Below are 50623 nucleotides of genomic sequence, written 5' to 3'. Positions count from 1 at the left end.
CCCGGACGCCGACTCCCCGTCCTCCTCCCCCGCCCGGCCTGCGGCGGCGGGGTCGGGCGTCTGAGCGGCGGTCCGCTCCTCCGTGTTCGTCATGGCTCCCATTGTCCTCCTCCGCACGGCCACGAGAGCCGCCGCAGGCCGGGCGGGGGAGGAGGACGGGGAGTCGGCGTCCGGGGAGGAGCGTCAGGACGCGTCCTTCACCATCCCGCGGACCGAGAGCTGGACGACCAGCGGCCGGTGGTCGCTTCCGGCGTCGTCGCGGTCGTCGACGACCTGGTAGCCCGAGACCTCCCAGCGTCCCGAGAAGAGGACGTGGTCGATCGGGGCGCCGAGCGCGGGCGGGACCGAGGACGGCCAGGTGCCCAGGGCGCCGCCGCCCGCGACGGTCCCCGCGTCGCGGCAGCCGCCCAGCGCGGCCGAGCCCGGCAGCCCGGTCCAGTGGTCGACGGTGGAGTTGAGGTCGCCGAGGACCACGACGTCCTCCTCCGCGGAGCAGAGCGCGGAGACCGAGAGCAGATCGCTCCGCCACTCCGCGAGGCGCGACGGGATCGGAGCCATGGTGTGCACCGCGGCGAGGACGGGGCGCTCGGGAGTGTCGGGGCGCGCGACGAGGGACGGCGTCGATCCGGTGACGACCGCGGCCGTGTCGACGGTGTACCCGCCGAGCGAGGGGGAGAGCAGCAGGGCCGCCCCGTCGTCGGCACCCGATCCGGCGTAGTGGAGGGTCATCGACATCCCCTGAGCGCTGAGCGCGTTCACGACGTCCTGCGCGTGCGTCTGCGAGACCTCGAGAAGGGCGATGCCGTCGACCGCGCTGTCCCGGGCGAGCGAGGCGATCGTGTCGACGGGCACGCCGTCGTGCAGCACGTTCCAGGCAGCGAGGCGCACGTCGGCGAGGCGGTGGGCGCGCGGAGCGGCGGAATCGTAGCCCCGCGCTCCCTGCACTCCCGCGAGCACGAGCGCGAAGACGACGCCGAGCGCCGCGAGAGCCAGCGCGAGGCGCCTGACCGGAGCGACGAGGACCGCGATCACGGTCAGGACCGCGGCGAGCCCGACGGCCGCCGCGCCCGTCGCGAGCCGGAACGGCACCAGCTGGGCGAAGGGGGCGTCGCGGGCGATCCCGAAGAAGCCGGGCGCCGCGACCACCAGCAGAGCGATCGCCACGATCACCGCCACCGCGGTCTTCACCAGTCTCGTCCCCATCGCGGCCCAGGCTACTAGGGCATCGGAGGGCTCGCAGGCGGCGCGTCTACGATGAGCCCATGCATGTCGACGGGGGCCGTTACGACCTCCACACCCACTCCGTCGTCTCCGACGGCACCGAGGCTCCGGCCGTCCTGGTGCGGGCCGCGGCCGCGGCCGGGCTCACCGGAGTGGCCCTCACCGACCACGACACGACCGGCGGCTGGGCCGAGGCGCTCGCCGCGGCCGAGGAGGCGGGGATCGACCTGCTGCCCGGGATGGAGCTCTCCTCCCGCGTCGGCTGGGCCAGCGTCCACGTCCTCGCGTACCTCGTCGATCCGGCGGATCCGGGGCTCCTGGCCGAGACCGCGCGCATCCGCTCGGCCCGCACGCACCGCGCGGAGGCGATCGTCACCGCGATCGCGGCCGACTACGACCTCACCTGGGACGACGTCCTCGCCCAGACCAGCCCGGGCACGACCATCGGGCGTCCGCACATCGCCGACGCTCTCGTCGCCCGCGGCCTGGCCACCGACCGCTCCGCGGCCTTCGCGGGGATCCTCGACTGGCGCGGCGGCTACTACCGCCCGCACTACGCGCCCGATCCGGTCGACGCCGTGCGCCTGGTCCGCGCGGCGGGCGGGGTCCCGGTCATCGCGCACCCGGCCGCGAGCGCCCGCGGGATCGCGGTCGAGTCGATCCTCCCGCAGCTCGTCGACGCCGGCCTCTTCGGCCTCGAGGTCGAGCATCGCGAGAACACGGCCGACGGCAAGCGCCGGCTGCGAGAGCTCGCCGAGCAGTACTCGCTCGTCACCACGGGCTCGAGCGACTACCACGGCACGGGCAAGCCGAACCGCCTGGGCGAGAACACGACCGCGCGCGCGACCGTCGACGCGATCCGCTCCTCCGCCCGCTGAGCCGCGGCGACCGCCGGGTCGCGGACGCCGTCGAGTCGCGGACAGCCGCTGAGACGCCGAGAGCCCGCCCTCCGCGACGGATCGCGAGGGACGGGCTCGGTGGCGCGGTGGCTCAGGCCTGGGCGTCGGGGCGCGGGGAGCGGCGGCGCGACCGGGTGCGGCGGCGCGGCTCGCTGTTGCCGTCGTGGTGCTCCTTGCTCTCGCTCGAGGGAGCGGGGCCGGTCTGCTGCGGAGCGGTCGAGTCGGCGGCGTCGGAGCGGGTGCGGCGGCGCGGCGGCCGGTCGCCCCGCTCGGAGCGCTCGCCCCGGTCGGAGCGCTCGCCCCGGTCCGGTCGGGCGTCGGCCTTCGCCTCGGCGGGGATCGGGGTCGGCTTCAGCCGTCCCTTGGTTCCCGCGGGGATGTCGAGGTCGGTGTAGAGGTGCGGCGAGGACGAGTAGGTCTCGACCGGGTCGGGCTGGCCGAACTCCAGCGCCCGGTTGATGAGGGCCCACTTGTGCAGGTCCTCCCAGTCGACGAAGGTCACCGCGATGCCGGTCTTGCCCGCGCGCCCGGTGCGGCCCACGCGGTGCAGGTAGGTCTGGTCGTCGTCCGGGATCGTGTGGTTGATCACGTGGGTGACGTCGTTCACGTCGATGCCGCGCGCGGCGACGTCGGTGGCGATCAGGATGTCCTTCTTGCCGGCCTTGAACGCCGCCATCGCGCGCTCGCGCTGCTCCTGGTTGAGGTCGCCGTGCACGGCGGCCGCGTTGAAGCCGCGGTCGTTGAGCTCCTCGACGATGCGGGCGGCGGCGCGCTTCGTGCGGGTGAAGATGACGGTCTTGCCGCGGCCCTCGGACTGCAGGATGCGCGCGATGACCTCGTCCTTGTCGAGCGAGTGCGCCCGGTAGACGATGTGCTTGATGTTCGCCTGCGTGATGCCCTCGTCGGGGTCGGTCGCGCGGATGTGGATGGGCTTGTTCATGAAGCGGCGCGCGAGCGCGACGATCGCGCCCGGCATCGTCGCCGAGAAGAGCATGGTGTGGCGGGTGGGCGGCGTCTGCGCGAACAGCTTCTCGATGTCCGAGAGGAAGCCCAGGTCGAGCATCTTGTCGGCCTCGTCGAGGACCATCACCTGCACGTTGGCGAGCGAGAGCAGGCGCTGCCCGGCGAGGTCGAGGAGGCGTCCGGGCGTGCCGACGACGATCTGGGCGCCGGCCTTCAGCTGCTCGATCTGGCCCTCGTAGGCCTTGCCGCCGTAGATGGAGACGATCTTGGTCGGCCGGTTGGAGGCGGCCAGCTCGATGTCCTCGGTGACCTGCACGGCGAGCTCGCGGGTCGGGACGACGATGAGCGCCTTGACGCCCGGCTCCGGGTCGGCGCCGAGGGCCTGGATGAGGGGGAGGCCGAAGCCGAAGGTCTTGCCGGTGCCGGTCTTGGCCTGGCCGATGATGTCCTGCTTCTGCAGGGCCAGGGGGATCGTCTGCTCCTGGATGGGGAACGGCTCGAGGATGCCCTTGGCGGCGAGTGCGGCGACGATGTCGTCGTCGATGGTGAGGTCGGAGAAAGTCACGGAGTGAAGCGCCTGTCGTGTCGAACGGTCCACGCCCCTGTACGACTCCGGGCGCAGGGTCACCGATCCAGCGCCGGTGACGTCCCGGCGAGTCTACTGCTCCCGGCCCCGTCGGCCCCGGAACCCCGCTCCTCCGGCGCCCTATGCTGAAGAAATGGCTGCCTGGTTCCGACGTCGACGTCCCCTGCTCGACGTGCCCCGCCTGACGCCGCGCGGGGAGTCGAGCCAGAAGCGCGACCGCGTCGACCTCGCCGACCTGACCCCCGAGGTGCTGCCCTACCTCGGCCAGGTCGCCTATCTCCAGCTCGCGGTGTTCGAGGTGCTGGCGCGCGCCGTCGCCGAGACCGACGACCTCGCGGACAAGGAGGCCATCTCCTCCGCGGCCGGTACGGCGCTCGCGAAGCACCACGCCGTCGTCGCCGAGCTGCGCCGCCGCGATGCGGAGCCCGGCGAGGCCATGGCGCCGTTCCGCCCCGCGATCGACACCTTCGAGCGGCTCACCCGCGGCGCGGATCTCCACGAGACGCTGCTCTCGGCGTACATCACGGCGGGCCTGCTCGACGACTTCTTCATCCGCCTCACCGGCGGGCTGCCCACCGACGTGGGGCCGCGCATCGCGCAGACCCTCGGCGCGGACACGGGCGTCGACGGCGTGATCACGATCCTCCGCCGCGAGATCGCCGCGGACGAGCGCCTGGGCTCGCGCCTGGCCGTCTGGGGACGCCGCCTGGTGGGCGACACCCTCCTCGTGGCGCGCTCCGCGCTGATGGGGTCGGGCAACCACGACTCCGACGAGTCGCGGATCGAGCCGGTGTTCACCGAGCTCATCGCCTCGCACACGCGGCGGATGGACGCGCTGGGGCTCACGGCCTGACCGTCCCCAGCGCGTCGCTGCGCCGGACTCCGGGAACGACGGAGGCGCGGAAGTCCGAGGACTCCCGCGCCTCCGGCTCGGATCAGGGGGCGACGCGTCCCGAGAGCATCGCCTGCAGGGAGGCCTCGTCGCGGCGGGCGCGAGTGCGCCCGAGCGAGAGGCCGACCGGGACGACGACCACGGCGGTCGCGACGAGGGACAGGACCCAGATCAGTCCGCCGTCCCACGGCAGGCCCGCCCAGGTCAGCGCGACCCAGACGACCGCGGCCACCAGGCCGCCGACCGCCGGGACCAGCACGGAGCCGTGCAGGTGCCGGTGCGGCAGCCCGTAGCGTGCGGCGAGACCGATCAGGACCCCGAACAGGGTGATGAAGAGGAGCTCCACGACGTGTCCGCCCGGGATGCTCTAGGCGACGAAGCCGACGCGGCGCGACTCCTCGGAGCCGACCTCGACGAAGGCGACGGTGGCGGTCGGGACGATGTAGATCTTGCCCTTCTCGTCGCGGAGGCGGAGGACGGCGGTGCCGGCCTCGAGAGCGGTGGTCACCGTCTTCTCGACCTCGGTCACGGACATCGACGACTCGAAGTTGAGCTCGCGCGGGGTGTTGACCATTCCAATACGGATTTCCACCAGCAGTGCCTTTCGGGAGGGGACGAGGCTGTCAGGATACGGGACCGCGCTCGGACGACCGCGCCGGTTTCGCGGTGAGCGGAGCGGGCGGCCGGAGCTCCCGGCGGGGACGGGCGGGAGTGTCGGACCCGGTGGCTACCGTGGTCGTGTGACCGCTCCCGCGACCCCCGCTCCCTCCACCGCAGCCCCCGTCGGCGAGGCGCTCCCGGGCGAGCCCGCGGTCGTGCTGGACGACTCCCAGCGCGCGGTGCTCGCGCTGCCCGAGGGCCGCAGCGCCGCCGTGCTCGGGGCGCCGGGGACGGGCAAGACCACGACGGTCGTCGAGCTGGTCGCCGAGCGCGTCCTCGAGCGGGGGTACCCGCCCGAGTCGGTCGTGGTGCTCGCGGCCAGCCGCACCGCCGCCACCGCCCTGCGCGACGTGCTCGCCCTGCGCCTGGGTGTGCCGACCCGGGGCCCGCTCGCCCGGACCGCGACCTCGCTCGCGTTCGAGGCGGTCACCTCCTCCGCCAAGGAGCGCGGCCTCGAGCGGCCGACCCTCCTGACCGGCGGCGAGCAGGACGCCCTCCTCTCCGAGCTCGTCGAGGGCCACCTGGAGGAGGGGACCGGGCCGCGGTGGCCGGAGGAGTTCAGCCCCGAGGTGCTGAGGCTCCGCACGTTCCGCACCGAGCTGCGCGAGTTCGGGATGCGGGCGACCGAGCACGGGCTCGACTCGGACGCGATCCGCGCCCTCGGGGTCGACGCCGAGCGCGGCGAGTGGAGCGCGGCGGCCGACGTGCTCGACGAGCTGCGCGAGGTGGTGGAGTGGATGGCGCCCCAGGCGGGCACCCGTCTGGACGCGGCGGAGTTCGCTGCCTACGCGGCCGAGGCGATCCGCGCGGGCGAGGGCGGCGAGCGGATCGACGCGCTGCGTCTCGTCGTCGTCGACGACCTCCAGGAGGCGAGCGAGTCGACGCTCGTGCTGCTGCGGGCGCTGACGGAGCGCGGGGCGACCGTGATCGCGCTGGGCGACCCCGACGTGGCGACCAGCGCCTACCGCGGCGCGGCCTCCGACACGCTCGGCCGGTTCGCCGCGAGCATCGGCGCGTCCGACGTCGAGACGCTGGTGCTCGCGCGGGTGCACCGCCACTCGGCCGCGCTGCGGGCGGTCGTGTCGGCCGCCACCGAGCGCATCGGCACCGCGGCGGCCGGCCGGCAGCGGGCGGCGGTCGCGGCTCGGGCCCCCGAGGCGGGTCCGGAGCCGGTGCTGGTGCTGCACGCGCCGACGGCGGCGCGCGAGGCGGCGACGGTGGCGCGGCTGCTGCGCGAGCGGCGGCTGCGCGACGGTGTTCCGTGGCGGCGGATGGCGGTCGTCGTGCGCTCCGGAGCCGCGGTCCAGCCGCTGGTGAAGGCGCTCGCCGTGGCGGAGGTGCCGACCCGCTCCGTGCTCGCCGGTCGGGCGCTGCGCGACGACCACGCGGCCCGGGCGCTGCTCGTGCTGGTCGGCGTCGCGATCGGCGAGCGGCCCCTCGACGCGGAGCTCGCGGCGGAGCTGCTGCTCGGCCCGTTCGGCGGGGTCGACCGGCTGGGACTGCGCCGGCTCCGCCTCGCGCTCCGGGCGGAGGAGCTCGCCGGCGGCGGCATCCGCGCGAGCGACCCGCTGCTGGTCGAGGCCCTCGCCGCGCCCGGCCGCTTCGCCACCATCGACTCCGCTCCCGCCCGGCAGGCCGAGCGGCTGGCCGTGACGATCGACCGGGTCCGCCGCCTGCACGGGGAGGGGGGCTCGATCGAGGAGCTCCTGTGGTCGGCGTGGGAGTCCAGCCGTGTCGCATCCTCCTGGCGCGAGCTCGCCCTCGGCACCGGCCTGACCGCCGCCGAGGCGAACCGCAACCTCGACGGCGTGGTCGCCCTCTTCAGCGCCGCGCGCCGGTTCGTGGAGCGGGCGACCGGGCACTCCGCGGTCGGCTTCGTCACCGAGATCCTCGAGGCGGAGGTCCCCGAGGACACGCTCGCGCCGCGCTCCGTCGAGGACGCGGTCCTCATCGGCACGCCCTCCTCCGTCGTCGGGCTCGAGTTCGACGTCGTGGTGGTCGCCCGGCTGCAGGACGGTGTCTGGCCCAACCTCCGCCAGCGCGGCTCGCTCCTCGATCCGGACGGCCTGCTGCGGCACGCCCGCGGCGAGGGCGGCCTGCCGCTCGACGCCCGCAAGGCCACTCTCGACGACGAGCTCCGGATGTTCGCCCTGGCCGCCTCGCGCGCCCGGCGGCAGCTGGTGCTCAGCGCCGTCGCGGGCGAGGACGAGACGCCCTCCCTCTTCTTCCGGCTCACCCCGCCGGACGCGCCGCGGCTCGATCCGGCCTCCGCGGTGCCGCTCACTCTGCGCGGGGCGGTGGCGGCGCTGCGCCGGACCGCCACCACGCCGGACTCGACCGAGGCTCCCGCCGCGATCCGAGGGCTCAGCGCCCTGGCGCTCGCAGAGGTCCCCGGCGCCGACCCGTCCTCCTGGTCCGGGGTGCTCGAGCCCTCGACCACGGAGCCGCTCTTCGACGTCGGCGACCCCGAGCGGCCCGTCTCCGTCTCGCCGAGCCGCCTCGAGGCCTTCGAGCGGTCCCCGCTGGACTGGTTCGTCGACGCCGTCTCCGGCTCCACGACGAGCACGGCGATGGGGGTCGGCACCCTCGTGCACTGGGTCCTCGAGAACGCCGAGCGGCCCGATCCGCAGGAGCTGTGGGCGGCCCTCGAGTCGCGATGGCCCGAGCTGGTCTTCGAGTCGCAATGGCTGGGCGAGCGGCAGAAGCGCGTCACGCGGCGGCTGATCGACGGCCTCGCGGGCTACCTCGCCGACTTCGAGCGCGGGGGAGGCGTGGTGCTCGGCCGCGAGCAGCAGTTCGAGCTCGACGTCCCGCCCGCCCGCGTTCGCGGATCCATCGACCGCGTCGAGCGCGCCGCCGACGGCTCCGTCACGATCGTCGATCTCAAGACGGGCCGCAGCACGCCCCGGAAGGACGACATCGCCGAGCACGCGCAGCTGGGCAGCTACCAGCTCGCCGTCGCCGAAGGGGCGATCGAGGCGGCCGACCCGGCCGACGGGGGAGGCGCCAAGCTGCTCTTCGTGGCGACGGGCGTGCGCGGGAAGCCGTACCGCGAGGTGGTCCAGGAGCGCTTCGGCGAGGAGGAGCTGGAGCGGTTGCGCGAGCGCGTCCGCGCCGCGGCGCTGGGCATGGCGGCGGCGGGCTTCTCGGGCCTGCTCGACGCGACCCCGTTCTCGCCCGGCGACGCTCTGCGGTACCGCATCCACGCGGTGCCCGAGGTCCCGGGCGACGGCCTCCTGGCGATCGACGAGATCGACGACGCGGACGACCTCGAGGACTCCGAGGACCCGGATCCCGGTGCGCCGGCCGATCCTTCCGCACCCGCAAGGCGGCGGCCGAGCTCGGCGAGCGCATCGGACGGAGGATCGACCAGCTCGGCGCGGCGGGCCTGCTCCCGCTCGCGCCAGGGCAGACGACGCCCGACCCGTTCGAGGCCGCCACCGTCTCGACCTACAACGCCTTCGCGAACACGATCTTCCGCGACAACGCCGCCCTGATCGGCCGCGAGGGGGACGCGACCGTGCTCTCCGAGGCCTCCGCCTGGCATCTCGCGCGGGGAGTCGTGGCCGACACGGCCGATCCGCGCATCCTCGAGGTGGAGGCCGGGATCGACCGGCTGACCGACCTCGTCGTCTCGCTCGCGCACGACCTCGCCGACAACCTCGCCGATCCGGCCGCGGTCGCGGCGTTCGCCGAGGACTTCCTCCGCCTGGGCGAGCTGCCGCGCGGAGGCAGCGGCTCGGGGCTCTACCGCGAGCTCGAGAAGGCGCTGCAGGCCGTGGGCGCGCTGCCGGTGCTGACGGCGCTCGCCGAGCGGTTCCAGGAAACGAAGGCCGAGCGCGGCTTCGTCGAGTTCTCGGACCAGGTCGCCCTCGCGCTGAGGATCGTCGACCGGGTGCCGCGGATCGTGGACGAGCACCGCGCGAGGTACCGGGTGGTGCTCCTCGACGAGTACCAGGACACCTCCGTGCTGCAGACCCGCCTCCTCTCGCGGCTCTTCGCCGGGCAGGGAGTGATGGCCGTGGGCGACCCGCACCAGTCGATCTACGGCTGGCGCGGTGCGAGCGCCGAGGGGCTCGGCCGTTTCGGCACCGATTTCGGGGGAGCGGGCCGCTTCTCCCTCAGCACGAGCTGGCGCAACGGCCGCCGCGTGCTGACCGCCGCGAACGCGATCGTGGAGCCGCTGTCGGCGGGGAGCGCGGTCGCGGTCGACACGCTGAGCGCGGGTCCGCAGGCCTCCGAGCACCCGGTCGAGCTCACCTTCCCCGAGACGATCGAGGAGGAGGCGGACGACGTCGCCGCCTGGTTCGCCGGGCGCCTGCATCAGAGCGCCGAGCCGCCGTCGGCCGCGGTGCTCTTCCGGGTGCGCGCGCACATGGACCGCTTCGCCGCCGCGCTCGCGAAGCACGGCGTCCGGTACCACATCCTCGGCATCGGAGGCCTGCTGCGGCAGCCCGAGATCGCCGACCTCGTCGCCGCGCTCACCGTGGTCGAGGACCCGGCCGCCGGCAGCGAGCTCGTCCGCCTCCTGGCCGGCGCCCGCTGGCGTCTGGGGGTCCGCGACCTCAAGGCGCTGCGCGACCTCGCCTCGTGGCTCGCGGCGCGCGACCACGCGCACCGGCTGCTCCCGGAGGAGGTGCGCGAGCGGATGCGCGCCTCCGTCACCGAGGGCGAGGGCGGCTCGATCATCGAGGCCCTCGACTTCATCGCGGCGCGCCGCCCCGGTGACGACGGGCGGATCGACCACTCCGCGCTCGGCGGGTTCAGCGCCGAGGGCCTGCGGCGCCTGCATGAGGCGGGCACCCTGTTCGCCCGGCTGCGCGCCCGGGCCGGGCTCGACCTCCTCGACTTCGTCACCCTGGTCGAGCAGGAGCTGGGCCTGGACATCGAGGTCGAGGCGAACGAGTCGCGCGGGGACGGCCGCGCCAACCTCGAGGCGTTCCGCGAGGCGGTGGCCGGGTACCTGCAGACGGACGACCGCGGCGCCGGCACCGGGTCCTCCCTCCGCGGATTCCTCCGCTGGCTCGTCCTCGCGGACAAGCGCGACGGCCTGGCCCCGCGACCGGAGGACCCGGAGCCGGGGACGGTGCAGCTGCTGACGATCCACGGCTCCAAGGGCCTGGAGTGGGACCTCGTCGCCGTCCCGAGGATGGTCGACGGCGAGCTCCCCGGCACGCCGGTCGAGGGCTTCCGCGGCTGGGTCAGGCTGGGCGCGATGCCCTACGCGTTCCGCGGCGACGCCGCCGAGCTCCCCGATCTCGCCTGGCGCGGCTGCAGCACGCAGAAGGAGGTCGTCGACGCGATCGGAGCGTTCGGCGACACTCTCCGCGAGCGCAACGAGGCGGAGGAGCGGCGTCTCGCCTACGTGGCCGTCACGCGGGCGCGTCACCACCTCCTGCTCAGCGGCTCGTGGTGGGCCGGCCAGGCGAAGCCGCGCGGACCGGGCGTCTTCCTCCGCGACCTCGAGGAGGCCGGAACGATCCCGCCGCTGCCGACCGAGCCCGCGAGCGAGGAGAACCCGCTCGAGCGGGCCCCGCGCACGTTCCGCTGGCCGCACGATCCGCTCGGCTCCCGCGGCGACCGGGTCCGCGCCGCCGCCGCCCGGGTCTGCAGCGCCGAGCCCGCCCTGCTCGGAGCGCGCGGCGACGACATCCGCCTGCTGCTCGCCGAGCGGGCGGTGCGGCTGGCCGGGGGCGAGCGGACCCCGCTGCCCACCCGCATCCCCGCCTCCCGGTTCAAGGACATCGTCAGCACGCCGGACGAGGTCGCGGCGCAGCTGCGCCGGCCGATGCCGGAGCGCCCCTACCGGCAGACCCGGCTCGGCACGACCTTCCACTCCTGGGTCGAGAACCGCTTCGGCGTCCAGGGCGGGGCCGAGGCGGTCGACACCTTCCCCGACGAGCTCGACGACGCCGGTCCCGCGAGTGTCGAGCAGGAGCGGCTCGACGCCCTGATCGCGACCTTCGAGCGCTCGGAGTGGGCCGACCGGCGCCCGGAGGCGGTCGAGATCGAGATCCACCTCCAGCTCGCCGGCCATGTCGTCGTCTGCAAGCTCGACGCGGTGTACCCGACGGAGGACGGCGTGCAGATCGTCGACTGGAAGACCGGGCGGGCGCCGAAGGACGCCGCCGACCTCGAGCTCAAGCAGTTCCAACTCGCGCTGTACCGGCTCGCCTACTCGCGCTGGCGGGGAGTGCCGCTCGAGAGCGTCGACGCCGTGTTCTACTTCGTCGCCGACGACCTCGTGCTGCGGCCCGAGCGGTTCTACTCCGAGCGCGAGCTCGCGGAGTCGCTCTCCTCGGCGACGGGAGCGAGCCCGCGGCCGTGAGCGGAGGAGCCCGTGCGGGCTCCCGGCGTGCGGTTGAGCAGCTCCTCGACCTCCGAGACCTCCAGCACCGGGCCGGTGTCGGTCGAGAGGGGCGCGGAGAGGTCGCCGAGCACGCTGTCGACCAGCGTGTCCAGCATCGCGACCGCGTCGTCCACGATGGCGGAGTCGTCGGTCTCGGTGCCGTGCAGCAGCCAGCGGGCGAGCTCGAGCTCGGCGTAGAGCTGGGCGCGCTGGCGGATCGTGCGGTCCACCGCTCCCGCGCGCATCCGGGAGTAGGCCGAGAGCGCCGTCTCGGAGCCCGGGGCGCTCAGCAGCCAGTGCAGGTCGCGCGCCGGGTCGCCGACCCGCAGTGCCGCCCAGCCGAGCACGGCCGCGACCACGTCGCCCGAGCGGAGGAAGGAGTCGGCCGTCATCGAGCCGTTCACCACGGTCGGGTCGAACTGCCAGAGCGCCTCGTCGGAGGAGGCCGACTCCCAGCGCGCGACGAGCGCCGCCGGGACGTGGCCGGTGTCGGCCGCGCGCTCGATCACGGCGACCGTCTCGTTCACGCTGTCGCGCGCGGTCGCGATCGGCAGGCCCGCCTCCTGGACGAACGACACCGGGAGCGAGTGGATCGCTCCGACGGCCCGGCCGATCGAGTCGGCGAGCCCGCTCTGCGCGGCCACGTCGTCGATGAGGACGCGGTCGCCCTCGAGGTACTCGTAGACGACCGCGCGGGTGCCGTCGAACGGCGTCTGCCCCACGCTCTCCTGCAGATCGAACGGCAGTCGGCTGCGGATGCCGGCGGTCAGCGCCCGGAGCGCGACGAGGTCGCCGAGCTGCTCCTGCTCCGCCAGCGCGGACGTCGGCACGCGCACGACGAGGCGGGCGCCCTCGCGCGTCGTCAGCAGGGCGGAGTCGAAGTCGCCGTGCGTCGAGGACGTGAAGGGGCGCGCGGAGCGGACGTCGAGGCCCTCGACGGCCGAGGTGGCCAGCGCGGCTAGAGTGAGATGGGATCTGGCCATGGTTTCCAGGGTAGGCGGCTCGTGCCCGGCCGGCCCGCCGCCACGCGCTGTCCCGCCGATGCCGTCGAAGGCCCGCGACAGCGGTCCTCGCGGCCCCCGTCACGAAATGAGCCCCGGATGTCACTGCCCTTCGCCGATCGCCTCCCGCTCTCGCGACAGGCGGCCGATCGCGACGGCGTCGGACGCTCGCGGCCCGCGCTCTTCGACGAGCTGCTCGCCGATCCCGCCACCCGCGTGCTCGTCCTGCACCACGACCGGACCCTGGTCGAGGCCGACAGCCTCCTCCTGCGCCGCCCCGAGGACGTGACCGCCGGCACCCTCCGGATCTACCTCGGCCGCACACTCGCGGAGGCCCCCGGCGAGCCGGTCGGCACCCCCGTGATCGCGACGGTCCTCACCGACGCGGCCGCCGCCGAGCTCGAGCCCGACGAGGAGCGGTGGAGCGGCCTGCGCCCGATCGCCGAGCGCCTGAGCGACCGCGACGCGGGCCTGTTCACCGAGGCCCTCGCCATCGCGAACTGGCACGCCTCGCACGGCTACTCGCCCCGCAACGGCGATCCGACCGTCGTCGAGCAGGGCGGCTGGGTCCGCCGCTCGCCCACCGACGGCAGCCAGGTCTTCCCGCGGACCGACCCGGCGATCATCGTCTGCGTCCTCGACGCGGACGACCGGCTCCTCCTCGGCTCGAACGCGATGTGGGGCACCGGCCGCTTCTCCCTCCTCGCCGGCTTCGTCGAGCCGGGCGAGTCGCTCGAGGCCGCCGTGATCCGTGAGATCGGCGAGGAGTCGGGCATGCGCGTCGTCGACCCGCAGTACCTGGGCTCGCAGCCCTGGCCCTTCCCCGCCTCCCTCATGGTCGGCTTCACCGCCCGCCTCGCCGAGGACCAGTCCCCGGAGGACCTGCTCCCGGACGGCGAGGAGATCGTCGAGCTGCGCTGGTTCACCCGGCAGCAGCTGCACGACTCCCTCGAGTCCGTGCTGCTGCCCGGCCGCTCGTCCATCGCCCGCGCGATGATCGAGGACTGGTACGGAGGCGAGCTGGAGAACGGCCCGATCGCGTGACCCTGCTCGACGGACTCGACGAGGGGCAGCGCGAGGCGGCGGAGGCGCTGCTGGGACCGGTCTGCGTCCTCGCGGGCGCGGGCACCGGCAAGACCCGGACGATCACGCACCGCATCGCTCACGGAGTGGCGACCGGCGTCTACACGCCGGGCCGCGTCATGGCCCTGACCTTCACCAGCCGCGCCGCGGCCGAGCTGCGCTCGCGCCTGCGGGTGCTCGGCGCCGGCGGCGTCCAGGCCCGCACCTTCCACGCCGCCGCCCTCTCGCAGCTCGGCTACTTCTGGCCGCAGCTGGTGGGGGGCACGATGCCCCAGCTTCTCGACGGCAAGGCCCGCCTGCTCGGGCACGCGGCCGAGCGGCTCCGCCTGAAGCTCGACACGGCGACGCTCCGCGACCTCTCGGCCGAGATCGAGTGGCGGAAGGTGTCCGCCCTCTCCCTCGAGCAGTACGCCGTCGCCGCCCGCACGCGCCCCCTGCCCGGACGGCTCACCCTGGAGCAGACGGTCGCGCTCGTGGACGAGTACGAGGGGCTGAAGGACCAGCGCCGCCAGATCGACTTCGAGGACGTCCTGCTCGTGACCGCCGGGATGCTCGAGTCCGAGCCCGCGATGGCGATGCAGGTGCGCGAGCAGTACCGCTTCTTCGTCGTCGACGAGTACCAGGACGTCTCGCCGCTGCAGCAGCGGCTCCTGGAGCTCTGGCTCGGCGACCGGAGCGACCTCTGCGTCGTCGGCGACGCCAGTCAGACCATCTACTCCTTCGCGGGTGCGCGGGCCGACTACCTCCTCGACTTCCCGTCCCGCTGGCCGGCCGCCACCGTCGTGCGCCTGGAGGAGAACTACCGCTCGGCCGTGCCGATCGTGCAGACCGCGAACCGCCTCATGCGGGGCAGGCCCGGCGCGCTCTCGCTCCACGCCGTCGCCGCGGCCGAGGCGCCGGAGCCCGCGATCGACGCCTACCCGGACGACATCGCGGAGGCGCGCGGCATCGCGGCGCGGGTCGCGGCCGACATCGAGGCGGGGGTGCGCCCCTCCGACATCGCCGTGCTCTTCCGCACCAACAGCCAGTCGGCGGTCATCGAGCACGCCCTGCACGAGCGGGGAGTGAGCGCGCACATGCGCGGCGGCAAGCGCTTCTTCGACCTCCCCGAGGTGAAGCAGGCCGTGATGCAGCTGCGCGCGGCGTCCGTGTCGATCAGCGGCGAGCCGCTGTTCAAGTCGGTGAGCGACGTCCTCCGCTCGCTCGGCTGGAGCGCCGAGCCGCCGTCGGCGCCCGGTGCGGTGCGCGACCGGTGGGAGTCGCTGGACACGCTGGCCCGCCTCGTCGACGAGGCTCCTTCCGGATGGACCTTCCGGCAGTTCACCGACGACCTGATCGCGCGCCAGCAGGTGCATCACGAGCCGGACCGCGGCGCGGTCACCCTCGCCACGCTGCACTCGGCGAAGGGCCTCGAGTGGGAGTCGGTGCACCTGATGGGGCTCGCCGAGGGTCTGCTGCCGATCTCGTACGCCGCCGGCCTCGAGGCGATCGACGAGGAGCGGCGCCTCCTCTACGTCGGCATCACCCGGGCCCGCCTGCGCCTGCGCCTGTCGTGGGCGCGCTCGACGGTCGGCCGCGTCACGCGGAGGGAGCCGTCGCGCTTCCTCGAAGAGCTCGGCACGCGCACTCGGGGTGCGGCTCCCGCTCCCGCACGGTGAAGGCTCCGGAGGCGTCGCTGTAGATCCGCTCGGCCGCGCGGAGCCCGCGCCAACCCGCGAGGAGCCGCCGCAGCACGGCGTCGGCGGCCGCCACGGCGATCGCCGCGCCGGCGAGGGGCGTGCGAGTGGGAGCCGAGCGGCCGAGCACCTGGATCACGAGGCGCGCGCGATCCGGATCGAGGTCCATGCGGTCCCGCTCGGCGCAGTGCAGGCACGGTCCGGACCCCGGCTCCACCAGGGGTCCGAGGCGCACCGATTCGTCGCCGAACACGACCGCCAGGTGCGGCACGTCGGCCGCGAGCCAGTGCGCGGCGCGGACGGGGGCGACGGCGAAGTCGGCGATCAGGACGGCGAGGTCCGGCGTCCCGTCGTCGGCGAGCAGCGAGCAGCCCTCGCTCCGGAGCAGTGTTCGCAGTGCGTCCGGTGCCGCGCCCGTCCCCTCGACGACGACCCGCGGTGCCGGGGGAGGGCCGGGCTCGATGCTGCGCAGCAGGACCGGCCGGAGCGCCTCGAGCACCTCGTCGACCCGCGCCTCGCTCGCTCCGGCGCGCGTCGCGATCAGGCGGACGGTGCCGGCGCTGGTGCCCACGCGGAGCGCGTCGAGCAGGAGCTCCTCCGGGTAGCCGACGCCGTCCAGGACCGCGTGCGGACGGTCCAGGCCGAGCTGCACCGCGGTCGCGGAGCGCCAGAGCAGAGGGAGTCGAGGATCGAGCCGGAGCACCATCCGGCGATCATGGCCGAGACCGGCCCGGCGCCGCGGGAGTTGTCCACAGGCGGGCGCCGGACGGGGATCAGACGGGGCGGTCGCCCGTGGGGGAGGAGCCGCGGTCGTCGTCGTCCGGCGAGCCGGCGTCGTCGGCCGTGTCCGGAGCGTCTCCGGAGGCACCGTCGCGCTCGCGCGGCATCGTGCCGTTCAGCAGGTCCTCCAGCGCGCGGTCCATCTCGTCGGGCTCCGGGGTCTCGCCGCGGGCCTCGGCCGTGAGCCGGGCGACGAGCGCGCTCGGGTCGTCCAGGTCCTCCGAGCCGGGGAGCAGGTCGGGGTGCGACCAGAGCGAGTCGCGGGCCTCGGGCCCGACGGCGTCGGTCACGGCCTGCCACATCGCGGCGGCCTCGCGGAGGCGGCGCGGGCGCAGCTCCAGGCCGACGAGGGTCGCGAAGGCGGACTCGGCCGGTCCGCCGGAGGCGCGGCGGCGACGGACCGTCTCGGCGATCGCCCCGGCGCTGGGCAGGCGCGTGGTCGCCGCCGCGGTGACGACGTCGACCCAGCCCTCGATGAGGGCGAGGACGGTCTCGAGCCGGCCGTGCGCGGCGAGCTGCTCCTCCGTCTTCGGCGGGATGAGCGCGCCGGAGGTCATCGCGTCGCGGAGCTCCTCGGGGTTCGACGGGTCGAAGCCCTCGGCCAGCTCCTCGAGGCGGGTGGTGTCGATGCTGATCCCGCGCGCGAAGTCGGTGATCTGCGAGATGAGGGCGAGGCGGAGCCACTTGCCGTGGCGGAACAGGCGGGCGTGCGCGAGCTCGCGGACCGCCAGGTACAGCTGCACCTGGTCCAGCGGGATGTCGAGGCCCTCGCCGAACGCGGCGACGTTCTGCGGCAGGATCGCCGCGTCGTTCTCCTCCAGCAGCGGGATGCCGATGTCGCCGCCCGAGACGACCTCGGCGGCGAGCTGCCCGACGACCTGGCCCAGCTGCAGGGCGAACAGGGTGCCGCCGATCCCGCGCATCATGCCCTCGGCGCCGGCGATCATCGCCTGCATCTCCTCCGGGGCCTGCTCGCGGAGCACGCGGGTCAGCGCGTCCGAGATGCTCAGCGCCACCGGCTCGGCGAGCTGGGTCCAGACCGGCATCGTCAGGGAGATCCACTCGAGGCGGCTGATCGAGCGCGGCGTGCGGCTCAGCTCGGAGACGTACGCGACCTCGTCCAGCCAGAGCGCGGCGACGCCGAAGGCCGCGTCGATCGGCGCCCGCACGGAGTCGGACACCGGCGCGGACTCGGCGCGCGCGAGCTGCTTCGCCTGCTCGAGCGAGAGCGTCCAGTTGACGCCGCCGTCGCCGTTCTGCTGCATCGCGCTCTGCAGCTGCGAGAGCAGGTTCTGCAGGGCTACCGGATCGTTCGGCAGGCCCGCCGCACCGGCGAGCTGCGAGGGGTCGACCGGGCCGTTCCCCGAGAGGAACTGCCGCAGCATCTCCCGGAACTCGTCCTCGGAGCCGCCGCCCGCTCGGTCCGCACTGTCGCCATCGGCCATCGGGATCAGCCCTCCGTCGCTCACGTGAATCCGGTCGCCGCACCGCTTCCGCGGCCCTGCACGGGGCGCCGGTTCCGGCGCGACTCCCAGTCGTGCAAGCTACGTTAGCCCGAGCGCCCGGGGCCTCGGCGTGCAGAGCACCGCTCGGGCCCAGCCCGCTTCCGCCCGCCGCGAACATCCCGGCGGAGCCGCTCCACCCGTTGCCAGAAAGGCCCCCGTGTCGCTGTTCTCCGACGACCCGCGCCCCTCCTCCTCCCCGCGCCGCCCGTGGGTCGGACCGGTCGTCCTCCTCTCGGGAGTCGCCCTCGTGGTCGGCCTGGGCGTCGCGCCCGCCCCCTACGTGATCGAGCAGCCCGGCCCGGTCTTCGACACCCTGGGCAGCAGCAAGGACGTCCCCCTCATCTCGATCCCGGACCGCACCACCTACCCCACGGCCGGCACGCTCGACATGCTCACCGTCTCGGTCGTCGGCAACCCGCAGAGCCTCCCCAACTGGGTCGAGGTCGCGAGCGCCTGGTTCGACCGGACCAAGGCGGTCGTCCCGGTCGACGCGATCTTCCCTCCCTCCTCCACGGTCGAGGAGCGCGACGAGGCGAACCAGGCCGAGATGACCGACTCCCAGCAGGAGGCGATCGCCGCCGCGCTCACCGAGCTCGGCCACCCCGTCGAGCAGCGCGTCTCGGTCGTGCAGGTGCCCGAGGGCTCCCCTGCCGAGGGCGTCCTGGAGGCGGGGGACGAGATCCTCGCGGTCGCCGGGACCCCTGTCGCCGACGCGACCGCCCTGCGCGCGACCCTGCAGACCCTGGGCACCGGCTCCCCGGTGCAGATCAGCATCGAGCGCGAGGGCGCACGGCAGGAGGTGGAGGTCACGCCGCGCGACTCGAACGGCGCCGCCGTCATCGGCGTCCTCCCCGGCGCGGCCTTCGACTTCCCGTTCGAGGTCGACATCCAGCTGGACGACGTGGGCGGGCCGAGCGCCGGGATGATGTTCGCCCTCGGGATCATCGACAAGCTCACCGAGGGCGAGCTCAACGGCGGGCGGAGCGTCGCCGGGACCGGCACGATCGACGCGGCCGGCGAGGTCGGCGCCATCGGCGGGATCCGCCAGAAGCTCTACGGGGCGAAGGGCGCCGGCGCGGAGTACTTCCTCGCACCCGCGACCAACTGCAACGAGGTCGTCGGCCACGTCCCCGACGGGCTCGACGTGCTCGCGGTCTCGACCCTCGACGACGCCCTCGCCGCCCTGAAGGGCATCGCCGCGGGCGACACCTCCGGCCTGCCGGACTGCAGCACCGCCGCTCCCCTCGACTGATCCCACCCGCCGACCCCGGGTCGACGCCCAGGTGAGCCGGACAGCCGTCGCATAGCATGGGTGGCCTCCCCTCACATCTCGACAGCAAGAGGCCCTCACGTGAGTTCCACAGCAACCGAAACCCCGCCGCGGAAGAGACGGAGCGTCCTCGCCGTCACTGTCGTGGTGGTGGCCTTCCTGGTGGTGGCGTTCTTCGTCTTCGCCGGTCTGTACACCGACATCCTCTGGTACGACCAGCTCGGCTTCCTCTCCGTCCTCACGACGCAGTGGGCGGCGGCGGGGGGGCTCTTCGTCATCGGCTTCGTCGCCATGGCCGTGCCGGTGTTCATCAGCCTGATGCTGGCGTACCGCCTCCGGCCGGTCTATGCGAAGCTCAACTCGCAGATCGACCGCTACCAGCAGGTCGTGGAGCCGCTGCGGCGCCTGGCCACCTTCGGGATCCCCGCGGTGCTCGGCCTCTTCGCCGGCGTGTCCTCCGCCACCCGCTGGCAGACGAGCCTCACCTTCTGGAACCGCACGCCCTCGGGCACCACGGATCCGCAGTTCGGCCTCGACACGTCGTTCTACCTCTTCGAGCTGCCCTTCTACCAGAGCATCGTCGGCTTCGCGTCGGCGGTCCTCCTGATCTCGGCGTTCGCGACCCTCGCCACCGGCTACCTCTACGGAGCGATCCGGGTGAACGGCCGCGAGATCCGCATCTCGAAGGCCTCGCGCATCCAGCTGGCGGTCATCGCCGCCCTCTACCTCGCCGTGCAGGCGGTCAGCCTCTGGCTCGACCAGTACGCGACGCTCGCGCAGCAGGGGCCCCGCATCACCGGCGCCACCTACTCGACCGTCAACGCGACGATCCCGGGCCTGCAGATCCTGGCCGGCATCGCTGCGCTGGTCGCGATCCTCTTCGTCGTCACCGCCTTCATCGGCCGCTGGCGCTTCCCGGTCATCGGCACCGCGCTGCTTATCGTGTCGAGCCTGCTCGTCGGCTCCCTCTACCCGTGGATCGTGCAGAAGTTCCAGGTCGAGCCCAACGAGCGCACGCTCGAGCAGCCCTTCATCCAGAACAACATCGACATGACCCGCCAGGCCTACGGGGTCAGCGACGTCGACGTCATCCCCTACGAGGCGACCACCGACGCGGAGCCGGGCGCCCTGCGCTCGGACGCCGAGACCACCGCGAACATCCGCATCCTCGACCCCGCCGTGGTCACCGACGCGTTCTCGCAGCTGCAGCAGTTCCGCCAGTACTACAAGTTCGGCGACACGCAGAACGCGCTCGACGTCGACCGCTACTCCATCGACGGATCGACGCAGGACGCCGTGGTCGGCGTCCGCGAGCTGAACCTCAACGGCCTCGGCACCAACCAGACCTGGTACAACCAGACGCTCGTCTACACGCACGGCTACGGCCTGGTCGCCGCCTACGGCAACCAGCGCTCGGCCGACGGCGAGCCGGTGTTCATCGAGTCCGGCGTCCCGACCACGGGCGACCTCGGCGACTACGAGCCGCGGATCTACTTCGGCGAGAACTCCCCGCCGTACTCGATCGTGGGCGGCAACGACTCGCGCGACATCGAGCTCGACTACCCCTCGGGCACCGACGGCGCGCAGCAGACCTACACGACCTTCGACGGCGAGGGCGGCCCCGCTCTCGACAACGTCTTCAAGAAGCTCGTCTACGCGATCAAGTTCCAGTCCGAGCAGATCTTCCTCTCGGACGGCGTGAACGACGACTCGCAGATCCTCTACGACCGCGATCCCGTGCAGCGCGTCCAGAAGGTCGCGCCGTACCTCAAGCTCGACTCCGACGCCTACCCGACCGTCGTCGACGGCCGCGTGAAGTGGGTCGTCGACGGGTACACCACCTCGGCCGACTACCCGTACTCGGAGGTGCAGAGCCTCTCGCAGGCGATCGCCGACACGAACACGCAGCAGCAGTTCCCGACCGACGACGTCAACTACATCCGCAACTCGGTCAAGGCGACGGTCGACGCGTACGACGGCAGCGTCACGCTCTACGCGTGGGACACCGAGGACCCGATCCTGCAGACCTGGCAGAAGATCTTCCCGACCACGGTGAAGCCCGTGAGCGACATGTCGGGCGAGCTGCTCAGCCACGTCCGCTACCCGGAGGACCTCTTCAAGGTCCAGCGCGCGGTCCTCGGCACCTACCACGTCACCGACGCGGGCTCCTTCTACTCCCGCGAGGACGCCTGGGCGACGCCGAACGACCCGACCAGCGGAGCCGCGACCACGGCCGCCGCGACCGGCACCAGCCTGCAGCCGCCGTACTACCTGACGCTGCAGACGCCGGACCAGGACGTCCCGTCGTACTCGCTCTACTCGACGTACATCCCGGCGAGCGTCCAGGGCGCGCAGGCCAGTCGCAACGTGCTGACCGGCTACCTCGTGGCCGACTCCGACGCCGGCTCGACGGCGGGCTCCGTGGCCGACGGCTACGGCACCCTCCGCCTGCTCGAGCTGCCGAAGGACGACACAGTGCCCGGTCCCGGCCAGGTGCAGAACGCCTTCACGACCGACCCGACGGTCGCGAACGAGCTGAACATCCTCTCCCGCGGCGACACCACCGTCACGAGGGGCAACCTGCTCACGCTGCCGGTCGGCGGCGGCCTGCTCTACGTCCAGCCGATCTACGTGCGCTCCAACGGAGACACGAGCTTCCCGCTCCTGCAGAAGGTGCTGGTCGCGTTCGGCGACGACATCGCCTTCGAGGACACCCTCGACGCGGCCCTCGACAGCCTCTTCGGCGGCGACTCGGGAGCCGACGCGGGCGACACCGGCACGCCGACGACTCCGGACGCGGGCACCGGCACCTCGGGCGGCGACACCGGAGGCGACGCGGGCGGCACGACCGGCGGGACCGGCACCACGCCGACCACGGGGGACCAGACGGCGCTCCAGCAGGCGCTGAACGACGCTCGCGACGCCCTCGCGGCCCGGGAGACGGCGCTCAAGTCCGGTGACCTGACCGCGTTCGCGGCGGCCGACGAGCAGCTGACCGAGGCGCTCTCGCGGGCGCTGCAGGCCGAGGGCGGCCAGTAGCCCGCATGGTGCAGGTCGACCGCGGCGAGCACCTCCGCTCGGGGGAGTGGCTCGAGCTCAACCGCACGTACTGGGAGGAGCGCACCGGCGAGGGTGCGCTCCACCCGGAGCTCGTCGCCGCGGCGCTCCGCGGCCCCGGGCCGCGGATACTCCAGCTCGGCTCGGGCGACGGGCTCGACGCGCTCGAGCTCGCCCAGCGCGGCGCCCGCGTGGTGGGCGTCGACTTCTCGATGCCGGCCGTGCGCCGAGCACGCGCCGCCGCAGCGGAGCGGGACCTCGCCGGCTCCGCCCGCTTCATCTGCGCGAACCTCTACGAGCTGCGGCACATGCTGCCGGAGCCCGACTCGTTCGACGTGGTGCTCAGCAGCGCCGGCGTCGTCTCGTGGCTCCCCGACCTGGAGGAGTGGGCGCGGCTGGTGGAGTGGTTCGTCGCCCCCGGCGGCGCGGTGCTCGTCGCCCCGTCGTCGTCCGCTCTCGTCGACGCCGACGTCCGCACCTGGTCGCGCACCTCGTCCGAGCTCGCAGCCGCCCTGACGGCGGTCGGGCTGAGCGTGGACGGGAGCGCCGTGCTGCGCGCCGCCAAGCCCGCCTGAGTCCGGAGCCCGCTCCCACCGCCGCGTCGATTTGCATCGGCGCCGGAACGCGTGTAATGTCTCTTCTTGTGCCGCGGGGTGGAGCAGTTCGGTAGCTCGCTGGGCTCATAACCCAGAGGTCGTAGGTTCAAATCCTGCCCCCGCAACAAGAAAGCGAAAGCCGGTCCTGAGAAGGGCCGGCTTTCGTCGTTAACGCCGGTCCGAGAACGGCGATCAGCGGCCGGGGCGCCCGGGCGGCGCGTCAGTCGGCCGCGATGACGCTGAGCACGTTCCCCGACGGATCGCGGAACCAGCAGATCGTCGGTCCGTGGCCGCGCATCACCCCGTCCGCATCGGTCGGCAGCGACGGGTCGTCGTAGATCGCCGTGGCGACGCCCGCCGCGTGCAGCTCGGCGACCGCGGCGTCGACGTCCTCCACCGAGAAGTTCAGGATCGTGAACGACGCCGGCGCGTGGTCCGGCTTCGGGTACGCGATCGCGCGGCCTCCGCCCGGCAGCCGGATGTCGAGGATCCCCATCGCGTTCACCTCGACCTCGAGCCCGAGCACTCCGCCGTAGAAGGCCCGCGCCGCCTCCACATCGTCCACGCTGAAGCCGCTGAACGCCCTCTCGCTCCGGATCATCGCCGTCCTCCGTCCCGCGGCCGCACCGTCGCGCCCGCTCCGCTCCGGACGCTACTCCGGTCACCCGCCCGCGTCACCGTCGGATCCGTCCGCGGCGCCGCCGACCGCGAGCCGAGCCCGCTCGACCCGCCTCCGCGGACCGGACTCCCGACGCTCCGCGCCAGCGCGTGTGCCGGACCGGCCCTCACGTTAGGCTCGACCCCGATGCGAGGGGTGCTGCTGTGAGGGACGAACGCGGGGAAGACGGCTCGAACGAGGGAGTCGGCGACCAGCCGACCCGACGGAGCCCGCGGCAGGCGCCGCATGCGCTGCCCGCGGCGCGCGTCGCCACTCCGGTCCTCACGCCCGTCCGCCCTGTGCGGCGCCGCCGGGGCCGCGTCTTCCGGACGACCGTCAGCACGGTCGCCCTCGCCGCCATCGCGGGCCTGGTGGCCGTCTCCGCGCTCCCCGCCTACTCCGTCGATCCGGTGCCCGACTCGCAGGCCGCGGTCGAGGCCGCCGCCCGCGTGCAGGCGCTCGGCAACCAGAAGCTCACCGTCGCGCCGACCGCCCTCCAGGAGCAGGTCATCCGCGACTCCTTCACCGCGCCGACCCAGGCCCAGCTCGACGAGGCCGCCGCCCAGGCGCGGGCGCTCGCCGCCGCGGAGCAGGCCGCCCGCGACGCCGAGACCGCCCGCCTGGCTCAGGAGGCGCAGGCCGCGGCAGGCACGACCGGCACGGACGGCGCCGCCGCGGGCAGCGGCGGCTCCAGCACCTCGGTCACGCCCCGCGAGGAGGGTGACGACTACCCCTGGCGCGACCAGCTCACCGACGACCAGGGCGGCGGCCTCTCGCCGCTGCGGTACTACTACCGCGAGTGCGTCGACTTCGTCGCCTGGCGGATCAACCGCGACCAGGGCTCGACGAGCGCCCCCTTCAAGTGGACCTGGGGCAACATGACCCCGGGCGGCGGCAGCGCCTACGCGTGGGCCGGCCAGTGGGCCTCCCACGGCTGGGTGACCAGCAGCACGCCCGTCCCCGGCGCGGTCGCCTGGTTCACCGGCAATCACGTCGCGTACGTGCAGGCCGTCAACTCCGACGGCACGGTCTCGCTCGAGGAGTACAACTGGGGCAACGACCACGCGTACCACAAGCGGACCATCCCGGCCTCCCAGGTCGCGCTCTTCCTCTACCCGCCGAGCTGATGACCGGCGCCGTCGGCATGGCCGTGGCGCAGTTCGCTCCCACGCAGGACCGGGAGGCGAACCTCGCGACGATCGGGCGCCTGGCCCGGATCGCCGCCGAGCGCGGCGCGAGCCTCGTGGTGCTGCCGGAGTACAGCTCCGCCTTCACCGATCCGCTCGGGCCCGAGCTGGTCGCCGCGGGCGAGGCGCTCGACGGGCCGTTCGTCACGGGTCTCGCAGCCCTCGCGCGCGAGCTCCGGATCCACCTCGTCGCGGGCATGGTCGAAGCGGTCGACGGCCACCGCATCGCGAACACGCTCGTCGCGCTCGACCCCGAGGGCGTGCTCGTCGCCCGCTACCGCAAGCTGCACCTGTACGACGCCTTCGGCCGGACCGAGTCGGAGTGGGTCGCCGCGGGAGAGATCGCCGCGCCCGAGACCTTCGTGGTCGGCGGCCTCGTCGTCGGCCTGCAGACCTGCTACGACCTGCGCTTCCCCGAGGTCAGCCGCTGGCTGGTCGACGCCGGGGTCGACGTCATCGCGGCACCGGCCGAGTGGGTGCGCGGCCCGCTCAAGGAGGCGCACTGGCGGACGCTGGTCACCGCTCGCGCGCTCGAGAACACGGTCTACCTCGTCGCAGCCGACCAGACGCCGCCGATCGGGGTCGGCACGAGCATGATCGTCGATCCGATGGGCGTCGAGATCGCCACTCTCGGCGAGGTCGAGGACGTCGCCGTCGCCTGGGTCTCACGCGAGCGGATCGACGCGGTGCGCGCGACGAACCCGGCTCTGGCGCTGCGGCGCTTCCGGGTGCTCCCGCTCTGAGCGCCGCCACCGCCGCCACTGCGCCGGGGAGCCGGCCGCATCCGGTGCCGCCGGCTCCTCAGCGCGCCATCCGGGCGAGGCCCGCGACCGCCGTCTCCAGCACCTCGAACCGCTTGCAGAACGCGAAGCGGACCAGCGACCGGTAGGCAGCGGCGTCCTCGGGGCGGCAGAACGCCGACACGGGCACCGCCACCACTCCCGCGAGCTCCGGGAGCGCCCGGCAGAGCGCGACTGCGTCGTCGTAGCCGAGCGGTGTCGCGTCCGCGACGACGAAATAGCCGCCCGAGGACGGCGCGACGCCGAAGCCGGCCGCGGCCAGGCCCGCCGACAGCAGGTCCTTCTTGGCCGCCAGCGTCCGCGCCACGCCGGTGAAGAAGGCGTCCGGGAGCCCGAGCCCGAGGGCGACGGCCCCCTGGAACGGCGAGCCGCTGACGTAGGTGAGGAACTGCTTGACCGCGAGGACGGCCGTGATCAGCTCGCGCGGGCCCGTGACCCAGCCGATCTTCCAGCCCGTGGTGCTGAAGGTCTTGCCCGCCGAGGAGACGGAGAGCGTCCGCTCGAAGGCTCCGGGAAGGGAGGCGAGCGGGACGTGCGGAGTGTCGAAGCGCAGGTGCTCGTAGACCTCGTCCGTCACGATCAGGGCGTCGTGCCGCTCGGCGAGCCGCACGATCAGCTCGCGGGTCTCTGCCGGGAGGACGGCACCGGTCGGGTTGTGCGGGTCGTTCACCAGGATGACCCTTGTCCTGTCGCTCACCGCGGCGGTCAGCTCGTCGTGGTCGACCGTGAAGGAGGGGCCGCGCAGGAGCACGGTGCGGTGCACCCCTCCGGCGAGGGCGATCAGGGCTCCGTAGGCGTCGTAGTGCGGAGTGAAGGTGAGGACCTCGTCGCCCGGCTCGAGCAGGCCCAGCAGAGCCGCGGCGAGGGCCTCGGTGGCACCCGTGGTGACGAGGACCTCGCCGTCGGGGTCGAGGGCGATCCCGGAGAAGCGCAGCCGGTGCGCGGCGATCGCCTCGCGCAGCACGGGGAAGCCGGGACCCGGCGGGTACTGGTTGATGCCCGACGCGATGGCGGCACGCGCGGCGTCGAGGATCTCGCGCGGGCCGTCCTCGTCCGGGAAGCCCTGGCCGAGGTTCACCGCTCCGGTGCGCAGGGCGAGCGCGCTCATCTCGCTGAAGACGGTGGCGGCGACCTCGCCGCCGGGGCCGAGGAGGCCGGCGCCCGCCGCGGCGCGGGACCAGGATCCGGGAATGCTCACGTGCCCAGTGTGCCCGCTCGGGGCGTCCGGCCGGTTTCATTTCCCGCTCGCAGGCCCGTCATAAGAAACGCCCAGGTACGATCGCCAAGCTATCCCCGCTTGGAAGGAGCAGCACCCATGACCGAGAGTCACGAGGGTCCTCGTCAGCCGGAGGAACCCACCACGCCGACGGAGTCCGGCGCCCGAGAGGCGACTGAGCGCACCCACGGCGAGAGCTCCGGAGCGTCGTCCTCGACCACCGGGCCCACCGAGCCGATCCACCAGGGCGGAGCGCACCGCGAGAGCGGGAACCCGACCGTCCCCTACCCCTCCTCCTCGGCCCCCCAGCCGCCGTACACGCCGAACGCGACGGCCGGCAACGAGGCGCAGCCCGTCTCCCAGCCCGCCCGCTACGGGCAGTACGCGCCGCCGGCGGCGAACACCCTGCACGGCTCCGAGGAGCCGCCCTCCTCGAGCCCCTTCGGCCCCGGCGCCGAGTACACCCCCGCCCCCACCGCCACGAAGCGCCGAGCCGGAGTGGGCGTCGTCGCGGCGCTCGCCATCGGCGCGGTCGTCGGCGGAGTCGCGGGAGCCGGCGTGTTCGGCCTCTGGTCCGCCTCCAACGGCGGCGGGACCCGCGTGGTCTCCGCCGGCGGCTCCCAGACGATCACGGTCAACAACGCCGAGGACGCGACGACCGCCACTGCGGTCGCCGCCAAGGCCACTCCGAGCGTCGTCACCATCGCGGTGAGCGGCAGCTCCTCCGCCGGCACCGGCTCCGGCATCGTGCTCTCGAAGGACGGCTACGTCCTGACCAACACCCACGTGGTCACCCTCGACGGCGAGATCGCGAACGGCACCGTGTCGGTCACCACCAGCGACGGCCGGATCTTCGACGCGACCGTCGTGGGCACGGACCCGACCCTCGACCTCGCCGTCATCAAGCTGACCGGCGCGACCGACCTCAGCCCGATGACGTTCGCGGACTCCACCAAGATCAACGTCGGCGACACGGCGGTCGCCATCGGCGCCCCGCTCGGCCTCTCCGGCACCGTGACCGACGGCATCGTCAGCGCGCTCAACCGCAGCATCCAGGTCGCCTCCTCGGCGGCTCCGGACGACTCGGGCGACAGCTCGAGCGGCGGCACCGAGAGCCCGTTCAACTTCGACATCCCGGGCCAGCAGGCGCCGACCCAGGCGAAGAGCACCATCTCGCTGCCCGTCATCCAGACGGACGCGGCGATCAACCCGGGCAACTCCGGCGGCGCGCTGCTCGACAGCGACGGCGAGCTGATCGGCGTGAACGTCGCGATCGCGAGCGCCGGCCAGTCCTCCTCGAGCGGCCAGTCCGGCAACATCGGAGTCGGGTTCGCGATCCCCAGCGCGATCGCGGAGCGCATCGCGAAGGAGATCATCGCGAACGGCTCGGCCTCGCACGGCCTGCTCGGCGCGAGCGTCTCGGACTCGACCGCGGACGTCCTCGGCGCCCGCATCGAGGAGGTCTCCGGAGGCGGTGCCGCGCAGGCGGCCGGTCTCGCCAAGGGCGACATCATCACCGCGATCGACAGCACTCCGATCACGAGTGCGTCCGACCTCACCGCGCAGGTCCGCGCGCAGGCCGCGAACGCCGCGGTCGAGCTGACCTACGTCCGCAACGGCCAGAGCTACCAGGCGAAGGCGACGCTGGGCCAGATGGCCGCCGGCTGATCCTCCGACGCCGCGCACAGCCCCTCGAGGATCCGTCCCCGGGGGGCTGTGCTCGGCCACCGCGCACAGCCCCTCGAGGATCCGTCCCCGGGGGGCTGTGCTCGGCCACCGCGCACAGCCCCTCGAGGATCCGTCCCCGGGGGCTGTTCCGCGTCCGGGCCGGGCCCCGGGGCGGGGCGGTCCCCGCTGGTAGGGTGGTGGATCCCTGCGCCCGCGCTCCTCCCGCACGAACTGGACCCATGCAGCCCGAGATCCCGGAAGACGACCTCTCCGACCTGCCCGGCGTCTCCTACGTCATGCCCGTCCTCAACGAGGTCGCGCACGTGCGCGCCGCGGTCGACTCGCTGCTGCACCAGGACTACGCCGGCCCCTTCGACGTCGTCCTCGCCGTCGCCCCGAGCATCGACGGCACGGAGGAGCTCGTCGCCGAGCTGAGCGCGGCCGATCCGCGGATCCGCGTCGTGCCGAACGAGGTCGGCTCCACTCCCGCTGGCCTCAACGCCGCGATCCGCGCCTCGCGCCACCCGGTCGTCGTCCGCGTCGACGCGCACTCCGTCCTGCCGCCCGAGTACGCGCGCACGGCCGTCGAGGCGCTGCAGCGCTCCGGAGCGGCGAACGTGGGCGGGGTGATGGCGGCGGAGGGGCTCACCCCGTTCCAGCGCGCGGTCGCCCGGGCGTACGGCTCGCGCATCGGCCTGGGCGGCACACCGCACCACGTCGGCGGCGAGGAGGGCCCGGCCGACACGGTCTACCTCGGCGTCTTCCGCCGCTCCGCCCTCGAGCGCGCCGGACTGTTCGACGAGCGCTTCAAGCGCGGGCAGGACTGGGAGCTGAACCGGCGGCTGCGCGAGCGCGGCGAGGTCGTCTGGTTCACTCCGCGGCTCACCGTCACCTACCGGCCGCGGCCCTCGATGCGCGCCCTGCTCCGGCAGTTCCTCTCGACCGGGATGTGGCGCGGCGAGCTGACCCGGATGTTCCCGGCCTCGCGGTCACTGCGCTACTTCGCCCCGCCCGTGCTCGTCGCGATGCTCGCCGTCGGGCTGATCGTCGGGCTGGCGGGAGTCCTCCAGGCGCTCGCCGGAGCCGCACCGTGGCTCCTGCTCGGGTTCGCGGTGCCCGTCGCCTACCTCCTCCTGGTCGCGGCGGCCACCCTCGTGGTCGCGCGGCCGGACGGCGCGCGTGCGATGCTGTGGTTCGCCGTGGTCATCCCGGCGGTCCACGTGGCCTGGGGGACCGGCTTCGTGCTCGGCTTCGCCGGGCTGACCAGCAACATCTCAGCCCACCGCCACCAGCCGCGGTCCGACTCGCCGAGGGGCGCATGACCACGACGACGAGACCCCGCTCCATCGCCGAGCTGCGCGCCGTCGCGCAGCCGCCGGAGGTGCGCGGGCGCCGCAACGCCGAGCACTGGACCGCGTCGCTCTACCTGCGCCGCTTCTCGCCGTACCTGACCTGGCTGCTGCTGAAGACCTCGATCTCGGCGAACGGCGTCACCGGGCTGATGATCCTGGTCGGCTGGAGCGCGGCGGCCGCCCTCCTGATCCCCGGGATCGCCGGAGCCGCGCTGGCGCTGCTCCTCGGCCAGCTGCAGATGCTGGTGGACTGCTGCGACGGCGAGGTCGCGCGCTGGCGTCGCACGTCCTCGCCGGCGGGCGTGTTCCTCGACAAGGTCGGGCACTACACGACCGAGGCGCTGATCCCGATCGCGCTCGGGCTGCGGGCGGCGGGCCTCCCGTTCGAGGCGCCGGCGGACTTCCTCTGGACGACGATCGGCTTCGCCCTGGCCCTGGTGATCGTCCTCAACAAGGCGCTCAACGACATGGTGCACGTGGCGCGCGCGAACGCCGGGCTCACGAAGCTGGCCGACACGAAGGGCGAGGCCGTGCCGTCCTCGTCCGGACTGGCGAGCCTGCGCCGGGCGGCCCGCTTCCTGCCCTTCCACCGCCTCTACCACTCCGTCGAGCTGACGATGCTGGCCTTCGCGGCAGCGCTCGTGGGCCTCGTCGTCGGAGCGGGAACGGCCGACCGGGTCCTCGTGGGGGCGCTGCTGCCGCTCGCCCTCCTCGCTCTGGCCGGCCACTTCGTCGCGATCATGGCCTCCAAGCGTGTCCGCTCCTGAGCCCCGGGTCGGCGTCGTCGTCCTGACGCAGGGGACCCGGCCCGACGACCTCGCCGCGGGGCTGGCCGGCGTCCTCGCGCAGGAGGGCGTCGACCTCGACGTCGTCTGCGTCGGCAACGGCTGGGAGCCGGACGGCCTGCCCGAGGGAGTGCGGGCCCTGGCGCTCCCCGAGAACCTCGGCATCCCGGCCGGCCGGAACGCCGGAGTCGACGCCGTCGCGGGGGAGTACCTCTTCTTCCTCGACGACGACGCCCGGATCCCGTCCCCGCGCTTCCTCGTCCACGCGGTCGCGCTGCTCGCCTCGAACCGCCGCATCGGCCTGGTCCAGCCCCGCGTCGACAGCACGGACGGCACGCCGAGCCCGCGGCGCTGGATCCCGCGCATCCTCAAGGGCGACCCCCGCCGCTCCGGCCCCGTCTTCTCGGTCTGGGAGGGAGCGGTCGTGCTGCGGCGCGACGTGTTCACCCGGACGGGCGGCTGGGCGGCTCCCTTCTTCTACGCCCATGAGGGCATCGAGCTGGCCTGGCGGGTCTGGGACACGGGACGCACCGCCTGGTACGCGGGAGAGCTCGTCGCCCAGCACCCGGTCATCCAGCCGACCCGCCACGCCGACTACTACCGGCTGAACGCGCGCAACCGCGTCTGGCTCGCCCGCCGCAACCTCGCGGCGCCTCTGGCGCTCGTCTACGTGGGGTCCTGGACCGCGATCCAGTGCCTCCGCTGGCGTCGCGACCCGTCCGCCCTGCGCGCCTGGTTCGCCGGCTGGCGGGAGGGATGGCGCTCGGATCCGGGCGGCCGGCGCGTCCTCTCGGCTCGGACGGTGCTCCGGATGGCGTTCGCCGGGCGTCCGCCGATCGTCTAGCATCGGGGAATCCGCCCCCGCCGGGGCCCCCGAAAGGACGACGGTGTTCGATTCGACCCAGCTCTCCCCGCCCGAGCGCGCCGAGGCGGAGGCGACCCCTGCCGGACCGGACCTCCTCACGGCGGTCCGCGAGCGCCTCGGCGCCGTCGACGACGAGTTCTCCGGCCGCCTCGACGAGCACCTCCCGCGCCTGGTCGATCTGCTCGCCACGGTGTACGCCGGCCGCGACGACCTCGAGGACCAGCTGGTCGCGATCGTCGAGCTCGCCGCCGCCTCCTGGGAGGAGCGGCCCGAGGAGCTCCGCGCGCTCGACCGCACTCGCGAGCAGCACCCGACGTGGTTCCTCTCGAACAAGGCGCTGGGCGGCGTCTGCTACGTCGACCGCTACGCCGGCGACCTCGAGGGGCTGCGCGCCGAGATCCCGTACTTCCGCGAGATCGGGCTGAACTACCTGCACCTGATGCCGCTCTTCGACGCGCCCGAGGGCGAATCGGACGGAGGGTACGCGGTCTCGAGCTACCGGCGCGTGCGCCCGGACCTCGGCGACATGGAGCAGCTCCGCGGGTTGGCCTCCGAGCTGCGCGAGCAGGGCATCGCGCTCGTGGTCGACTTCGTCTTCAACCACACTTCGAACGAGCACGAGTGGGCGCAGCGCGCGCTCGCCGGCGAGCAGCGCTTCGAGGACTACTACTGGATCTACCCGGATCGGGAGCAGCCCGACGCCTTCGAGCGCACGACGCGCGAGATCTTCCCGGAGGACCACCCCGGCTCCTTCGTCCAGCTGGAGGACGGCCGCTGGGTCTGGACGACGTTCCACCGCTACCAGTGGGACCTGAACTACTCCAACCCCGAGGTGTTCCGGGCGATGGCGGGCGAGATGCTCTTCCTCGCCAACCAGGGGGTCGACGCCCTGCGGATGGACGCGGTCGCGTTCATCTGGAAGGAGCTCGGCACCACCTGCGAGTCGCAGCCTCAGGCGCACCTGCTGCTGCGCGCGTTCAACGAGGTCTGCCGCCTGGCCGCTCCGGCGCTGCTGTTCAAGTCGGAGGCGATCGTGCACCCCGACGAGGTGATCGAGTACATCGACGTCGAGGAGTGCCAGCTCTCGTACAACCCGCTGCAGATGGCGCTCACCTGGGAGGCGCTCGCCACCCGCGACGTCCGCCTCCTCGCGCAGGCGCTCGAGCGCCGGCACGCCCTCCCCGAGGGCACGGCCTGGGTCAACTACGTGCGCGGGCACGACGACATCGGCTGGACCTTCGCCGACGAGGACGCCGCCGAGCTCGGGATCGACGCCGCCGGCCACCGCCGCTTCCTCAACGACTTCTACACCGACCGGTTCGACGGCACCTTCGCCCGCGGAGTCCCGTTCCAGGAGAACCCGCGCACCGGCGACCGCCGCGTCTCGGGCACGACCGCGTCCCTCGCCGGAGTGGAGGCGGGCGACGCCTACGGGATCGACCGCGTGCTGCTCGCGCACTCGATCGCCCTGAGCACCGGCGGTCTGCCCCTGCTCTACCTCGGCGACGAGGTCGGCCAGCTCAACGACCACGGCTACCTCGACGACCCGACGACGGTCGGCGACTCGCGCTGGGTGAACCGGCCGCGCCGCCCCGCGGAGCGCTACGACGAGCGCGAGGTCCCGGGGACGGCAGCGAGCGAGGTCTTCGGCGGGCTCCTGCACCTGATCGCCGTGCGCAAGGCCGTGCCGATGTTCGCCGGCACCGAGCTGAGCGTCTTCGACCCGGTCAACGACCACGTGCTCGGCTACCAGCGCCCCGGCGACGGGGAGTCGGTGCTGGTTCTCGCGAACGTGTCGGACGAGGTCCAGGAGGTCGCGGCCGAGCGGTTCGGAGGGTTCGCCGCGGAGGCGGTCGACCTGGTCACCGAGATCGCGGTCGACCTGCGCGAGGGCTTCCGTCTCGCTCCGCTGCAGTTCGTCTGGCTGAGGGTGACCCCGGCCTGATCGGCCCGCCGGACGCCCCCGGCGCGGGGGCCGCCGGTACCCTGGAGCGGATGACTCCCGCTCCCCGTGCCCTGCTCGCCCGCCTCCGCACCGACGCGCGACTCGCGCGCAAGGTGGGCGGCGAGTTGCTCGCGGCCCGCCGGGCCCGCCACGCGGTGGCCCGGCTGCTCGCGGAGCGCGGGCCGCTGCCCGAGGGCCGCTTCGAGATCGGCGTCTACTTCGCCGACGGCGACATCAACCTGTACCAGCTGCGGCAGTGGTACCGACCGCTGGCCGAGCTGGCGCTGACGCACCCGGTCGTCCTGCTCAGCCGCAACGCCGGCGCCGCGGAGGTGCTGCTGCACGAGAGCCCGGTCCCTGTCGCCTACGTCCGCTCCGTCGCCGACCTCGAGAGCACCATCGCGAGCCAGCCGCTGAGGATCGTGCTCTACGTCAACCAGAACGCCCGCAACTTCCAGATGATGCGCTACGGGCGCCGCTGGCACGTCTTCGTCAACCACGGCGAGAGCGACAAGATGTACATGACGACGAACCAGTTCAAGGCGTACGACTACAGCCTGATCGCCGGGGACGCCGCCCTCGCCCGGCTGCACCGCGTGCTCTGGGACTACGACTTCGACAAGCGCGCCCTCGCCATCGGCCGCCCGCAGGCCGACCACTTCGCCGGCGCCGTGCCGCTCACGCCCGACGAGCGGCGCGTGGTGCTCTACGCGCCGACCTGGGAGGGCGACCGCCCCGCCGCGGGTTACGGCTCGATCCGGAGCCACGGCACGGACCTCGTGCGCGGGCTCCTGGCCGACCCGCGGTTCCGGCTCGTCTACCGCCCGCATCCCCGCAGCGGGGCGGTCGACTCCGACTACGCCGCGGCCGACCGGGCGATCGTCGCGATGATCACCGCTGCCAACGCCGCCGATCCGCGCGCCGGCCACGTGCACGACACCGGTGCCGAGCTCGGCTGGCAGCTCGCCGCCGCCGACCTCGCGATCCTCGACGTCTCGGCGATGGTCTACGACCGGCTGGCCACGGGGCGCCCCCTGCTGGTCACCCGGCCCGTCAGCGCCGAGGCGGAGGTCGACGAGAGCGGCTACCTCGGCGACGCGGAGTGGCTGCGCGCCGAGGACGCCTCCGCGATCGTCGCGCGGATCGACAGCGCCGAGCACGATCCGGAGTCGGTCGAGCGGCTGGAGCGCTGGGTGCACCGCTACTTCGGCGACACGTCCCCCGGAGCGGCGACGCGGCGCTTCCACGCGGCGATCGAGCACCTGCTCGCGGAGTGGGAGCGCCACGCCGCTCTGCACCGGGGCGACGGCGCGGTCGACGACCACGATCCGGAGGGCTGAGCGGGCGGCAGCACCGCCCGGACCGCCGCGTCAAGGGTGGGCCCCGTCGCCGGGCGGCCTCCCGGCGCCCCGCTACGCTCGTCCCATGATGACCCCGCGCGCCTTCGCCCGCTCCCGCCGGCGCCGGTCGGCACCCGCCCAGCCCGCGGTCGAGCCGGACATCGTGGTCTCCGCCGACCCGGAGAAGCCGGTCTTCACGATCCGCTCCTTCCGCATCGGGCTGTTCGGCGCGCTGGGCGTGCTGGTGGCGCTCGTCCTGGGCGGCCTCGTCGTGCAGCTGGGCACGGTGCTGACCTACATCTTCGTGGCGCTGTTCTTCGCGCTCGGCCTCGATCCGCTGGTCTCCTGGCTCGAGAGCAAGCGCCTGCCGCGGCCGCTGGCGATCACGGCGGTGTTCGCCGCGGTGGTGCTGATCTTCGCCGGTCTGCTGGTCTACATCATCCCGATCCTGGTCGAGCAGCTGACGATGTTCGTCACGAGCGCTCCGCAGATCGTCACCGACATCGCCTCGCAGCAGTGGGTGCTCGACCTCGAGCAGCAGCTGCGCGGCGTGATCGACATCGACGAGCTGATCGAGAGCGTCCAGAGCTTCATCGGCAACCCCAACAACCTGCTCTCGCTCGGCGGCGGACTGATCGCGGTCGGGACCGGGATCGCCAGCGGCGTGACCGGCGCCGTCATCGTGCTGATCCTGACGCTGTACTTCCTCGCGTCGCTGCGCTCGATGAAGGCCGTCGCCTACCGCTTCGCCCCCGCCTCGCACCGCGCGAAGGCGCACGAGGTCGGCGACGAGATCACCGGCGCCGTGGGCCGCTACGTGGTCGGCCAGGTCTCGCTGGCCGGGGTGAACGGGGTGCTCACGTTCATCCTGCTGCTCTCGATCGGCGCCCCGGTGCCGGCGCTGCTGGCCTGCGTCGCGTTCCTCGGCTCCTTGATCCCGCTGGTCGGCACGCTCTCGGGCGCCGTGATCATCTCGCTCGCCTGCCTCCTGGCCTCGCCGCTGACCGCGCTGGTCGCCGCGATCTACTACCTCGTCTACATGCAGGTCGAGGCGTACCTCCTCAGCCCCCGCATCATGAACAAGGCCGTCTCGGTCCCCGGTGCGGTCGTCGTGATCGCGGCGGTCGCGGGCGGCACCATCGCGGGCGTGCTCGGCGCCCTGGTCGCGATCCCGGTCGCGGCGTCGGTGATCATCGTCGTGCAGAAGGTCGTCTTCCCCCGCCAGGACGCCAAGTAGCGGACCGCACCGCGACGGCCGGTCCGCTCAGCGCCAGGGCGGCACCGCGCCGTCGACCGCGGCGGTGAAGCGGCGGACCGACTCCGGGACCACGACGCCCTCCTCCGCCGGCACCGGCATGAGTGTGCGGGTGACCAGCGGCACGACGCCCGCCCAGACCCCTGCCTCGGGCTCGTCGCCCGCTCCGTGCGCGCGCACCTTCAGGCTCGCCTCGGCCAGGGGGAGGCGCAGCACCAGCGTCGCCGCGATCTCGCGGGCGGTGCTCGGCCGCACCTCCTCGTCGCGCCCCGGCAGGAGGCGCGCCACCAGCAGGTCGAGGGCCCTCGCCTTCTCCTCGCCCTCCAGCGCCTCGGCGCGGCCGATCACCATCGCCGAGCGGTAGTTCATCGAGCTGTCGAAGGTGGAGCGGGCGACGACCAGTCCGTCGACCAGCGTGACCGAGGCGGTGAGGAGCGAGTGCCGCGCCGCCTCCCGCAGCAGTCCTCCGCCGCTCGACCCGTGCAGCAGGAGGGAGTCGCCGTCGCGGGCGAACAGGATCGGCAGCACGATCGCGGCGCCGTCCCGCACGACGGCGACGTGGGCGATCAGCGCTTCGTCGAGCAGGGCGTGCAGCTCGGCGGGATCGGTGCGCTGGCGGTCGCGGAGACGGGAGACGCGGGTGCGGTCGGTGACGGGGAGACTGTCCATGTCGGAATCGTCCCGCGCCGACTGGATCTGCCAGGATGCCACTGGGCCGCGATCGGAGTGGTCCAGAGCGGAGCGGTCGATGGCATCGGGCGATCTGGAGATCCCGCTGCTGCTCGGGCCGTCGCCGCGCGGCTCGGTCCGCGCTGCGCTCGCCGAGGCGCTGCGCCAGGCGGTGCTGGACGGGCGCTACCGGGCGGGGGACCCGATCCCGTCGAGCCGCGTGCTCGCCGAGAGGCTCGGCGTCTCGCGCGGATCGGTCGTCGCCGCCGTGGACCAGCTGGTGGGGGAGGGCTACCTCGTCGCCCACCCGCGCGCGGCGGTGACGGTCGCCTCCGACGGACTGCTGGCGCCGGCGCCGCACGAGCCGCGGCCCGAGTCCCGGGAGACCGTCGCCCCGCCCGCTGCGGCGGACCTGCGGCCCGGCAGACCCGACACCCGCGCCCTCGACACCCCGGAGTGGCGGGCCGCCTGGCGCCTGGCACTCGCCTCGCCGCCCTCGACGCCTCCTCGGGGTTCCGGGGATCCGGCCCTGCGGGAGCAGATCGCGGAGCAGTTGCGCCGGTCCCGCGGCGTCGACGTCCGGGCGTCCGACGTGGTGGTGACCAGCGGTACCGCGGGTGCCGTCGCGCTCCTCGCCCGCGCCGCCTCGGCCTCGCTCGGACGCGAGGTGCGCGTCGCCGTCGAGGACCCCGGCTATCCGGCGGTCCGGCGCCGCCTGCGCGCCGACGGGCACGAGGTCGTCGGCGTCCCGGTGCGCGGGGACGGCATCGACCTCGACGCCCTCGCGAGCTCCGGCGCGGACCTGGTCGTCGTGACTCCGTCGCACCAGTACCCGACCGGCGGCAGGCTCGCGCTGGCCGAGCGCCTGGAGCTGGTGCGCCGCGCGTCGACCGGCCCCCTGCTCGTGGTGGAGGACGACTACGACAGCGAGTTCCGCTACGTCGGCGCCCCGCTGCCCGCGCTCGCCTCGCTGGACTCCGGCGGCGGAGTCGCCCACGTCGGGTCGTTCTCGAAGACCGTCTCGCCGTGGCTCCGCATCGCGTACCGCGCCGTTCCGCAGGCGTCCTGGCTGCACGGTGCGCTGGCCGGCCTCGACGACGAGAAGGACGCCTCCGCCTCGGGTCCGACGCAGGCGGCACTCGCGCAGTTCATGGCGAGCGGGGCGTTCCGGAGGCACCTCACCCGCTCGAGACGGCGCTACGCCCACCGCCGCGAGCTGGTCCGCGCCTTCGCGGAGTCGGTGCCGTGGGGGCGCGCGAGCGGACTCGACGGGGGTCTGCACGTCGTCCTCTCCCTGCCCGCGCCTCTGGACGCGCACGCCGTCGCGGCCGCGCTGCTCCGGGAGGGACTGCTCGTCGCCACCCTGCACGAGTACGCCCTGTCGGGACGGGCTGCGACCGAGGCGCTGGTCCTCGGCTACGGGCACGTCAGCGACCTCGAGCTCGCTGCGGCGCTGGACCTCGTCGACCGGACCGTCCGCGCGCTCGCCGCCGGGGCCGTCCGTGGTATCCCTGGAGGATGACCCGCGATTCCGCCCTGCACATCACCGACGATCCCGACGCCGACGCGCTGCTCAGCCGCGACCCGCTGGCCCTGCTGATCGGGATGCTCCTCGACCAGCAGGTCGCGATGGAGACGGCCTTCTCCGGGCCCCGCAAGATCGAGGAGCGCCTCGAGGCCGAGGGCGCCTCCTTCGACGCCGAGTCGATCGCCGACTTCGACGAGGACGCGTTCTCGGAGCTCTGCCGGACGCCGCCGGCGATCCACCGCTATCCGGCGAACATGGCGGGCCGCGTGCAGGTCCTCTGCCGTGCTCTCGTCGACGACTGGGACGGCGACGCCGCGGCCCTCTGGACGCGCGAGGACCCCGACGGACGCACGGTGCTCGCCCGCCTGAAGGCGCTGCCCGGCTTCGGCGAGCAGAAGGCGCGGATCTTCCTCGCCCTGCTCGGCAAGCAGCGCGGGTTCACGGGCGAGGGCTGGCGCGAGGCCGCCGGCGCGTACGGCGAGGAGGACTCCTTCCGCTCGGTCGCCGACATCGTCTCGCCGGAGTCGCTGACGAAGGTCCGCGCCACCAAGCAGGCCGCGAAGGCCGCCGCCAAGGCGAAGAAGTAGGGCGCGGGCGGGAGTCGTCCTGCCGGGCGCGGTCGTCTCCCACATCTCCATCGAGACGGCTTCGTCGTCTCTCCACAGGCAGCCCGATGCTCGTCCTGCTGCGCTCCCACGTTCCCGCTGGAACCGGAGCCTGAGCGACGTGCCACTTCTCGTCCTTTTCCGCGCCACCCCTCAGCGGCCGATCGCCTGCGGTCCTGAGGGGTTCACGATGAGTCGTTCGCTCGCGTCGGCGAGACGGCCCGGTGGTGAAGAACCCCCGGTGGGCTCCTTCGTCGCTGATGCCGCACCCTGCCGTCCACCGTGGACCCGGGCTCGAGACCCTCGAGAACGAGTGGCCGAGCAGAGAGAGCTCCGATGCGTCGCCGGTGGACAGTCGGCAGCGGATCTCGGAGGATCGAGTCCGGTCGTCGACCCGGACCAGAAGGAGAATCGAGATGAATCCCATCGGGGACGGCCTTCTGCATCTCCGCGTCTCTGCCGAAGGGCTCGGAGTCGGTCGTGGTGGAGGCGGCGGTGCTTGGTGACCTGTCCCGGTCCGGCAGGACGCTCGTGCTGTTCTCCGCTGCCGGCCCGCTCGTCGGAGGCCTCGCCGGCGTCGTCTACTCCCTCCTGGCCACGGTTCCGCAACTCCTGTGGTCGCCCTCGTCGGCCGGGGGCACCGGTTCGCCCGGCCTCACGATCGTCGGGGCACTGATCGGCGCGATCGTCGGCTTCGTCTTCGGAACCGCAGTGAGCGCTGTAGCAGTGACCGTCTTCGCCGCCGCAGGGTGGACGCGGGTGCGGTCGTCCATTCGCGTGCTCATCGCCGCGGTCGGGGCCGCCGGGTGCTCGTTCGTCCTGGTCGGCGCACTCGGAGGATGGCGCGACGTGTCCGTGACCCTGCAGGCGCTCGTCTTCGCGATCGGGACCTTCGGGACCTTCGAGGTGGCCGGCATCGGTGGGCGCGAGCGCCCTCACGACGAAGGCTGAGCGCCCCCGTCCGCGCTCGAGCGCCGTCGATCGACCGCTCAGCCGTCACTGTGCGGGTCTCGGCCTAGAGCCGGTCGTCCAGAGCCGCGATCAGCGCCGCCCGGTCCTCGCGGAGGATCGACGCTCCGCCCCCCGGCACGGTCCGCACCTCGACGCCGCGGCCGGCGAGGACGCCGCCCAGCGAGCCGTGGCCCAGCGGGTCCTCCGGCAGCACGGCGAGCGTCGGCACGGGGAACGTCTCGGGGGCCTCGGCCGCGCCGCGCGCCGTCAGCCCGCCGGCCGAGTCCTGGTCCCAGAGCGCGTGGGCCGACACGTCGAGCTCGATCTGCTCGTCCGTCCAGATCGGGTGGCGGTGGCGGAGGGAGTCGGCGTCGCCCTTCTCGACGTGCGCGACCGAGCCGCCGCGGTGGAGCGCGCTCGTCAGGCCGCGGGCGTCGGAGAACGCGGGGTCGAGCAGGATCAGCTGATCGGCCCGGTAGTGCGGAGCGAGCCGGGCGGCGACGACGGCTCCGAGGCCGTGGCCGATGACGAGGTCGGGGGTCTGCAGCACCGAGGCGCGGACGTCCGACGCCCAGCGCTCCGGCGAGTACACGGGCGACGCGGGGGAGCCGCCGTGACCGGCGAGGTCGGGGGCCACCACGCGGTAGCCGTGCTCGTGCAGTGCGGGGACCAGGGCGTACCAGATCCGGGAGTCGGAGCCGAGGCCGTGGAGGAGGAGCGCCGTCCGCTCGCCCGTTCCGCCGTAGTCGCGGACGAACAGCGCCAGCGGCTCGGCCGGAGCGGCGGCCAGCGCCTTCCGCTCGGCGCGCGTCGGTTCCAGCACGAGGGTGTTGCCGAACGCCTGCGGTGCCGGCCCGAAGGCGTCGCGCGCGCTCTGGATCACCTTGCGGCCGAGCATCGCGTTGCCGACGCCGCCCAGTGCCGCTCCGATCCCGAACGGCATCGCGCGGCCGATGAGCCCCGCGCCCTGCTGGGCGAGGAAGTGCTTGGCGAAGGACTTCTTCGCGCGGTCGGCCAGCTCGCCCACGAGGAAGGACGGCAGGCCCTTCGTGACCACCGAGCCCCAGTACTGGTTGAGGCCGCTGCCCCCGCCGACGGCCTGCCCGGCCACCTGGCGCACCATCTCGCTGCCGGAGGAGCCCATCATCAGCGTGAGCACGAGGGCCCGAGCGCGGTCCGGGTCCTCGAGCGGGATCCCGTGCACCTCCGTCACCGACTGCGCGAAGAGCGCGCTCGCCTCCAGGAACCCCGCCGCTCCCGCGCCGGAGAGGGCCACCGAGGCGGCCGTGCCGATGCCGGGGACGACGGCGGTCGCTCCGATCGCCGCGCCTCCCGCGGCCACGCTCGAGAGGTACTGCCGCTCGAGCGAGGTGATGATCTGCTCCGGAGTCGCACCGGGACGCCGCCGCCGCAGCAGACGGATGTTCGCCAGCACGGCCGGGCGCTGCACCGCGAGGAGCCGGTCGAGCAGCTTCGCCAGCTGCGCGTTCTCGGAGCCGTCGGCCTGCTCCACCTCGCCGGCCCTCTCCACGGCGCGCTCGCGCTTGCGGTCCTTCTGGGCCATGTCGTGCACTCCTGCGTCCTCGGGCGCCGCGTGCGGGAGGGGTCAGTCGTCGGAGACGGTGCCCTGGACGGGCGGGCCCTCGGCCGGCGCCGTGCTGCTCCGCGGTGTCGGCGCGTAGTCCTCAGCGTAACGCGCGAGCACCTCCTCGATCGGCGCGTCCAGCACCAGTCGGCCCTTGTCCAGGTAGAGCCCGCGGGTGCAGAAGCGGCGGAGGTCGCGCTCGTTGTGCGAGACGAAGAAGAGGGTCCGGCCGGAGGCGAGGAGCTCCTCGATCCGCGCGTAGCACTTCTCGCGGAACGCCCTGTCGCCGACTGCGAGCACCTCGTCCACCAGGATGATCGGCTCCTCGAGCCGCGACACGACGGAGAAGGCGATGCGCACCTTCATCCCGCTCGAGAGGTGCTTGTAGGGAGTGTCCAGGAAGTCGCCGATCTCGGCGAACTCGATGATCGAGTCGAAGCGGGCGTCGACCTCGCGCTTGGACATCCCGTGGAGGCCCGCGGTCAGGTAGACGTTCTCGCGGACGCTCAGGTCGGCCACGAAGCCGCCGGTGATCTCGATGAGCGGAGCGACGCCCCCGCGCACCTCCACCGCACCCTCGTCCGGCAGCACCACGCCGGCGACGAGCTTGAGCAGCGTCGACTTGCCCTGACCGTTCCGGCCGACGACGCCGATCGCCTCGCCCGCCCGCACCTGCACGTCGAGCCCGCGCAGCGCCCAGAACTCCCCGGGCCGCGAGCGGCGGGAGCGGCCGGCGAAGAGGTCCTTGAAGGAGCGGCGGCCCCGCCGGTTGCGGCGGAAGCGGATCCCGAGGCCGCGGCACTCGATGACCACCGGGGCGTCGGCCATCACAGCTCCTTCAGCACGGCGCGCTCGGAGCGGCGGAAGACGACGAGGCCCAGCACCAGCACGAGCACCGAGATCCCCGCGGAGGCGAGGATGAGCGGGACGTCGAGCTCGCTCTCGAAGAACGCGGAGCGGTAGAGGGCGAAGATCCCGCTGAGCGGATTGAGCGCTGCGAGCGGCCGGATCTGCTCCGGCAGGTTGGCCGTGGAGTAGATGATCGGCGACGCGTAGAAGAGGAACCGGAGCACGAGCTTCACGGCCCGCTCCAGATCGCGGAAGAACACCACGAGCGGAGCCACCAGCAGGCCCACGCCGAGCGTGAGCACCGCCTGCAGGAGGATCGCCACGGGGAACAGCAGCGCCGCCCAGGTCAGGTGCGCGCCGGCGATCACGGCGAAGAGCACCAGCACCGGCAGGCTCGCCACGAACTCGATGCCCTTCGAGAGCACGATCCGGCCGACCCAGATGGTCCGCGGGATCGACGTCGACCGCACCAGCTTCGCCTCGCGGAGGAACGCGCGGGTCGCGTCGGAGGTCGCCTGGTTGAACCACATCCAGGGCAGCAGGCCCGCGAGCAGGAAGACGATGTACGGGTCCTCGCCGACGGTCCGCTGGAAGACGACGGTGAAGACGAAGAAGTAGATGCCCGACATGACGAGCGGGTCGAGCACCGACCAGACGTAGCCGAGCGCGCTCGTGGCGTAGCGGACGGTGAGGTCGCGCTTCGTGAGGAGCCAGAGGGAGTGGCGGTAGCGCCAGGCCCGGGAGCGCCGGTGGCGCAGGGCCGTCTCGGTCGCGAGGGTGTCGGCCGTGCTCACTGAGCGACTCCTCCCGTCGGCTCCGCTCGAGCCGGGGAGGGGAGCGTCAGACGAAGAGGTTCGCGCGCTCGAGGTCCTCGGCGAAGTCCACCTCGACGGCGTAGAGGTCGGAGATGTCCATCGGCTCGACGAGCAGGCGGTCCTGCTCGATCGCCAACTCTATGCCACGCTCGAAGTAGTCCTGGGCGTCGACCCGGGCGAGCTGGCGCACCAGCGCGGCCTTGTCGGAGGCGGACACGTAGTTGATCCCGACCGCCTCGCCGAGGCCGCCGCGCACGGTCTTGGAGAGCTCCAGGATGAAGCCCTCGGCGCTCGTCGTGTACTTGACCTCCTCGTCCGACACCTTCGAGGTGTTGACGGTGACGAAGGAGACGTCCTTCGCGATGAGCGCGGCCGCCCGGTCGAGGATGCGCGGGTCGAAGACGACGTCGCCGTTCATCCAGAGGACGCCGCCCTGCCCGCTCGCCTGCAGCGCGCGGAGGAGGCTCTTGGAGGTGTTCGTCTGGTCGTACTGCTCGTTGTAGACGAACGTCGCCGAGGGGAAGGCCTCGATGATGTGCTCGAGCTTGTAGCCGACGACGATGCTCACCGGGATCTTCGCGCCGAAGGCGTGGTGGATGTTGTCGAACTGCTGCTGCATGATCGTGCGCCCGTCGCTGAGCGGCGTGAGCGGCTTGGGGAGGGAGCGGCCGAGCCGGCTGCCCATCCCTGCGGCGAGGATGACGACGGTGGCGGGGCTGCTGCTCGTCGAACCTGTGTGCATCATCGTGTGTTCTCCTCGAATTAACCGCTGCGTCTCGATCTGGTCGACTCCTCGGGTAGAGACCTAGTGTACAGTTCACGCCCCCCGGGGCCAGAGTGGTTGACCTCTCGCCGTGTCGCCGGGTGTCGGCGCGGGCGCCGGGGGCCCCCGGACGAGTTGGTACCGTAGCCGGATGACGTCCGTGACGAACGCCGAGCCCGCTGAGGGTGCCGCGGATCCGGACGGCGCCTCGCCCGTCGTCTTCGAGCTGCACCAGCTGACCCGGACCTTCGGGAGGACGGTGGCGGTCGACCGCATCGACCTTGCCGTCCGTGCGGGGACCTTCTACGGGATCATCGGCCCGAACGGCGCGGGCAAGACCACCACGCTCTCGATGATGACGGGCCTGCTGCGGCCCGACACCGGCCGCGTGCTCGTGCACGGCGTCGACGTCTGGAAGGACCCGTCGGCCGCGAAGCCGCTGATCGGCGTCCTGCCCGACCGCCTCCGGCTGTTCGACCGGCTCACCGGCGCGCAGTTCCTCGCCTACTCCGCCGCGCTGCGCGGCATCGACCTCGCCACCGCGAAGCAGCGCACGGTCGAGCTGGGCGAGGCGCTCGGCCTCTCCGACGCGCTGGAGCGCCTGATCTCGGACTACTCCGCGGGGATGGCGAAGAAGGTCGCCCTCGCGGCGGCGATGATCCACGCTCCGCGCGTGCTGGTCCTCGACGAGCCGTTCGAGTCGGTGGACCCGGTCTCCTCGGCCGCCGTCATCACCGTGCTGCGCCGCTTCGTCGAGGGCGGCGGCACCGTCGTCCTCTCCAGCCACGGGCTCGACTTCATCGAGCGCGTCTGCGACGACGTGGCCGTGATCGTCGGCGGGCGCGTGCTCGCCTCCGGGACGGTCGCGGAGGTCGCCGGCACCGCGACGCTGGAGGAGCGCTTCCTCGAGCTCGCGGGCGGCAAGCAGATCGCCGAGGGGCTGCAGTGGCTGCACGACTTCTCCGGCTGAGGATCGACGTCCTCCTGGGCGCGTTCCGCTCAGGGCCCGCGCGCTCGGCCGGCGCCGTCCTGGGCGTGCTCGTGGTCGTCGCGGTGACGGCCCTGCTGATCGGGGCGATCGGCGCTCTGCGCTCCTCGGACGCTTCGGCGGGAGCCCTCGTGACGGCAGGCGGCCTCGTCTCCGTCGGCTTCCTGGTGCTGCCCTTCCTGCTCGGCCCGCTCGACCCGATGGACCCGCGGGCGTTCCGGCTCTTCGGCCTTCCGCCGCTCCGCCTGGCCGGTGCGCTGGCGCTGGCCGGCCTCGTCTCGGTCCCCACCCTCGCGCTGCTGGTGGTCGGGCTCGCGAGCGCGCCGCTCGTCCCCGGTGCCGGCGCCTTCGCCGTGGTCGGCCCGCTCCTCGCGGTGGCGACGGCCTCGCTCTTCGCGCGGATCGGCCTCGCCGCCTCCGCCGCACTCGTCCCCTCCCGGACCGCCCGCGAGCTGCTGGCCGTGCTCGGCCTGGTGCTGATGCTGGGCGGTCCCGCCGCCCTCGGCGCCGCCGCGCTGGTCGACACCGGGGACACACCGGTGCTCGAGCGCTGGGGCGCGATGATGGGAGCCACTCCGTTCGGTGCGGCCTGGATGATCGCCCCGGCCGCCCGGACCGGGGACGCGCTCGGCCCGCTCCTGCTGTCCCTGGCGACGCTCATCGCGGCGGGAGTGCTCTGGTGGCTCGTCGTCCGCCTGCTGACGGGGCGCCCCGAGCGCACGCACCGCCCGCCGCGCGGCCTCCGCCTGGGCTGGTTCGACGTCCTCGGCTCGACGCGCACCGGAGCGATCGCGGCGCGCAGCATCACGTACTGGCTCCGGGATCCGCGCTACCAGGCGTCGCTGGTGGCCGTGCCTGTGCTGCCCGTCGCGGCGCTGCTGCTGCTCGCGGTGGTCGGAGTCCCCTTCCCGCTGCTCTCGCTGCTCCCGGTGCCGCTGATCGCGCTGTTCCTCGGCTGGTTCCTGCACAACGACGTCGCCTACGACGGCTCGGCGTTCTGGCTGCACGTCGCCGCGGGCGTCAGCGGCTGGTCCGACCGGCTCGGCCGCGCCTTCCCGACCCTCCTGCTCGGCGTGCCGGTCGTCGTGATCGGCTCGCTGATCAGCAGCGCGACCTCGGGGCTCCCCGACGCGCTGCCCGTCGTGCTCGCGGTGAACACCTGCCTCCTGCTCGTCCCCGCCGGCGTCGCCAGCGCCGTCTCGGCACGGCTCGCCTATCCGGCTCCGCGCCCGGGCGACAGCGCGTTCACGCAGCCCCAGGCCCCCGGAGCCAGCGGTGCCGGTCCGCAGTCCCTCGCGTTCGGACTGGGGCTGCTCCTCTCGGCGCCGGCCGTGGTGCTCGGCGTCCGGGCGCTCTTCGTCGACCCGGAGGCGGCGGGGGACGCCGTGCTCGTGGGCTTCAGCAGCGCGGTGGTCGTCTTCGCCCTCGGCGTGCTCCTCGGCGGCCGGCTCTTCGAGCGCCGCGCGACCGAGCTGGTCGCGTTCACCAGCCGCTACTAGCGGCCCAGGAGCACCTCGAGCTCGGCCACGACCAGGTCCGGGCGCGTGAGGAACGGGTGGTGGCCGGTCGGCACGTCGACCGAGCGCGTCGCCCGCTCGGCGTGGGAGCGCTGGAGCCCGACGCTCGTGCTCCGGTCCTCGGTGCACACCAGGTAGGTCGACTCGGCGCCCCGCCAGCCCGCCGCCGTCGTCGGAGTGGAGAAGGCGGACGAGGCCTGCGTCGTCACCCGCTGCCAGGCGCCCTCGCGGTCCTCCTCGTCGCCGTCCTGGAGGAACCGGTCGGCGAAGGACCGCGCGTCGTAGCCCGCGATCTGCAGCGAGCCGTCGGGCAGCAGTCCGATGCGGACGGGGTCCGGCTCGCCGCTCATGATCGCGCCCTGGGAGAGCCCGGGCTCGGGGGTGTAGGAGGACACGAGCAGCAGGCCGGCCACGGCCGGGTGGGGGCCCGCCTCGGCGATCACTGTCCCGCCGTACGAGTGGCCGACGAGCACGGTCGGGCCGCCGGCCTCCAGCGCCTCCCGCAGTGCTGCGGCGTCCGCAGCCAGGCCGGGCTCCGACTCGGGATCCGCGGGGGACTCACCGCAGGAGGGGAGCGCGAGGGCGCGGCTGCGGACGCCCGTCCGCTCCTCGAGCAGGGCGGCGGCTCGCCGCCACCACCAGCCTCCGTCGCGCACCAGCGCGCCGTGCACGAACAGCACGTCCATGGAGTCTCCTTCTCTCCTCGGAGCTCCGACGCTAGCTGCCGCGCGTAGGATCGTCGGCATGATTCCGCGCGCCGAGAACAGCAGCACCGACCCCCTCGAGGGAGGCGGAGGAACCGCCACCCTCGACCGCGAGCTCGAGGAGCTCCTCAACCAGGAGTCCATCGAGCCGGGCGACCACGAGCGCTTCTCCCACTACGTGCCCAAGGACAAGATCCTCGAGAGCGCCATCACCGGCAAGCCGGTCCGCGCGCTCTGCGGCAAGAAGTGGCTCCCGGGCCGCGACCCGGAGAAGTTCCCGGTGTGCCCGGCGTGCAAGGAGATCTACGCGAAGATGAAGTGAGCTCCCGCCCCGCTCACTCGTAGCGGGTCGGGAGGACGGGCTCGCCGCGGCCGAGCCGGAGCGCGTCGATCGGCAGCTCGAGGACGGCGTTCGCGTGGTGCTCGCGGGCGGCCGCCACTCCCTCGATGCCGAGGTGCTCGGGCCGGATCGTCCCGTCCTCGATCAGGGGGACGAGCAGCGCCCGCTCGCCCTCGCCGACGGCACCCTCGGGACCGGCGCCCACGTGCACGACCTCGGCCTCGGCGACCCCGTCCTCCGAGAGCAGCCGGCCGGCGGCCTTCCGCCCGCCGATCGACGCCTTCGAGACCGACTTCTTCGCCACCGCGACCCACTCGCCCGCATCGTCCTCGTGCGCGACCAGCTTGTAGACCATGCCCGCCGTCGGGTGGCCCGAGCCCGTCGCCACCGAGGTGCCGACGCCGTAGGAGTCGACCGGTGAGGCCGCGAGCGCGGCGATCCCGTACTCGTCGAGGTCGTTGGTGACGGTGATGCGCGTGCCGGTCGCGCCGAGCGCGTCCAGCTGCTGCCGGACGGCGGCCACCTGCTGGGGGAGGTCGCCGGAGTCGATGCGCACGGCGCCGAGGCCGGTGCCCGCGACGCGGACCGCCAGGTCGACGGCGGCGGTCACGTCGTAGGTGTCCACCAGGAGGGTCGTGCCCGGGCCGAGCGCGGCGACCTGTGCGCGGAACGCCTCCTCCTCCGAGTCGTGGAGGAGCGTGAAGGAGTGCGCGGAGGTGCCCATCGTGGGCACGCCGAAGCTGCGGCCCGCCTCCAGGTTCGAGGAGGCGCCGAACCCGGCGATGTAGGCGGCGCGCGCCGCGGCGACGGCGGACCGCTCACCGGCGCGGCGCGAGCCCATCTCCGCCAGCGGGCGCCCGTCGGCGGCCGAGACCATCCGCGCGGCGGCGCTCGCCACGGCGCTGTCGTGATTGAGGACGCTGAGCACCAGGGTCTCCAGCAGCACGCCGTCGGCGAAGGGCGCCTCGACGATGAGCACGGGGGAGCCGGGGAGGTAGACCTCGCCCTCGCGGTAGCCCCAGACGTCGCCGCGGAAGCGGTAGTCGGCGAGCCAGTCCAGCGTGCGGGAGTCGACCACGCGGTTCTCGCGGAGCCAGGACAGCTCGTCGTCGCCGAAGCGGAAGCGGGAGATCAGCTCGAGGAGTCTGCCGGTCCCGGCGAGCACGCCGTAGCGGCGTCCGGGCGGGAGGCTCCGGGCGAACACCTCGAACATGCAGCGGCGGTCGGCGGTGCCGCTGCCGAGGGCGCCCTCGACCATCGTGAGCTCGTACCGGTCGGTGAGGAAGGCCGTGGAGTCCATCCGCTCAGTGTTCCACGGCCGCCCCCGCGCGGCCCAGGCGCGGGTGCCGGGGCTTGCGCTCGCCGCCGGGCCCGGGAACGGCGTGCGGCCGGGACCGGCCCGCAGGGCGCGGGTAGGCTGTTCCTCCGTGACGGACGCACCGCTGGGCATCTTCGACTCCGGAGTCGGCGGGCTCACCGTCGCCCGCTCCGTGATCGACCAGCTGCAGAACGAGTCGATCGTCTACCTCGGCGACACCGCGCACTCGCCCTACGGGCCCAAGCCGCTCGCCGACGTCCGCGCCTACGCCCTCGACACTCTCGACACCCTGGTCGACCAGGGCGCCAAGCTGCTCGTCATCGCCTGCAACACCGCCTCGGCCGCGATGATGCGCGACGCCCGCGAGCGCTACACGCTCGGCCGCGGCATCCCGGTGATCGAGGTCATCCAGCCCGCCGTCCGCAGCGCCGTGCGCGATACCCGCAACCGCCGCGTCGGCGTGATCGGCACCGTCGGCACCATCCGCTCCCGCGCCTACGACGACGCCTTCGTCGCCGCGCCCGACCTGCAGCTGTTCACCGCCGCCTGCCCGCGCTTCGTCGAGTTCGTCGAGGCGGGCGTCACCTGGAGCGACGAGCTGCTCGCGGTGGCGGAGGAGTACCTCGCGCCCCTCAAAGCCGCGGGGGTCGACACGCTCGTCCTCGGCTGCACCCACTACCCGCTGCTGCGCGGTGCGATCGCGTACGTGATGGGGCCGGACGTCCGCCTCGTCTCGAGCGCCGAGGAGACCGCGCTCGACGTCTACCGGACTCTCGTGGCGCACGGCCTGCAGCGCACCTCCGCCGCGCCTCCGACCTACCGGTGGGAGGAGACGGGCTCGAGCGACTTCGTCCGCCTCGCCCGCCGCTTCCTCGGCCCGGAGGTCTCGAGCGTCGACCTCGTCGAGACCGGCACCATCAACCTGCGCGAGCTCGACCGGGCCGCGCTCCCGCACGATCGAGGGAGACCCGAGTGACCGACAGCACCGCATCGAAGGCCCTGCGCAAGGACGGGCGGGCGCCCGACGAGCTGCGCACCGTGACGATCGAGCGCGGCTGGAGCACCCAGGCCGAGGGATCCGCGCTCGTCTCGTTCGGGAACACCAGGGTGCTCTGCACCGCCTCCTTCACCAGTGGCGTGCCGCGCTGGCTGCAGGGCAAGGGCAAGGGCTGGGTCACCGCCGAGTACGCGATGCTGCCCCGCTCCACCAACTCCCGCATGGACCGCGAGTCGGTCAAGGGGAAGGTCGGCGGGCGCACGCACGAGATCTCGCGGCTGATCGGCCGGAGCCTGCGCGCAGTGGTCGACACGAAGGCGCTCGGCGAGAACACCCTCGTCATCGACTGCGACGTCCTCCAGGCCGACGGCGGCACCCGCACCGCGGCGATCACCGGCGCCTACGTGGCGATGGCCGACGCGATCGAGTGGGCGCGCGGCAAGAAGTACGTGGGGCAGAAGGCGCAGCCGCTGATCGACAGCCTCTCGGCGGTGTCCGTCGGCATCATCGACGGCGTGCCGATGCTCGACCTGGCCTACGTCGAGGACGTGCGCGCCGAGACCGACATGAACGTCGTGGTCACCGGACGCGGCCTGTTCGTCGAGGTGCAGGGCACCGCCGAGGGGGCCCCGTTCGACCGCCGCGAGCTCGACGCACTGCTCGACCTCGCGGTCGCCGGCGCCTCCGACCTCGCACGGATCCAGGCCGAGGCGCTCGCCGCGGAGTCCGGCGCGTGAGCCTGGACCTCGTCCTCGCCACGCACAACGCGGGCAAGGTGGAGGAGTTCCGCGCCATGCTGGCCGGCGCCCTCCCCGGGGTCGGCGTCCGCGCTTACGACGGACCCGAGCCCGTCGAGGACGGCGTGAGCTTCGCCGAGAACGCGCTGATCAAGGCGCGCGCGGCGGCGGCTCACACCGGCCTCGTGGCGCTCGCGGACGACTCCGGGATCTGCGTCGACGTCCTCGGCGGCGCCCCGGGCATCTTCTCGGCCCGCTGGTCGGGACGCGCGCACGACGCGACGGCCAACCTCGAGCTCCTCCTCGCGCAGCTGCACGACGTGAAGGCGGAGCACCGCGGTGCGCACTTCAGCTGCACGATCGCCCTGGTGGTACCGGACTCCGTGCTCCCCGGCGGGCAGGAGACGGTGGTCGAGGGGCGCTGGGACGGCGCGATCGCGACGGCGCCGCGGGGTGGGAACGGCCACGGCTACGATCCGGTGTTCGTCCCCGAGGCCGGTGCGCTCACGGCCGCCGAGCTCGCTCCCGAGCAGAAGAACGCCCGGAGCCACCGTGCCCGCGCGTTCACCGCGCTGCGCACCGAGCTCGGCGCCCTGTCCGCACGCCTCTGACCCGCGCTCGGCCCCCCTCCCTGCCCCCTCCTCGCTC

At 73.5% G+C, this 50623-nt stretch carries 43 protein-coding genes, 1 tRNA gene and 1 pseudogene; 29 read left to right on the top strand and 16 right to left on the bottom strand.

Features of this window, described 5'->3' with window-relative positions:
- Positions 1–183 precede the first annotated feature (183 nt).
- Positions 184–1203: an endonuclease/exonuclease/phosphatase family protein gene (locus C5D08_RS14620; protein WP_104277656.1), complete on the bottom strand. Its 1020-nt coding sequence runs from the start codon at positions 1201–1203 to the stop codon at positions 184–186.
- Positions 1204–1262: 59 nt separating this feature from the next.
- Here C5D08_RS14620 and C5D08_RS14615 point away from each other — a divergent pair, with 59 nt between their 5' ends.
- On the top strand, positions 1263–2099 hold the full coding sequence (locus C5D08_RS14615; protein ID WP_104277655.1) for a PHP domain-containing protein: 837 nt from the start codon (positions 1263–1265) through the stop codon (positions 2097–2099).
- Positions 2100–2211: 112 nt separating this feature from the next.
- Here the strand turns inward: C5D08_RS14615 and C5D08_RS14610 are convergent, their stop codons facing one another.
- The gene (locus C5D08_RS14610; RefSeq protein ID WP_104277654.1) at positions 2212–3648 is read right to left on the bottom strand and encodes a DEAD/DEAH box helicase; all 1437 of its coding nucleotides are present in this window, start codon (positions 3646–3648) and stop codon (positions 2212–2214) included.
- Positions 3649–3802: 154 nt separating this feature from the next.
- On the opposite strand from C5D08_RS14610, the gene C5D08_RS14605 reads away from it, so the two are divergent.
- Positions 3803–4522 (top strand): ferritin-like fold-containing protein, encoded by a 720-nt coding sequence (locus tag C5D08_RS14605; protein WP_104277653.1) that lies wholly within the window; start codon positions 3803–3805, stop codon positions 4520–4522.
- Between the two features lie 82 nt (positions 4523–4604).
- On the opposite strand, the gene C5D08_RS14600 is transcribed toward C5D08_RS14605, so the two are convergent.
- The gene (locus C5D08_RS14600; RefSeq protein ID WP_104277652.1) at positions 4605–4907 is read right to left on the bottom strand and encodes a hypothetical protein; all 303 of its coding nucleotides are present in this window, start codon (positions 4905–4907) and stop codon (positions 4605–4607) included.
- Between the two features lie 21 nt (positions 4908–4928).
- Positions 4929–5153 carry a DUF3107 domain-containing protein gene (locus C5D08_RS14595; protein ID WP_104277651.1) on the bottom strand — a complete coding sequence of 75 codons (225 nt, stop codon included), beginning with the start codon at positions 5151–5153 and terminating at the stop codon, positions 4929–4931.
- Positions 5154–5301: 148 nt separating this feature from the next.
- Here C5D08_RS14595 and C5D08_RS14590 point away from each other — a divergent pair, with 148 nt between their 5' ends.
- From C5D08_RS14590 to C5D08_RS17410, 3 genes and pseudogenes are all read left to right on the top strand, one after another.
- Positions 5302–8718 carry an ATP-dependent DNA helicase gene (locus tag C5D08_RS14590; protein ID WP_258067419.1) on the top strand — a complete coding sequence of 1139 codons (3417 nt, stop codon included), beginning with the start codon at positions 5302–5304 and terminating at the stop codon, positions 8716–8718.
- A pseudogene (locus C5D08_RS17415) lies at positions 8601–9260 on the top strand (UvrD-helicase domain-containing protein); the annotation flags it as partial. The gene C5D08_RS14590 and the pseudogene C5D08_RS17415, both read left to right, overlap by 118 nt.
- Entirely contained in the window at positions 9237–11549 is a 2313-nt protein-coding gene (locus C5D08_RS17410; RefSeq protein WP_308471635.1) for an ATP-dependent DNA helicase, read from the top strand. The pseudogene C5D08_RS17415 and the gene C5D08_RS17410, both read left to right, overlap by 24 nt.
- On the opposite strand, the gene C5D08_RS14580 is transcribed toward C5D08_RS17410, so the two are convergent.
- Positions 11486–12553 carry a phosphotransferase gene (locus C5D08_RS14580; protein WP_104224838.1) on the bottom strand — a complete coding sequence of 356 codons (1068 nt, stop codon included), beginning with the start codon at positions 12551–12553 and terminating at the stop codon, positions 11486–11488. The two genes, C5D08_RS17410 and C5D08_RS14580, sit on opposite strands and share 64 nt — an antisense overlap.
- A gap of 117 nt (positions 12554–12670) precedes the next feature.
- On the opposite strand from C5D08_RS14580, the gene nudC reads away from it, so the two are divergent.
- Both nudC and C5D08_RS14570 read left to right on the top strand, forming a co-directional pair.
- Positions 12671–13615 (top strand): NAD(+) diphosphatase, encoded by a 945-nt coding sequence (nudC, locus tag C5D08_RS14575; protein WP_104277650.1) that lies wholly within the window; start codon positions 12671–12673, stop codon positions 13613–13615.
- Positions 13612–15312, top strand: a complete 1701-nt coding sequence (locus tag C5D08_RS14570; protein ID WP_104277649.1) for an ATP-dependent helicase — start codon at positions 13612–13614, stop codon at positions 15310–15312. Before nudC ends, C5D08_RS14570 begins: the two co-directional genes overlap by 4 nt.
- Here C5D08_RS14570 and C5D08_RS14565 read toward each other — a convergent pair.
- Positions 15233–16036 (bottom strand): hypothetical protein, encoded by an 804-nt coding sequence (locus tag C5D08_RS14565; protein ID WP_104277648.1) that lies wholly within the window; start codon positions 16034–16036, stop codon positions 15233–15235. The genes C5D08_RS14570 and C5D08_RS14565 overlap by 80 nt on opposite strands.
- A 67-nt stretch (positions 16037–16103) precedes the next feature.
- Positions 16104–17555, bottom strand: a complete 1452-nt coding sequence (locus C5D08_RS14560) for a zinc-dependent metalloprotease (RefSeq protein ID WP_104277662.1) — start codon at positions 17553–17555, stop codon at positions 16104–16106.
- Between the two features lie 217 nt (positions 17556–17772).
- On the opposite strand from C5D08_RS14560, the gene C5D08_RS14555 reads away from it, so the two are divergent.
- The 4 genes from C5D08_RS14555 to C5D08_RS14540 all read left to right on the top strand — a co-directional run bounded on the left by C5D08_RS14555 (position 17773) and on the right by C5D08_RS14540 (position 22663).
- A complete protein-coding gene (locus tag C5D08_RS14555) occupies positions 17773–18867 on the top strand; it encodes a PDZ domain-containing protein (protein WP_104277647.1) in 1095 nt (364 codons plus the stop codon).
- Positions 18868–18966: 99 nt separating this feature from the next.
- Entirely contained in the window at positions 18967–21924 is a 2958-nt protein-coding gene (locus tag C5D08_RS14550) for a UPF0182 family protein (RefSeq protein ID WP_181110039.1), read from the top strand.
- Positions 21925–21929: 5 nt separating this feature from the next.
- A complete protein-coding gene (locus C5D08_RS14545; RefSeq protein WP_104277646.1) occupies positions 21930–22517 on the top strand; it encodes a bifunctional 2-polyprenyl-6-hydroxyphenol methylase/3-demethylubiquinol 3-O-methyltransferase UbiG in 588 nt (195 codons plus the stop codon).
- A 72-nt stretch (positions 22518–22589) separates the two neighbouring features.
- Positions 22590–22663, top strand: a tRNA-Met gene (locus tag C5D08_RS14540).
- Between the two features lie 95 nt (positions 22664–22758).
- Here C5D08_RS14540 and C5D08_RS14535 read toward each other — a convergent pair.
- Positions 22759–23139, bottom strand: a complete 381-nt coding sequence (locus tag C5D08_RS14535) for a VOC family protein (RefSeq protein WP_104277645.1) — start codon at positions 23137–23139, stop codon at positions 22759–22761.
- A 221-nt stretch (positions 23140–23360) separates the two neighbouring features.
- On the opposite strand from C5D08_RS14535, the gene C5D08_RS14530 reads away from it, so the two are divergent.
- Positions 23361–24323, top strand: coding sequence for a CHAP domain-containing protein (locus tag C5D08_RS14530; RefSeq protein ID WP_181110041.1), 963 nt, complete (start codon positions 23361–23363; stop codon positions 24321–24323).
- Positions 24323–25126 (top strand): carbon-nitrogen hydrolase family protein, encoded by an 804-nt coding sequence (locus C5D08_RS14525; protein WP_104277643.1) that lies wholly within the window; start codon positions 24323–24325, stop codon positions 25124–25126. The genes C5D08_RS14530 and C5D08_RS14525 overlap by 1 nt, the downstream gene beginning before the upstream one ends.
- 58 nt (positions 25127–25184) lie before the next feature.
- Here C5D08_RS14525 and C5D08_RS14520 read toward each other — a convergent pair whose 3' ends face one another.
- Complete coding sequence (locus C5D08_RS14520; protein WP_104277642.1) at positions 25185–26381, bottom strand: aminotransferase class I/II-fold pyridoxal phosphate-dependent enzyme; 1197 nt, start codon at positions 26379–26381, stop codon at positions 25185–25187.
- A 117-nt stretch (positions 26382–26498) separates the two neighbouring features.
- On the opposite strand from C5D08_RS14520, the gene C5D08_RS14515 reads away from it, so the two are divergent.
- From C5D08_RS14515 to C5D08_RS14485, 7 genes are all read left to right on the top strand, one after another.
- Entirely contained in the window at positions 26499–28067 is a 1569-nt protein-coding gene (locus C5D08_RS14515) for a S1C family serine protease (RefSeq protein ID WP_104277641.1), read from the top strand.
- A 239-nt stretch (positions 28068–28306) separates the two neighbouring features.
- A complete protein-coding gene (locus C5D08_RS14510) occupies positions 28307–29389 on the top strand; it encodes a glycosyltransferase family 2 protein (protein WP_181110043.1) in 1083 nt (360 codons plus the stop codon).
- Positions 29386–30186, top strand: coding sequence for a CDP-alcohol phosphatidyltransferase family protein (locus C5D08_RS14505; protein WP_104277640.1), 801 nt, complete (start codon positions 29386–29388; stop codon positions 30184–30186). The genes C5D08_RS14510 and C5D08_RS14505 overlap by 4 nt, the downstream gene beginning before the upstream one ends.
- Positions 30173–31048: a glycosyltransferase family 2 protein gene (locus C5D08_RS14500; protein WP_104277639.1), complete on the top strand. Its 876-nt coding sequence runs from the start codon at positions 30173–30175 to the stop codon at positions 31046–31048. Before C5D08_RS14505 ends, C5D08_RS14500 begins: the two co-directional genes overlap by 14 nt.
- Positions 31049–31091: 43 nt before the next feature.
- The gene (locus C5D08_RS14495) at positions 31092–33014 is read left to right on the top strand and encodes an amylosucrase (protein ID WP_104277638.1); all 1923 of its coding nucleotides are present in this window, start codon (positions 31092–31094) and stop codon (positions 33012–33014) included.
- Between the two features lie 50 nt (positions 33015–33064).
- Positions 33065–34354, top strand: a complete 1290-nt coding sequence (locus C5D08_RS14490; RefSeq protein ID WP_181135469.1) for a hypothetical protein — start codon at positions 33065–33067, stop codon at positions 34352–34354.
- Positions 34355–34439: 85 nt separating this feature from the next.
- A complete protein-coding gene (locus C5D08_RS14485; RefSeq protein ID WP_244229611.1) occupies positions 34440–35591 on the top strand; it encodes an AI-2E family transporter in 1152 nt (383 codons plus the stop codon).
- 27 nt (positions 35592–35618) lie between these two features.
- Here C5D08_RS14485 and C5D08_RS14480 read toward each other — a convergent pair whose 3' ends face one another.
- Positions 35619–36278, bottom strand: coding sequence for a pyridoxamine 5'-phosphate oxidase family protein (locus C5D08_RS14480; protein ID WP_104277637.1), 660 nt, complete (start codon positions 36276–36278; stop codon positions 35619–35621).
- A 79-nt stretch (positions 36279–36357) separates the two neighbouring features.
- Between C5D08_RS14480 and C5D08_RS14475 the strand changes: the two genes are divergently transcribed.
- From C5D08_RS14475 to C5D08_RS14465, 3 genes are all read left to right on the top strand, one after another.
- A complete protein-coding gene (locus C5D08_RS14475; RefSeq protein WP_181110045.1) occupies positions 36358–37800 on the top strand; it encodes a PLP-dependent aminotransferase family protein in 1443 nt (480 codons plus the stop codon).
- Positions 37797–38393, top strand: a complete 597-nt coding sequence (locus C5D08_RS14470) for an HhH-GPD-type base excision DNA repair protein (RefSeq protein WP_104277635.1) — start codon at positions 37797–37799, stop codon at positions 38391–38393. The genes C5D08_RS14475 and C5D08_RS14470 overlap by 4 nt, the downstream gene beginning before the upstream one ends.
- A 513-nt stretch (positions 38394–38906) precedes the next feature.
- A complete protein-coding gene (locus C5D08_RS14465) occupies positions 38907–39362 on the top strand; it encodes a hypothetical protein (protein ID WP_146086064.1) in 456 nt (151 codons plus the stop codon).
- Positions 39363–39426: 64 nt separating this feature from the next.
- Here C5D08_RS14465 and C5D08_RS14460 read toward each other — a convergent pair whose 3' ends face one another.
- Genes C5D08_RS14460 through C5D08_RS14445 form a run of 4 tightly spaced genes read right to left on the bottom strand, consistent with a single transcriptional unit; the run spans position 39427 to position 43356 of the window.
- Positions 39427–40926 (bottom strand): alpha/beta fold hydrolase, encoded by a 1500-nt coding sequence (locus C5D08_RS14460; protein WP_104277633.1) that lies wholly within the window; start codon positions 40924–40926, stop codon positions 39427–39429.
- Positions 40927–40968: 42 nt separating this feature from the next.
- Complete coding sequence (locus tag C5D08_RS14455) at positions 40969–41775, bottom strand: ABC transporter ATP-binding protein (protein ID WP_104223571.1); 807 nt, start codon at positions 41773–41775, stop codon at positions 40969–40971.
- Positions 41775–42590, bottom strand: a complete 816-nt coding sequence (locus C5D08_RS14450; RefSeq protein WP_374953943.1) for an ABC transporter permease — start codon at positions 42588–42590, stop codon at positions 41775–41777. Before C5D08_RS14450 ends, C5D08_RS14455 begins: the two co-directional genes overlap by 1 nt.
- 46 nt (positions 42591–42636) lie before the next feature.
- Positions 42637–43356, bottom strand: coding sequence for a phosphocholine cytidylyltransferase family protein (locus tag C5D08_RS14445; protein WP_258067418.1), 720 nt, complete (start codon positions 43354–43356; stop codon positions 42637–42639).
- A 169-nt stretch (positions 43357–43525) separates the two neighbouring features.
- Here C5D08_RS14445 and C5D08_RS14440 point away from each other — a divergent pair, with 169 nt between their 5' ends.
- Together C5D08_RS14440 and C5D08_RS14435 are read left to right on the top strand one after the other, a co-directional pair.
- Complete coding sequence (locus C5D08_RS14440) at positions 43526–44344, top strand: ABC transporter ATP-binding protein (RefSeq protein ID WP_104277632.1); 819 nt, start codon at positions 43526–43528, stop codon at positions 44342–44344.
- A complete protein-coding gene (locus C5D08_RS14435) occupies positions 44320–45861 on the top strand; it encodes an ABC transporter permease (protein ID WP_104277631.1) in 1542 nt (513 codons plus the stop codon). The genes C5D08_RS14440 and C5D08_RS14435 overlap by 25 nt, the downstream gene beginning before the upstream one ends.
- On the opposite strand, the gene C5D08_RS14430 is transcribed toward C5D08_RS14435, so the two are convergent.
- Positions 45858–46565 carry an alpha/beta hydrolase gene (locus tag C5D08_RS14430; RefSeq protein ID WP_104277630.1) on the bottom strand — a complete coding sequence of 236 codons (708 nt, stop codon included), beginning with the start codon at positions 46563–46565 and terminating at the stop codon, positions 45858–45860. The two genes, C5D08_RS14435 and C5D08_RS14430, sit on opposite strands and share 4 nt — an antisense overlap.
- 58 nt (positions 46566–46623) lie before the next feature.
- On the opposite strand from C5D08_RS14430, the gene C5D08_RS14425 reads away from it, so the two are divergent.
- Entirely contained in the window at positions 46624–46905 is a 282-nt protein-coding gene (locus C5D08_RS14425; protein WP_104277629.1) for a DUF3039 domain-containing protein, read from the top strand.
- Between the two features lie 13 nt (positions 46906–46918).
- On the opposite strand, the gene C5D08_RS14420 is transcribed toward C5D08_RS14425, so the two are convergent.
- Complete coding sequence (locus C5D08_RS14420; RefSeq protein WP_104277628.1) at positions 46919–48223, bottom strand: nicotinate phosphoribosyltransferase; 1305 nt, start codon at positions 48221–48223, stop codon at positions 46919–46921.
- A 127-nt stretch (positions 48224–48350) separates the two neighbouring features.
- Here C5D08_RS14420 and murI point away from each other — a divergent pair, with 127 nt between their 5' ends.
- The 3 genes from murI to rdgB are packed head-to-tail and all read left to right on the top strand — an operon-like array spanning position 48351 to position 50586.
- Positions 48351–49217 carry a glutamate racemase gene (gene murI / locus C5D08_RS14415; protein WP_104223566.1) on the top strand — a complete coding sequence of 289 codons (867 nt, stop codon included), beginning with the start codon at positions 48351–48353 and terminating at the stop codon, positions 49215–49217.
- Positions 49214–49975 carry a ribonuclease PH gene (gene rph / locus C5D08_RS14410; protein ID WP_104277627.1) on the top strand — a complete coding sequence of 254 codons (762 nt, stop codon included), beginning with the start codon at positions 49214–49216 and terminating at the stop codon, positions 49973–49975. The genes murI and rph overlap by 4 nt, the downstream gene beginning before the upstream one ends.
- Complete coding sequence (rdgB, locus tag C5D08_RS14405; protein WP_104277626.1) at positions 49972–50586, top strand: RdgB/HAM1 family non-canonical purine NTP pyrophosphatase; 615 nt, start codon at positions 49972–49974, stop codon at positions 50584–50586. The genes rph and rdgB overlap by 4 nt, the downstream gene beginning before the upstream one ends.
- Positions 50587–50623: the final 37 nt, after the last annotated feature.

It is taken from the genome of Rathayibacter sp. AY1B6 (genome assembly GCF_002932755.1).
Taxonomy (GTDB): domain Bacteria; phylum Actinomycetota; class Actinomycetes; order Actinomycetales; family Microbacteriaceae; genus Rathayibacter.
This window is presented reverse-complemented; position numbering and strand designations above follow the sequence as displayed.

What these genes read in the sequence shown, in the direction of transcription:
- C5D08_RS14440 (WP_104277632.1), top strand. Translation starts at nt 43,526, where the DNA reads ATGACGTCCGTGACGAACGCCGAGCCCGCTGAGGGTGCCGCGGATCCG.
- C5D08_RS14615 (WP_104277655.1), top strand. Translation starts at nt 1,263, where the DNA reads ATGCATGTCGACGGGGGCCGTTACGACCTCCACACCCACTCCGTCGTC.
- C5D08_RS14560 (WP_104277662.1), bottom strand. Translation starts at nt 17,555, where the DNA reads ATGGCCGATGGCGACAGTGCGGACCGAGCGGGCGGCGGCTCCGAGGAC.
- C5D08_RS14510 (WP_181110043.1), top strand. Translation starts at nt 28,307, where the DNA reads ATGCAGCCCGAGATCCCGGAAGACGACCTCTCCGACCTGCCCGGCGTC.
- nudC (WP_104277650.1), top strand. Translation starts at nt 12,671, where the DNA reads ATGTCACTGCCCTTCGCCGATCGCCTCCCGCTCTCGCGACAGGCGGCC.
- C5D08_RS14525 (WP_104277643.1), top strand. Translation starts at nt 24,323, where the DNA reads ATGACCGGCGCCGTCGGCATGGCCGTGGCGCAGTTCGCTCCCACGCAG.
- C5D08_RS14475 (WP_181110045.1), top strand. Translation starts at nt 36,358, where the DNA reads ATGGCATCGGGCGATCTGGAGATCCCGCTGCTGCTCGGGCCGTCGCCG.
- C5D08_RS14485 (WP_244229611.1), top strand. Translation starts at nt 34,440, where the DNA reads ATGATGACCCCGCGCGCCTTCGCCCGCTCCCGCCGGCGCCGGTCGGCA.
- C5D08_RS14515 (WP_104277641.1), top strand. Translation starts at nt 26,499, where the DNA reads ATGACCGAGAGTCACGAGGGTCCTCGTCAGCCGGAGGAACCCACCACG.
- C5D08_RS14425 (WP_104277629.1), top strand. Translation starts at nt 46,624, where the DNA reads ATGATTCCGCGCGCCGAGAACAGCAGCACCGACCCCCTCGAGGGAGGC.
- C5D08_RS14470 (WP_104277635.1), top strand. Translation starts at nt 37,797, where the DNA reads ATGACCCGCGATTCCGCCCTGCACATCACCGACGATCCCGACGCCGAC.
- C5D08_RS14505 (WP_104277640.1), top strand. Translation starts at nt 29,386, where the DNA reads ATGACCACGACGACGAGACCCCGCTCCATCGCCGAGCTGCGCGCCGTC.
- C5D08_RS14420 (WP_104277628.1), bottom strand. Translation starts at nt 48,223, where the DNA reads ATGGACTCCACGGCCTTCCTCACCGACCGGTACGAGCTCACGATGGTC.
- C5D08_RS14565 (WP_104277648.1), bottom strand. Translation starts at nt 16,036, where the DNA reads ATGGTGCTCCGGCTCGATCCTCGACTCCCTCTGCTCTGGCGCTCCGCG.
- C5D08_RS14545 (WP_104277646.1), top strand. Translation starts at nt 21,930, where the DNA reads ATGGTGCAGGTCGACCGCGGCGAGCACCTCCGCTCGGGGGAGTGGCTC.
- C5D08_RS17410 (WP_308471635.1), top strand. Translation starts at nt 9,237, where the DNA reads ATGGCCGTGGGCGACCCGCACCAGTCGATCTACGGCTGGCGCGGTGCG.
- C5D08_RS14605 (WP_104277653.1), top strand. Translation starts at nt 3,803, where the DNA reads ATGGCTGCCTGGTTCCGACGTCGACGTCCCCTGCTCGACGTGCCCCGC.
- C5D08_RS14580 (WP_104224838.1), bottom strand. Translation starts at nt 12,553, where the DNA reads ATGGCCAGATCCCATCTCACTCTAGCCGCGCTGGCCACCTCGGCCGTC.
- C5D08_RS14535 (WP_104277645.1), bottom strand. Translation starts at nt 23,139, where the DNA reads ATGATCCGGAGCGAGAGGGCGTTCAGCGGCTTCAGCGTGGACGATGTG.
- C5D08_RS14430 (WP_104277630.1), bottom strand. Translation starts at nt 46,565, where the DNA reads ATGGACGTGCTGTTCGTGCACGGCGCGCTGGTGCGCGACGGAGGCTGG.
- C5D08_RS14480 (WP_104277637.1), bottom strand. Translation starts at nt 36,278, where the DNA reads ATGGACAGTCTCCCCGTCACCGACCGCACCCGCGTCTCCCGTCTCCGC.
- C5D08_RS14455 (WP_104223571.1), bottom strand. Translation starts at nt 41,775, where the DNA reads ATGGCCGACGCCCCGGTGGTCATCGAGTGCCGCGGCCTCGGGATCCGC.
- C5D08_RS14620 (WP_104277656.1), bottom strand. Translation starts at nt 1,203, where the DNA reads ATGGGGACGAGACTGGTGAAGACCGCGGTGGCGGTGATCGTGGCGATC.
- C5D08_RS14460 (WP_104277633.1), bottom strand. Translation starts at nt 40,926, where the DNA reads ATGGCCCAGAAGGACCGCAAGCGCGAGCGCGCCGTGGAGAGGGCCGGC.
- C5D08_RS14445 (WP_258067418.1), bottom strand. Translation starts at nt 43,356, where the DNA reads ATGATGCACACAGGTTCGACGAGCAGCAGCCCCGCCACCGTCGTCATC.
- C5D08_RS14490 (WP_181135469.1), top strand. Translation starts at nt 33,065, where the DNA reads ATGACTCCCGCTCCCCGTGCCCTGCTCGCCCGCCTCCGCACCGACGCG.